We start from the raw sequence: 57,671 nt of genomic DNA on the forward strand, positions 1-57,671 counted from the left end.
CGGCTACACAACCTCGATCCATAAAGAATACTCGATGCGCCACATCGCGGGCAAACTGCATCTCGTGCGTCACCACCACCATCGTCATGCCTTCTTCTGCAAGCTGCTGCATCACCACCAGCACTTCCCCGACCAATTCCGGATCGAGGGCACTAGTTGGTTCATCAAATAGCATAATCTGGGGGTTCATACACAAACTGCGAGCGATCGCTACTCGTTGCTTTTGTCCTCCAGAAAGCTGTTCTGGATAAGCCTTTGCTTTCTCCACCAAACCAACTTTCTCTAAATAAAATCGAGCCTGCTCCTCAATCTGGGAGCCAGATTTACCTAACACCAAACGCGGAGCCAGCATCAAATTTTCCAACACGCTCAAATGAGGAAACAGATTAAATTGCTGAAAAACCATCCCCACCTGTGCCCGTAGTCTCCGCAATTGCTTTTGATTGAGTTTCGGACGCGACAAATCTATCCCATTGACAACTAAACGCCCGTCGTTAATCGTCTCCAGACGGTTGAAGCAGCGCAACAGCGTACTCTTACCACAACCACTTGAGCCGATTATCGCCACCACTTCTCCCCGGTGGATTTCACCGCTAATTCCTTGTAAGACTTTGAGAGAACCAAAGCTTTTCTCAATACCTTCAAAGATAATTGCCGGGGTGGAATCCTCCATGGTTTTTTCTGGTGTAATTGTAATTATTAAATTATATTAGGGTACGGAATTTTTGTAAGATTTAGCAAATCGACTTCGCGTCATTAGTAGAAATTGCACTCCCAGGTAAGGCAAATGCACAAATTCATTCAGTCACGTTGGCGACGCCAAGGTTTAGTTTTTGGCTTGAGTTGTCTGCTGATTTTGGGCATTTTTGTGTTGAGTGCCAGTTTCGCCAAAGCAAAAACCACACTTAAAGTCGCAGTAGAGCCTACATATCCGCCGTTTGAGTTGCTGGGGGAAAACAACGAGCTAGACGGTTTTGATGTAGATTTGTTTAAAGCGATCGCGCAAGCGTCTGATTTCGAGATTGCATTTGTAACGATGCAATTTGACGGGATGATTCCAGCTTTGCAGGCGAAAACCGTCGATGCAGCGATCGCAGCCATGACGATCACCGCCGAACGTCAGAAAGTGGTAGATTTTTCCCGTCCTTATTTCAGATCCGGGTTAGCGATCGCCATCAAAGCTGACAACACAGAAATTACTTCTCTAGAAAGTCTCCAAAACAAGAAGGTAGCTGTACAAATCGGCACCACTGGCGCAGCCCAAGCAGCAAAAATTCCCGGTGCCAAAATTAGCACCTTCGATTCTTCACCCCTAGTGCTTCAAGAATTAATCAACGGCAATGTAGATGCCGCCATTAATGATGCTGCCGTAACTCTCTACGCCATCAAAGAAAACAACCTCAAGTCAATCAAAATTATCAATCAACTGCTTACAGAAGAATACTATGGCATCCCCACCCCTAAAGGTTCTCCCTATTTAGATGACATCAACAAAGGGCTGACAACTATCTTAGGAAATGGCACCTACAATCGCCTTTATCGGAAGTGGTTTAATGCCGAAGCCCCGCCACTTCCAGAAACAATCAACTTTGATAAATCAACAACTCCCCTAAAAGCTACTAACGTCATCTTAAACGCAATGCCCTACTTATTGCAGGGAGTTTTCGTGACGCTATATCTAACAGCATTCTCCGTCTTTTTAGGAATGATTGGCGGTTCACTTTTAGGAATTGCCCGCCTCTCAACCATAGCGCCCCTGCGTTGGGCAACCAGAGCCTATATTGACTTTTTCCGGGGAACGCCTTTGCTGGTGCAGATTTTCATGATTTACTTTGGCATACCTGCCCTCATGCAAAGCTTTGGCATCAATTTCAATTTGGGAAGACTAACAGCATCAGTGATAGCACTGAGTCTCAATAGCAGCGCATATATTGCTGAAATCGTCCGCGCAGGTATCCAGTCTATTGACATCGGGCAATCAGAAGCCGCCCAGTCGCTGGGGTTGGGAAGAGTGGAAACAATGCGCTATGTCATCTTTCCCCAAGCCTTGCGGCGGATGCTGCCCCCCTTGGGCAATGAGTTTATCACCTTACTCAAAGACACTAGCTTAGTAGCGGTGATTGGATTTGAGGAATTATTCCAACAAGGGCGATTAATTGTGGCAAATAACTATCGCGCCTTTGAAATTTACGCTGCCGTTGCTTTAATTTATTTGGCATTAACATTACTTTCCTCACGCACTTTTAGTTTCTTAGAGCGTTCGATGAATCCAGTTAAAGCGGCTAAATAGTTAAGCATAGTTTGGGGTTCCAATCCCCTGATACGGAACGCCCAAAGGGAAGGATTTTATCGCTATTTTGTTACTTTAGATTAGATAAAAACCGCTTTCCCATTGTTTTGCCAAACCAATATTTTTCGGATTTGCTACAAATTGATTGCCGCAATGCGAAAGGCCCTAGAAAAGTGCGATACCTTGGTAGGGACATGGCATGGCCCCCTACCAAGGTTGATCCAACGTCAGAACCGCGATATATTCCACCCAACTGAGAAACGCTAAACTTTAGTAGAAGTGACCCAAAAACGCTAATTTGTTGGCTAAAATAATGCCTATTATAAATAATAAATTTTTATTCGGCGAATTTTAAGAACCCAGCATTTTAGAGGATGTTTTAAAAGTCTTACTGGCTGCATCAATCCGTACAAGATAACCCTAAATCCCCCTGAAAAGAGGGATTTTGAGGCTGTTTCCCCTCCAAAAGGAGGGATTACCGAGTGCGAAATATTACACGCTCCTAGCCTTTACGACGCCCTAGTAAGAGATGGTTGAACAAGGTGAAACTAAACAACACTTATAAATTCGTTGGGTTTCGTAATCACTTAACCATTTCTACGAACTAATCAGGTTTATAAAACGCCAACAGCATCCATTGTTCAAACGCCATGCTCCCGCCTACAACAGGGGTTCCCATTTCCAACGTTAACGTCGGTTTTTTGAGCTTCTAACCGAACCCTATGACCCATCCGTATGCAGAACTCTCTCCCTCACCCTATGCGAACAGTATTAGGACTGGTAGCAAAATTTACACCCTATGATAGGTGTTATAACTATATGGGTGCTGCCTACGTCCTTACTCTCCATCCTCCAGAGGGAGGATGACTACCAATGGGATTATGTAATTTAGTCTTGTAAAACTATTCATCAATTTGGAGTTTTCATGTCAGAGCTGATCCAGGCCGTTCTCGACAGTGATGAAAAAAGTGATATCCGTCAGTTTATCAGCGAGTTACGTCAACAGGAAAAGCGATACTTACTGCGTAACGATATCGTTAATGCGTTTGGGGAATATTGCACTAGGCACCAGAAGCCGGAACATTTTTACCACTCCTCCCATTTGGGAAAACTGATTTATTACACCCAAGAAATTATTCAGGAGGATGGAAACTTTTGCCTGATTGTTCGTCCTACGATTGCTTCTCAAGAAGTGTATCGGCTGTCGGAAGATTTGAGCGTAGACCAGATGACGGTGCAGGAATTGCTGGATGTGCGCGATCGCTTCGTTAACCGCTTCCATCCCAGCGAAGGCGATATCCTCGAACTAGATTTTCAACCGTTTTACGACTACACCCCGACAATCCGCGACCCCAAAAACATTGGGAAGGGGGTGGAGTATCTCAACCGATATTTATCTAGCAAACTCTTCCAAGACCCCAAACAATGGCTGGAGAGTTTGTATGAATTTCTTAGCGTCCACTCCTACAACGGACTGCAACTGCTGATCAACGGGCGGATTAAATCGCAGCAACAACTCTCAGATGGGATCAAGAAAGCGATCGCCTTTGTAAGCGATCGCCCACCCGAGCAACCTTACGAAGAATTCCGCTATGAGTTGCAAGTCCTGGGTTTTGAACCCGGATGGGGTAACACCGCCGGACGTGTACGGGAAACTCTAGAAATCCTCGATGAACTCATCGACTCTCCCGATCACCAAACCCTAGAAGCCTTCGTTTCCCGCATTCCGATGGTCTTTCGGATCGTCTTGGTGTCTGCTCATGGTTGGTTTGGACAAGAAGGAGTTTTGGGGCGTCCCGACACTGGCGGACAAGTAGTTTACGTCCTCGACCAAGCTAAAAGCTTAGAACAGCAACTACAGGAAGATATCACCCTGGCTGGGTTGGATGTCCTGGGTGTAGAAGCAAAAGTAATTATTCTCAGCCGTCTGATTCCTAATAGTGATGGCACCCTGTGTAACCAACGTTTAGAAAAAGTTCACGGCACAGCAAATGCCTGGATTTTGCGGGTACCTTTGCGGGAATTTAATCCCAAGTTGACTAATAACTGGATCTCCCGGTTTGAGTTTTGGCCTTATCTGGAAACCTACGCCGTTGATTCAGAAAAAGAACTGCTGGCAGAATTTCAAGGCAAGCCAGATTTGATAGTTGGCAACTACACTGATGGAAACATAGTTGCATTTTTGTTAGCACGTCGCTTGAAAGTAACTCAGTGTAACATTGCCCACGCACTGGAAAAATCAAAATATCTTTTCAGTAACCTTTACTGGCAAGACTTAGATGAGAAATATCATTTTTCCCTACAGTTTACCGCCGATTTGATTGCGATGAATGCGGCGAATTTTATCATCAGCAGTACCTATCAGGAAATTGTGGGAACGCCAGATAGTGTGGGACAGTATGAGTCTTACAAGTGTTTCACCATGCCAGATTTGTATCATGTGGTGAACGGGATTGAGCTATATAGTCCTAAGTTCAACGTGGTACCGCCTGGGGTAAACGAGAGTTACTATTTTCCATACTCGCGCATGGAAGATCGGGTGATGAGCGATCGCGATCGCTTGGACGAATTGCTCTTCACCCTTGAAGACCCAGAACAAGCCTTTGGTAAACTTGATGACCCCACCAAACGCCCTCTTTTCTCAATAGCGCGTCTCGACCGCATCAAAAACCTCACAGGTTTAGCAGAATGTTTTGGTAAAAGTGAAGCATTGCAAGAACATTGCAATTTAATTTTAGTTGCAGGTAAATTGCGCGTTGAAGATTCCAGCGACAACGAAGAACGCGACGAAATTGAAAAGCTTTACCAAATCATTGAAAAGTACAATTTGCAAGGTAAAATTCGCTGGTTAGCCGTCCGCCTATCGAAAACAGACTCTGGTGAAATTTACCGAGTAATTGCCGATCGTCAAGGTGTCTTTGTTCAACCAGCTTTGTTTGAAGCTTTTGGTTTGACAATTTTGGAAGCAATGATTTCCGGTTTACCAACTTTTGCCACGCAATTTGGTGGGCCGTTGGAAATTATTCAGAATAAGTTTAACGGGTTCTACATTAACCCGACGAACTTAGAAGAAATGGCAGAGTTCATGCTGGAGTTTGTCTCCAAATGCGACCAGAATCCTAACTACTGGTATGAAGTTTCTACGCGGGCTATCGATCGAGTTTATAGCACCTATACGTGGAAAATTCACACCACCAAGCTGCTATCTCTAGCTCGAATCTATGGTTTCTGGAACTTTACCTCTAAGGAAAAACGGGAGGATTTGCTGCGTTATCTTGAGGCATTGTTCTATTTGATTTACAAGCCAAGAGCGCAAAAGTTGTTAGAAGCGCATATGGAACGATAAAAAGCTAGTAGGCTGGCCCCTTGGAACCTTACCCAACCTACTACTACAACGGTTCAAGGGTTGGGTGCAATACCTTAGTAGGGACATGGCATTGCCATGTCCCTACTAAGGTATACCGAACGTCAGAACCGCGATATATTCCACCCAACTGAGAAACGCTGTAATTCTTCAGTTTTGCCTTTTAATTAATTCCCTGCGTCCGCCAAATTTTAATAGTTCTGTCATAACTACCACTGGCAAGAGACTTTCCATCCGGGCTGATAGCTACCGAATAAATCGAGCTTGTATCACCTGAGAGAGTGCTAATTTGTCTCCCTGTTTTCCAGTCCCAAATTCTGATTGTGTTGTCCTGAGAGCCACTAGCCAGTGTATCTCCATCGGGGCTGAAGGCAACAGAATAAATCATGTCTGTATGCCCCCTAACGGTGCGAATTAGCCGACGTCTGGAAAGATCCCAAATTCTGATCGTTTTGTCAAAAGCTCCACTGGCGATGGTCTTTCCATCCGGACTGAAGGCAACAGAATTAATTGTATTTGAATGACCGCTTAGGCTGCCAACTAATTGACCAGTAGCAAGATTCCAAATTTTAATGGTTTTATCTTGAGAGCCACTGGCGAGGGTTTGTCCATCGGGACTAAAAGCAACAGCTTCAACCCAATTTATATGCCCTGTGAGACTGTAAATTTGTTCGCCAGTAGCAACATTCCAAACTTTGATTGTATCGTCTTTACTGCCGCTGGCGATGGTTTGTCCATCGGGGCTGAAGGCAACTCCAAAAACTGAACTAGCATGACCCCTCAAGGTGCGAATTAACTCACCAGTGGCAAGATTCCAAATTTTAATTGTGTTGTCCTGAGAACCACTGGCAATTAATTGACCATTTGGGCTGATAGCGATCGCATAAACAGGTTTCGGATGTCCCCTAAAGGTACGAATTAACTGACCAGTGGAAAAATCCCACATCCTGATTGTGTTGTCGAAACTGCCACTGACTACATTATTCCCATCAGGCGTGATGACGACGGAGTTTACCCAATCAGTATGTCCTCTGAGGGTGCGTTCTAGTTGAGCGTTTCTCCAGTAATCAGCAATTGTTGAAACAGCTGTATCAGTTGGGGCTGCTTGTGTCTTGATGTCACCAAGTTGGATGATAACGCCAGTAGCGATCGCTGTGGCAACCACACCCATAGCACTAATAATCGTTTTTGTTTTTTGAGCAGAGAACATAAAAATTAATTACCGAGTAACGGGAAGAATTGTTAGACATCAATTCTCTGGTCGTTTCCTAATATACATGGGGAAACGCGGTCAGCAAAACTGTACTGGAAAAATTGTGCTGATTTTATGCCCAAAGATAGATACACAAAAAGCCGATTCATAAACAAATAAAAGCGCGATCGCCCTTATAGTTATAGAGCGATCGCTACCTGTAAAAGTTCCATATTCAGTTTTGGGTTGGAGGCGACCGGGAGACTTGGGAGAAACAATTCCGCCAATTCCCCCACTCCCCACCTCCCTAATCCCCTTAGTGAGGCAACTTGCTCAACTCGAACCAGGTGCGAGAACCAACAATTCCGTCAGCTACCAAGTTACGAGAAGTTTGGAAGGTTTTGATAGCATTCTGGGTAATCGGGCCAAAAATACCATCAGAATTCAACTGTAGGACTTTCTGAACAGTTTTGACAGCCTCACCACGGCTTCCCAACTGTAGAACAGGCATATCAACGGGCGCGCCGGAGAACAGACCTTGCCACGTCTTAGCACCAACAATGCCATCCTCTACTAAGAATACGCGGTGCTGGAAAGCTTTAACGGCATTTTCTACTGGCACATCGAAGACTTCATCAAAGGGAGTGGCGTAATATCCCCAGCGTGCTAATAGTTGTTGCAATTCAAGCACTGCGGAACCGCGAGAACCCCTGCGAAGAACTGGTTTTTGGATAGCAGTAGCGGCAGCAGCTTGGGGAGTCATGGCTTCAAACTCTTTTGCAGATTGCATAATTAATGTTCCTTGAGGTGTGTTTCTACTCTTCCAATGTAGTTTTGAAAGCCAAGGTACACCTTCGCCCTGTTAGGTGTATTTAATCTCACCTTAACTACTCACCCATTAGGATGAGGTAAGAACCGTTACCTACAAGTAAGTGATTAATTGAAAATTGGAAATTTCAGTAATTTGTAGTAGTGCGTCCCGGCTAAAATGCTGGCTTAAACAAATGTGAAACTCAGAGGATGTCTGAAAAGTCATAATCGAGACGCTTAGAGGGTGAACCCCCTTGCATCCCCCTTAAAAAGGGAGACTAAGACTTGATTCTCCCCCCTTGAAAAGTAGGGCTGGGGGGGATCAAGCCAACTTTTGACACTTGTGAGACATCCTCTGACATTTCCAGTTTTTCAGCCCCAAGGATGCCCACTAAATTAGATGCTTAAACGCTACTACTACTTTCTGAATCTACAAGTTGCCGAATCTGCATAGGAGTTAACTGCTGCACATTGCTGAAAATTGCCGCAGCACCAGCAGCCTTAAGAGCATCTGCATAGGCATCACTTTGTTCCTGGGTTTTTTGAACGTGTGGCGGCAAAATGCCCACGCCAATCCAACACCGCTGTGATTTAAGCGGTTTACTAGAAGCCGCTTCGCATTTACGTGCTTGTATTACTGTGTACAAATCAGCTACCGTATCCCCCACATAAATAACTGGCGTGTCGGGGTTAACGGAAAATTGCTGTTCCAACTGTTGTACAGCTGCCAACAGCCCTGTAGGATCGGGTTTTCCCGGAGCATCCTCCATCGCAATTAGCAATGGCGACTTCAAGCCCAAGCGTTTGCTCAAAACATAAGTCGCTGAACCACGAGTAGCACCGCTAAAAAAGCCCCAAGGTATTCCTGCTGCTGTCAGTTCCTCTAGATAACTTGGCTGCATGAGTAGCGGTTCATCGCAGATATAACCTGTCCAATTTTCCGGATCTGTCCCTCGATACCGAGACTGGAAAAAGGCAACCAGAGTGTCGTAGTTGAGTTGGAGTTGCGATCGCGTTGCGGTATCGCTCTCTTGCGATTGCTTTGTCTCCTGAGCCTCAAAGTATCGATAAACTAGCTCTTGGGACGCTTCCCAATCATTATTCCAAATTCCTTCCAACTTCAGCTTGTCTATATCCTCTGGAGTCGGTCGATAGGCACCGCCAGTAAAATGCTCCACCGTATCAGCAAGCGCTCTGCGGTAAGATCCCCCGACATCGCGCACTACACCGTCAATATCAAAAACAACTAAACTGGGACTGGATTGTTCCACCACTCTTGCCGCACCTTATAATCTTTTGCTCATGCACTATATCCAGGGTGTAGAATAGTCGTTTGTACAGTATTCAACAAGGCTGGGACTTCCCTGGAGGTGTGATTGTCGAGGTTTATTTTAAAGGTTCTCTGGCTGGAAGAGAACGTTGCATTAGCCGTTGACCAAGTAGTAGGCAAAGGCACCAGCCCTCTAACATCTTACTTTTTCTGGCCTCGGAACGATGCTTGGGAACAGCTAAAAAATGAGCTGGAAGCCAAGCACTGGATTTCTGAGGTTGAGCGCGTCGAGGTTCTAAACAAAGCCACGGAAGTAATTAACTACTGGCAAGAGGAAGGCAAACGCCGTTCTATAGCTGACGCTCAGGCGAAATTTCCGGAAGTTGGCTTCACAGGTAGCGCCTAAGAGTTAGCTAAAGGCGAATTTGCCTCTTGTTTGATACTTTTGTCGGCAGTTGCCGAAGCGCGATAAGTTGAGGAATAGGGCTAATCGGTTCTGCACAAACAGAGTTTATAAAACCTAAGAGGGTAGCAGTTTATTAAAATGCTGACCCTCTAAATTTTTAATTTGCTTGTTGGATGGGAATCTCAATCCAAAACTGAGTACCTTTGCCTGGTAGGGAAGAACACTGGAAGACACCGCCGTGTTTTTCCACCACAATTTGATAGCTGATGGATAGTCCCAAACCTGTTCCCTTACCAACTGGCTTAGTGGTAAAAAAGGGATTGAAGATTTGCGATCGCACTCCTTCTGGCATTCCGGAACCATTATCGGAAATCTGAATGAGTGCGCGATCGCCATTTCGTACTTTGGTACTAATCTGTATCGTAGGGATTGCTGATTGGGCAGACTCTTCTGCCAGTCCCACATCAAGAGTCCCCATGTCCAGAGCGTCAATCGCATTGCTGATGACGTTCATAAACACTTGATTGAGCTGACCAGCATAGCACTCAACTAAGGGCAAATCGCCATAAGCTTTCACAACCTCAATACTGGGAACGTTACCCTTCCCCTTAAGTCGATGTTGCAAGATTAACAGCGTACTGTCTAGACCCTCATGGATATCAACTAGCTTCATTTCAGCTTGGTCTAGGCGAGAGAAATTGCGTAGTGACAGCACCAGTTGCCGAATGCGATCCGCCCCAACCTTCATCGAGGAAAGCATTTTGGGTAAATCGTCAGCCAGAAATTCTAAATCAATTTCCTCTTGCAGCTTGAGAATCTCAGAGTCAGGATGGGGATAACGCCGCTGGTAGAGATGCAGCAGATCCAGCAAATCTTGTGCGTACTCACCAACGTGAGCCAGATTCCCATAAATGAAATTGACCGGATTGTTAACTTCGTGAGCTACACCCGCCACCAGCTGTCCCAAACTTGACATTTTTTCTGTCTGAATCAGCTGAGTTTGGGTTTGCTGTAGTTCTTTGATAGTACAAGAAAGTTGTTCTGTCTGCTCTTGGGTTTGAGTTAGGAGTTCAGCTTGCTGTATAGCTATGCCTAGTTGAGCAGCAATCTGGTTGACAAAATCAATAGCGGAGGCATCCCAGTGCCGGGGTTCACGGCATTGATGGATACATAGCAGTCCCCACAGTAAATCCCCTTTCAAGAGCGGCACTACCAAGTTAGCTCGGACTTGGAATTGCTCTAGAAGCTGGATATGACAATCGTTTAAGCCGGCGTTGTAGATGTCATCAACTATCTGAATCCGACCTTGTTGATAGAGGTGAGCATAGTGTTGGGAAAAATGACGATCGTAAACTTTGGTTCCTAAAACAGGCTTAAACTCTGGCAACACGTCTTCTGAAACAAATTCATCATTCTCCGAACCAGAGGCTGAATATAAGCAAAATACTGCTACTCGGTCGGCTTCTAGCAGTTGTCGAACTTCAGTAGTTGTTGCCTTGAAGATTGTCTCCAGGTCAAGGGATTCTCGAATTTTGGTAACAACCGCAAATAATGCTTCCTGTTGTTCGGCAGCTTGCTCTAGTTGTTGGGCTTTTTGGGTGGCAATGTCAGCAGCAGCACGACTTTGTTGGTAGAGTTCGGCTTGTTGAATAGCGATCGCTGCTTGATCCGCCAGCTGTTGCAGTAGCTCTATTTCAGCCTCCTGCCAAATCCTCGTTTTAAAGCACTCATGGGCAATGAGCAGTCCCCACAGGTGATCGCCCATCCTAATCGACACGACTAAGTTAGCTTGAACTTGAATATTCTGTAAAAACTTTATATGACAGGGGTCTAAATCTGACTCTAATACGTTGTTAATAGCCCGAACTCTTCCCTGCTGGTACCGATAGGCGTAGTCCAAAGGAAAGCATTTATCGTCATATATATCTCCCAGAATTGAGGTGGCATTGTCTTTCACATCTTCTACGACCACTTCCCCCTGGTAGCCTTTGGTGAACTGGTAAATCACCACTCGATCTGTGGTTAGCAATTCCCGGACTTCTCGCACGATGCTTTTTAAAATGGTCTGTAAGTCGAGCGTGCTACGAATTTGATCTGTAACCTGCTTCAAGACTTTGGCAAAATCCAACGATTGCTGCAACTGTTGTGTACGCTCCTGTACCTGACACTCCAGGTTGGTATTCAGAGTCTTCACCTGCCTGTACAGTTCATACTGCTCAATTGCCATTGCGAAGTGATGGGCTAAGGCAGCAGCCAGTTCAATGTCTTCTTTTGTCCACTCGCAAGCTTGACCTTTTTTCAGCTCTAGCCAAGCTTCAAACGAGTTCCGGGGTTGCCACTGTCGCTCATCGGAATCAAAACGTCCCGCCCACAAAGTTTCTGTTTCAATTTCATCTCGAAATACGCTTAAGTAACCGAGAAACTCTTGACGATACTCCAGGGGTATAACGATCATGCCTCGAATCTTTGTTGGGCGGAATGCTGCTGCTAGCACTCGCAGGCCCGGTTCTTTATATATATCCCTAATTGCTACCGGGCTATTGCAGACAGGATCTTGTAATTTAAAGTATTGCTGCCATACAAGACTCTCTTCGAGCAGGCAATCTTTCCTGAGTCCTACTAGCATCGGCTGAGCGCCGCAGGTAAACTGTTTACCTCCAAAGCTGGGGTTTTCTGCGGCTATGTAAAGTCTGCCACCGGAACCCTTAAAGGCGGCAACGGTTTCTATGAGAGCTTGTTGTACCTCAATCGATGGTAGTGTATGCAGCAGGGTTGCTACTCGGTTAATCTTGGCTTCGATAATTGCTTGTTCGCGAGCGCGTCTGAGGAGATTTGACTGCGCGATCGCAATTGAAACTTGATCCGCAACTAACTGCACAATTTGCAGTTCCCTTTCGGAAAAAGTACGTGTTTGGGCGTTGTGAGAAACTAATAATCCCCACAGATGCGGCTGTACTTTGTGTGCCTGTACGTCGTACTGTAAAATCGGCACCACTAAGGAAGACTGCACCCCCATTGCTGTGAGATATTCAATATGGCAAGGGTCTACTTCGCGATAGTAAAAACCTTGCGTCTCCAAAGGAATACCAGTTTGGGGACAATCCAGTTGACTTATCCCAATCTTCCCTGTAGCAAGATCCACAATTGAACGCCCTCTGGCTTTGATAAACATTTCGCGGGCGTGGGGAGGAATGTCATCTGCTGGAAAATTCAACCCCAGCAGGGACGGCAGGCGGTTGTTATAAATCGACTCAGCAATAACTTGCCCGCTACCATCAGCATGAAACTGATAAACTTTGACTCTATCGGTTTCTAGAAATGAACGGATCTCGGCAACTGTTGATATTAATATCTCTTGCAATTCTAGAGATTGCCGAATCCGGTTCGTGATTCGATGCAGTAACCCTTCTTGTTCTATTTTTGAGGGCATATTCTGCGTATTATTACTGAGTTCCATTCGCTTTATCCACCACGCTTATTATTTTTTAATTTTTTCTTTTGGTCGTATATGTCTATTTTGTGCCTTAAAAGCGCTTTAGCACATTCGTGAAACTATTGAAATTATCAAAAATTTAAAATTAAACGGAATATTAGTATATTTTAATAAAGCCCTAGTAAGATAGCTACATCTAAAGTAAAATACAATACTTACTCGCGAAGACAGGAAAATTATAGATAAAAATAAATAGTTAGTATTGTTTTAAAGAAAATCTAGATTGCAATATTTATATTTTTAAAAAACCTTTTTTACAAACGTTGCCGAATTTCTTGGCGGACGCTCATCAGAATTTTGCCTAGATAATTTTGACCAGTTTTATCTTTACCGCAACCCCAGTAGTAATCGATTTGGGAATCTTCGACAAGTAAGCGATCGCCTGTAGAAAGCAAAATAGACTGAATATCTAAATGGGTGAGAAACTTAATAAGCACAGCTTCGCGCATAATTTCGGTTTTTAGGCTTTCCCAGTCGGGACGGATGTGGCGAGTGCGATCGCGTCCCAATGTTGCTGCTTGCATTGGTGTCTTGGCGCTAGCAATCTCTAAAATTAAAGCTTCATCCTTGGTGCCAACAAATTTTTGCGCTTGATAGTAATGCTCTACCGTCGCCCAGTCTTGCCCCAGCAGATGAATGCAATGAGGAGAAAAGTTGGAAAAACATCCATATGGATCGTCAACTTTGTAAAAATAAATCGTCATTTGCTAATCGGGGATTGGGGATTGGGGAGAGACAGACAAAGAAAGCAACCCTTTTTGTCCCTCTCTCCCAAGACTATCTTCCAGTTTTTATTACCTTTTATCTCACAGGCTTTTTACTTCTGTCCCATCGCCTTCAATCCTTCATCGATCTTGTCAGCGTCCTGAGTTCTACCTTGCTCTCTGAGTAAATCTCTAGCCTTTTTAATAGCTGCTATTGACTCAGATTTCTTACCTTGTTGATCTAAAGCCAACCCTAAATTAAAGTAAGCTTGTGCTGCTTTAGGCTCAATCTCCGTCGCCTTTTTCAGAGACGCAACTCCCTCAGGTAAATTTCCTTGTTTGACTAAAGCAATCCCCAAAAAGTAGTGTGCATCCGCACTTTTTGGGTCAAGCTCAATTGATTTTTTAAAAGCAGCAGTTGCTTCCTTTAAATTGTTTTGGACACCTAAAGCAACTCCCAAGTCTTTGTGAGTTTTGGCATTATTCGGGTCAATTGCTAGGGATTTTTTGAAAGAATCAGTCGCTTCAGGTATTTTCCCTTGGTTGACTTGAATAAATCCTAAATTATTATAAATTTTTGCATTTTTAGGGTCAACTTCGATGGCTTTTTGAAAAGTGGCAGAAGCCTCATCTAATTTCTTTTCATTGACCTGAATCAATGCCAATTTACTATACAATTCTATTTTTTTTGGATTTGCTTCAATAGCTTTTTTGAAAGCTTCTGTAGCTTCTGGTAACTTATTTTCTTGAACTAAAGCAGTTCCCAATTTATCGTAAGTTTCTGCATCTTTGGGATTAATTTCGACTGCTTTATTGTAGTCAGCGATCGCTTCCGATAATTTGCCTTGCTCAACAAGAGCATTTCCTGAGTCTACATACTTTTTGGCATCAGCCTGTGAGTTGCCACAACCCACCATCAGGAAGCCTACGAATCCGGCTACCGCAATCGAAAGCCCAAACCTGGATAAATTTGCAGTCCTAGAAGACATAACTATCGAGTTTCTAGAGGAAAGCCCCAATATAACACAAGAACAAATTGAAATTATTCATGGTTTATGGCTGATAGTTCCTAGCAAACCATCAGCCATAAAAAATACGACCGCAAAAAAAAATTTAGCCGCCCATACCGGGGATCATACTCTTACTCAGTCGCTTAATGGCACGATCAGCCACTTCTGAGTAACGGCTTTCCCCGCATAGCAGTTGACCCATTTTTTCAGCAGCACCGGGGCGCTTAACACCAACTTTATAAGCGATACCAGGAATTCTGTAGAAAATTCCTGCTAAACGTTGCGCCCACACCATGTCAGATCCCCATTCTTGAGCGATCGCATTGGTGTATCCTTCCAAAGCATTGCGATCGCCTCCCACAGCTTTATCAATTGCTTCTGCTGCCTTCAAACCGCTAAACATCGAGGGACGAATTCCCTCAGCCGTAAACGGATCGACGACACAAGCAGCTTCTCCAGCTAAAACTGCATTTTGGGTATGCAGCTTTTGATCGCCGTCCCACAAGCACAAAGGATGACCGTACTGCTTGCTGGTTTTGACATCAACATTAAACAGCGTGGCATACTCAGCTAGGAGGCTCTTAAAGTCTTGCGGGTCGCTGCCTCGGAAGTTGCCAATCCCGATAGAATAGCCGTCGGCTTTGGGAAAATTCCAGATATAGCCATTTTTGACCATCCCAAATTCAAAATGAGCGATGTGACCGTTTTCTACTTGTGCCTTTGGTTCTGCCTCCAAAGCGCCAGCCAGACGGCGTTTGCGCTCTTTAAAGCCCAGCCACTTAGCCATTGGCCCTTTGGCTCCATCGGCAGCAATTAAATAACGACCTTGTACCGGGCCGTTTGCCGTGTTGACTTGCCAAGCGTCGTTCTTAAACTCAATTCCCGTCACTTCCGTATTGTCTCTAAGTTCTGCGCCCTGTTGCTGCGCCTGCTGGATAAGAAAGTGGTCGAAAACGTCTCGCCGCACCATCCATATTGGTTCTGGCGTATTCAGTTCTGTTTCCACCGGATCTTTCATATTCCATGTGCAGCGAATCGTGTTCACCTTCAGGGAAATGGCGGGGGAGAAGTCAAAATCAAACCACTCGGCAACTGCTGGCGAAACGCCACCTCCACAAGGTTTGTATCGAGGCAGAGATTCTTTTTCTATAACTAAAACTGAGCGTCCCCGCTTCGCTAAGTGATAAGCTGCGGTTCCACCTGCTGGGCCAGCGCCGACAATAATACAGTCAAACATCGTATTAATTTTTGCTCCTGAACGCACTTGAATTTGAGGCTGGAAGGAGAATTTAGATTCTCATAGGTGCATCCCACTTTTGGACACTCTAAAGGGCCGATGCTAGGCAAGCAAATATCGCCTGCACGGTCTTAAGAATTTTAGCCTGCCTACGCAGACTTGGTTGGCTTAGCCCGTAGGAGTATATTGGCACGCAATGGAATTATCATCCTCACTCTTGTACTCACTGGTTTAAAGCTTAGTTGCTTTGGGTGCTAACTGGCTATTTGCGTAATTTCCCTGTTCCAGTAAAAAGCCTACAATCTAATGCTTTCAAGCTTTTTAGCATAGCGATCGCTGTTTGGATATTATATTGTGCTTTTATTTGCCCAATCAATTCCGTGTTTTCAACTACGTAAGCGATTAATTGCTTTTAAACTTGCCGATAGACAACGCGATCGCCATCTTTAATAAATTCATCAATTTCACTGAGTGCAAAATTGCCTATAATTTATAGGATTGGTTCATGAAAGCTTCATAAAATTAAAAACAAGATAAAGCTGTGCATTTACTACTGTGAGGTCAAGACTTATGTGGGAAGTACGCATCCAATACGCCAACGGTAACGAGAAAATTTTACGCGCCTGCACGAACCGAGAAACTGCCCTGCGGTACGTGGATGCGATTTATTCCCAAGGCTACCCCATGCACGTTGCCTACCTTGTCCGTCCGAGCCTAGATGGACAAGTGTTTGTGCCTGCATAAGTTTTAGTCTTTAGTCCTTAGTTTTTTGCTAGAACTTTTGACTAATTAAATTTAGTCTTTAGTCCTTCACTATAACTAATGACTAATGACTAATCACTTTAAACAGTGGTGATATCTTTCTCTTTTTCTGCTAGTAGTTCGTCAACTCTGGCGATGTACTTGTCAGTCAACTTCTGAACGCTTTCTTGCAAATCTCGCGCTTCATCCTTGGGAAGTTCACTATTTTTTTCCTGTTTGCGAATCGAGTCAACGGCATCGCGGCGGATGTTGCGAATAGAGACTTTGCCTTCTTCGGCATACTTTGCTGCTATTTTCACCAATTCTTTGCGGCGATCGCTTGTCAATGGCGGAATATTCAGCCGAATCGTGGAGCCATCGTTGTTTGGCGTTAAGCCTACATCCGACAGCGAAATGGCTTTTTCAATTAAGTTTAGGCTGCTACGGTCAAAAGGTTGAATTGTAATCGTAGTCGCATCCGGCGTACTAATGTTTGCCAAGGATTTGATAGGAGTTGGGGAACCGTAGTATTCCACAATTACTTTGTCGAGGAGACTAGCATTGGCTCGTCCCGTCCGAATGGTATTAAAAGACCGTTGAGTTGATTCAACTGCCTTTTTCATGTTGCTTTCAGCGTCAGATAACTTCACAAAAACCTCCGACAATTGTTCCGACAGATTCTCCCATAACGGCTCGGCGAATATTTCCCGGAACCGATAAATCAAACACCATAATCGGGATATTGTTTTCTTTACATAAGGCGATCGCTGTACTATCCATCACCCGCAGATCGTTAGCTAAAACGTGTCCGTAGGTAATGCTCTGATAGCGATGAGCTTGCGGGTTCAGCTTGGGGTCAGAATCATAAATCCCGTCTACTTTAGTCGCCTTAAAAATTACATTCGCATCAATTTCCGCTGCTCGTAAGGCAGCTGTGGTGTCGGTGGTGAAAAAGGGGTTTCCCGATCCAGCCCCAAAAATCACCACCCGTCCTTTTTCGAGATGGCGAATAGCACGCCGCCGGATGTAAGGTTCTGCGACTTCTTGCATAGCGATCGCGGTTTGCACTCGCGTTGGCACCCCAATTTGCTCTAGAGAGTCCTGCAAGGTCATCGCATTCATCACTGTGGCAATCATGCCAATGTAGTCTGCTGTCGCCCGATCCATCCCCGCCGATGCTGCTTTCACGCCGCGAAAGATATTGCCGCCACCCACGACAATAGCTACCTGAACGCCACTTGCCACGACTTCTGCGACTTGGGTCGCGATTTCCTGAACCACCATCGGATCGATTCCGTAGCCCAGGTTGCCCATCAAAGCTTCACCGGAAAGCTTGAGTAAAATTCGTCGATAAGTTATCCCCATGCAGACACTATTTTCTCACTCCAATTACCTCCACCATAAGATAGCAGTAGCGGAGTAGTTTGGGATATGATTCGGCAAATTTAACTCTTGTTAGCTACTACCACCAATCCGGCAGTGGGGTGTTAATTACGCCACTTTACCGAGCAACCCACGGCATCAGTGGACTCTGGAGTAATTGTATTGCCTTGCAGCAAACAGGCGATCGCATCTCGCAAATAATGCACCCGTACTGCTTCTGGCTCTTGGGGATTATCGTCAATTCCCCCGCGGTAGCGGAGTATACCTGCATTGTCTATCAGGTAAACTTCCGGTGTTTTTGTTGCTCCGAAGCAACGAGCAACATCCTGCGTTGTATCGCGCAGATAGGGGAAATTCAGCTGATCTGCTGCTAAATTTTTCATGTTTTCAAAGCTATCTTCAGGATACTGGAAAGCATCATTAGCATTGATGCCAATCAGCGTAAATCCTCGTTCTTGAAACTCGGCTTGAATCTCTATTAGCCTATCGAGATACAACTGCACGTAAGGACAGTGATTGCACATGAAAACGACACATATAGCCCGATATCTCTCTAAATAACGGGATAAATGGTGTACTTTATCATCGATCCCTGGCAGTTCAAAATCCGGAGCATAACTACCAATGGGAGTGCCAGTTTTTTCCATCACACTCATTTGCACAAGCCTTAATGAATCAACAATTGGAACACAACAGATTAGAAAAGGAATGTAGCTAGTTAGCAGTAGCTTCTAGCCGGTTTGCAATGTTCGCCACCCAAACCGATGACAAACTTACCATCCGCAATCAGCTTAGACACGGTATCAGGGGTGACTTTTAGCATTGCCTCGGATGAAACCGAGCTACCATTGCGTGTGTCCGCGATAGATTCGTAAGTGTAAATTCCAATGTCTCGCCAAGTTTCCGCATCTAGCTCCTCATCGTAGTATTCCACTTGTTGAGAAGCTTCCAGAATGGAATCTGTCCCGTTTTCGCATCCCCGGTGATAGGTTGTTGTCGCCTCGTAGGGGATTGGGAGAATGACCACCTGTGCAGCATCATAGGTTGTTGCTACATCAGGGCCCAGGAATGGCAGAACAGAGGTAGAAGTTTGCACCATATTCATCAACAAAATAAATTGCGTCAACGATTCCCCAATCTAGATACTGACATACTCCCCGCTTTAACTGCATCCACAGCGAAAAAATTGGGGACTAGGGGATCGGGGATTGGGGATTGGGGATTCGAGACAAGACAAAAGAGTAAAAGCCTTGTTCCCTCTACCTTGTTTCCCCTTTGCTTTCTTACACCGCATAATTATCAGTTGTGTCTACACATAGCATCAGAGTTTTTACGGATCTTTTTTATTTATTTGCTAAAAAGTGCGTAAGTACATAGAAGAGTTGAAGAAAGTAAAATAAAGGAAGCCGATAAATCCCGATCGGGGATGGAAATTTAAAGATACGCCTCCCATGACCTTATCTTCCGACCCTAGCGCGATCGCACCCACCACAGCCAAAATCGTCACGAAAACTTGGACTTGGCGGGGCTTTCCCATTTGCTACCAAACCCAAGGAACCCAAGGGTCGCCAGTTGTGCTAGTGCATGGCTTTGGCGCATCTTGGGGACACTGGCGCAAAAACATCCCCGTCCTAGCGCAAACTTGCCGCGTCTATGCTATTGATTTAATTGGCTTTGGCGGTTCAGCTAAACCCACACCAGGAAATCCGATTTCCTACACCTTTGAAACCTGGGGACAGCAACTCGCTGATTTTTGCCGCGAGGTTGTGGGAGGAGAGGCTTATTTAATCGGTAACTCCATCGGCTGTATTGTTGTCATGCAAGCAGCAGTGGATAATCCGGATATTGCCTTAAAAATTGCTTTACTTAACTGTTCCCTGCGACTGCTACACGATCGCAAACGCGCTCAACTGCCCTGGTATCGCAGCTTTGGCGCACCGATAGTTCAACAACTGCTGTCAGTAAAGTGGATTGGCAAACTGTTCTTTAGCCAACTTGCCAAACCGAAAGTAGTGCGTAAGGTTCTCCTGCAAGCCTATAAGCATCCGGAAGCCGTCACAGATGAACTGGTAGATATGCTCATGGCTCCTGCCTTTGATGAGGGTGCTGTGGACGTTTTTGTAGCCTTTACGCGCTATTCCCAAGGGCCACTACCTGAAGATTTACTGCCGCTTTTGCCTTGTCCGGCGATCATGCTCTGGGGAACGGATGACCCTTGGGAGCCTATAGAACTGGGGCGAAAGTTGGCTAATTATCCCAAAGTGGAAAAGTTCATTCCTATAGAAGGTGTCGGGCATTGTCCACAAGATGAAGCGCCAGAGTTGGTTAATCCGATTTTGCTGGATTGGATAATGGGGTCTGGGGAATAGGGACTGGGGATTGGGGACTGGGGGCTGGCTAAGAGTCCTTCCAATTCCCAATTCCCAGTCCCCAATTAATATGAATCCCGACGAGATTGCCTTTGTAACCAGTCTTCACCCAGCTGGATAGTGATATCGGAAACCAAGTTGCCTGTGCTTTCTACGCGCACTTCTCCGAATCCAAGCGATCGCTTGATAGCTTGAGCGCTGTCGCCGTCTCCTTGCTGCGCCACTAGGTGCGTCACCCGCAACGGTTCCGGCCACGGCTCGTCCACATAAACGTTCTGGTAGCCAGCTTCCCGGAGCTTTTCGATCAAGGATTGGACAGCCCTCATATTACCAGTGCTATCTTGAATTGCTACCCGCATATAAGCAGGGTCATTTGCTTCGCCGCCGTCCAAACCCTGATCGAAGTGCTGCGCCATCATCGTCTGAATGCGACGGCGGTTTGGCAACCAGTAACTTACCTCACGCTGTCCGTTCCCACTAAAATCACCAGGAACCATTAACATTTGCACCTGGGAACGTTCTGTCTTCACGCCAAAACCAACTAGCGCCAGCAACTCCTCCACAGTCAAATTGGTGTCAATATGGGACTGAATAACTGAGAGAATTTTTGGCATCCGGGCAAGAGTTGTGGGATTGAGTGCTTGTTCCATCAGCGCCCTCATCACCATTTGCTGTCGCTGAATCCTACCAATATCCCCATACTTGTCATAGCGAAAGCGCAGAAATTGCTGCAACTGATTGCCATTGAGATGTTGTTTTCCCGCCTTCAAGTTGATGTAAAGGTGCTGGGAGTCATCCTGATACTTCATGTCTCTGGGAACGTAAACGGTGACACCACCCAAGGCATCTACCAGTTTTTCTACCCCTTGAACGTTAATTCGGATGTAGCGATCAATTCCGACTCCGCTCAGGAGTTCGCTGGCTGTCTTAGCGCTCAGCGCTGGCCCCCCTTCAACATTAGCAGCATTAATCTTGGTCATGCCGACTCCTTCCACATAGGTGCGGGTATCCCGTGGGATGGAGAGAACAGCTATTTTTTGCGCCTCCGGATTAAACCGCAACAGGAGCATGGTATCCGACAGACCCTCGAAAGAGTTTACTAAGGCGTGGTATCCCAAATTTTGGGTTTCTGGGGGAGGGTTATCCAGGTCTGAAGAGATAACCTTTATTCCCATAACTAAGATATTGACAGGGCGGGTTAGTTCTGGTAATCGCATACTGGTGCGGGAGATGCGATCGCCATCAAATACAGCCGCTTCATCAGGACTCAGTTGACTTTGCAGCAAAGGCGTACTTGAAAGCGACACTGCAAGCATTGCTCCCGCAGTCGCTGACAACATTGCTACCCCACTCAAACCCAACCCCAGCCAAAGCCAGCTCACCTGATTCCCTTTGGGAGCTGGCTTTCTTGGGCTTTGTTGACCGTTTTTTTGCCCCCAAGGGCGGTTTTCAGGAATTTTTCGAGCTGACACTGACTTCCTCACACACGCTAAAAAATTAGCACAAATCTGCCATAAATACAGGGGCGCATAATCGAGCAATCTGGGGGGCGGACATTTAGGTAAAAAAAATACCGTTCCTACGCAAATTGCACTAGAACACTCATAGCAGTTTTTCCACCGATTTGTTGATAAATCAGGCAAAGGTTGGCAAGAGTTTCAAATTTATCCCCTTGAGATACTTAGGCTACCAGAATAACCCGATTCCAAGTAAATAATAAGCAGGCGATCGCTTCTACTTTTTTCATCCCCAATCTCTGGTTGGAAACGAAAAGAGGGACGTGGCTTGATTCCAAAATGAGGCTAAAAGCTATTTAGGATAAGCGTTTGCGAACAACACCCTCAGCGATTTGACTAATACCCGGAAGACGCACCGATTTACGTTGCCATAGACGCACCATCAACCATAAACTGACTAAAAAGTAACCCGATGTCAGCAGGCTATTGATAAATAATAAGCGCAAGGTCAAAAACTCGGAAGTTTGGGCAACTCCAGCACCTACCAAAATGTATGCCATCAGCCAAGCCATAGCCAGCGTCACGGAAAGTCGGCTCACGGTTTGTTGTTGTCGATTACCCTCCCTTCGGTAAAGCGTCCACAGCGCCGGGAAAAAGCCAATCACAGGCATCAAATAAATAAATAGTTGGTAGAGTGGGGTTTCCAGCTCGTCCCTACTGATGTTTTTATTGTCCAACAAGTCAATTTCTTTCATTGCGGTTCCACAATAGACCCCATAAATAGAACGGTTCCAGTTTGATTATCTCTAATGCAAGAGAAGAACGGGCGGTCTACAATCATTCGGAACGGTTCTTCTGGCCTACGCGCCATTGAGGTCACTACGCCTACGGAAGTTACTGCTGCTGCTTCGGTGCCTTCTTCGTTTACTTCTACAAAGGTTTTATGCTTGACTTGGTTAAGCTGGAGTGGGATAGAACTCATTTGAGTAAAATTGGCTTTTGAGTCAAAAGCAGACTCCATACCTAACGCTTTTAGGGACTCTGCTAAGGAAGTTTCGTACTCCATTTTGAAGCGAGGCATTTGAATAAATCCTGGTCGCATTGTGAACTTGTTCATCCATTGCTCCCAGTTTTCAGTGTTGAGTTGTTGATATAAAGCTGTCAGGTTAGACTTTTGTTTTGGCAGGAATATATAAAAACTCAGTCTTTCTTGACCGTAGGGAATACTTATTGCCTGAAACTGGTCTGTTTCATAATATTTATATTTTCCGGTTCGCGACATCATTGGATGTTGCTTTTGAGCGCCATTTGTTAAGTAAAAAGGTTTATTAACTGTATTTGCTTTCTCAAATTCATTTGTCCAGATGCCTTTAAAATAAATAGCATTAATCAAGAAAAGCACTTGGTCTGAGCTTAAACCATTTACAATCTGATTGATTTTGCCGCGAGTATTCTCCTTCACCCAATTATTCATAACAGATGGGGAATCTGGGTTATTAAAATCTAAATTGGTAATTTTTGCTTGATAAAATTGGCGATTTCTCTGGAGAAATTCCGGATTAAAAGAAACTCCTTGTCTTGCCCAAAGGGAGTTCGCGATAGTCAATTGTACTTGAGGGTCTGGATTTTCTAGAATTGCTTTTAAAGCTTCATTGGAGCTGTTTACTTCCTGTAAACTCATTCCTTGGATTTCCAGGGTGTTCGCCATTGCTTGTTGAGTTTTACCGCTGGCACCGTTGTAGGTCATGGCAAGAGCGATCGCTACACTAGAAGGCGAAATAAAAACGTTTTTGCCGCTGTCTTTTTTCAGAATTTGCTTGAACAGCTTGAAACCAAATTTAGTATTAGCAGCAACCAGCTTTTGCTCTACAGAACTATTCTTAGACACCTGTGCCTGCACTTGATTGGGACGAGCGATCGCTATATTAGGACTTTTGAGTGTTGACCATCCAACTAAACCCAAAACGATGATACTTGCAGATGCGATCGCTTTTACTTGATTGAATATTTGCGGATTCATTTTGTTGCTTTGCCATAACATTCTTTATATCTAAAATGACGGGTAAAAAACATAAACGTTCCATCTGTTACAGTTTTAGTAACTGATTGAAAAATTATAGCAATCCTATTTTAGTTGTGAACGGATAGCGGTTCAGATACCCGACTTCTTAAAGAAGTCGGGTATCTCGCATTCACGAATCATTTAGGGCTGCTTTATCACCCGGCGATTTAGACTAAGCGCAATTTGTCCTTTTTATTTTTTCGGCACAGTCCACCAAGCCAAAGCGTAAGGCTGGGTATTTTCATTAACTTTCTGACGATACTGGACGCGGATTTTGTAGCGACCAGTGGCGGGAATTTCCTGAAAAATGTGTTCTACACTGTCAACATCGCTTTGTGAAGACCAGATACTTTTGCTGATGTCATCGTCTTCGACGCGCATCAAGTAAATGTCAAGGTTGTTTAAACCGCGATCGCTAAAACTTTCCCCAACATCATACCGCTGGTTCTTATTTTTATCTTGCAACTCCACCAGGCGATCCCAAGCAAGCGTAACCGAGACAAAACTGCCTTGTTGCAGCGGTTGTTCTAACACATAATCTTGAAACGATGACTCTTCTACAGTCCGGTAATCCCAACCTATCGGCGGGAGTGCAGCATCAGGTTTCCACTGGCCGGGACTAAATTGCTGATAAGCTCGAAAAGCATTCAATTGTCCCGTACCCATTTGGAAATCTAAGGGGATTTTTTTGTCTTTGTAGGCATCAGATTCTAACCAATTGCGGTTATCCTTGGTCAAAATATCGCGGCTCATTCCCAAGCGTAAACCATCGCCATTATCTTTGATTTTCTCCGCCGAGTTCAACAGCACCGCTTTCATCACTTCGTGGCGGCGGGAATCTAAACTCCAGTTAGACTGTTTTGCTCGCAGCTGGCGATCGCCATATTCTTGTAACAAAGCCACAGACGCTGTAACATGGGGAGCGGCAAAACTCGTCCCCGTGACACTATCAACCTTTCCTTCCAGATTCAATAAATCAATATTGCTCCCCGGGGCTGCCAAATTAATCGAACGGCGGGGCCCGACATTAATTTCGCGGTTAATCAAACGCCTGCCAATACCAACGGGTGCAGCACTCAAATTGCCAAAGTCCACTTTAGTAAAAACATCCTGGCGGCGCATTGTGTAAGCAATATTCACACTATTAAAATTGTCAGTGGGAATGGGAATGCCGCCGTTGCCTTGATTACCAGCAATTACATAAATCACGTCATGAACCCGCGAAGACCAGTCAATACATTGTGTTAACAAAGCATTGCCATCCAAAACCGGATCGGTTCGCGAGTCTCGTTCCAAAGATTCGCCAAAACTAAAATTAATCGCTCGGACATCGCCCCCATTTTGCAGTGCTACGTGTTGAGCAGATAAACACTCCTCCGGTTGTCCTGCTTTCTGGGGTGAGCCAACAGCAGAAGAATATAGTCGTGCCTCCGGTGCCACTCCAGGTAAAGCTTTATCCGAGCTAATCATCACACCCGCTACCATTGCCGCATGAGCATCGACATTGCTATCAGCTTTAGCTGGGGTATCGCGATAAAAGACTCGCATTAGGGAGAAAGTTCGCTTCTTGGACGCAGTTTTATCTAACCCAAATTGCCCCGGTCTGCCAATTTCCACCTGACCAATAGCAATCTTTCGGCCCAATAAATTATAAGGAGGGGCGTGCAGCTTGCGGACATCAATGCCAGATTCTCCGAGTGATGAGGTATCTTTAGCCAGTGAGGAAGGTGCGGTAATCAGTGGAATACTGATTCCCCAAACAAGCCATGCCAGTTTTTTGACAATTTGCTGCTGCGTCAAGGAAACTTCTCCAATGAATGTGTGAAGGGTTGATTGATACTTACGCTTCGGTGCAATTTTTTCTTAGCCCCCCATTTTTAGGGGGGTTCTGATGTGGGGGGATATAACATGATGGAACTTAGGTTTTGATCCCCACTGCCCCCGTTTTTTAGGGAGGTTCTGAATCTGCGTTCTAATCTATAAAATTACGCATTGCATTACTTCACAATTTTTTAAGACTTGCGACATCTTTTGTTAAACTTATTACAACCCAAGGACGCAAAAGAGTATAAATAGCCATGAGCCAGAAGCCGATTGTTGTAGCTCCATCAATCCTATCAGCTGATTTCAGCAGGCTGGGAGAGGAAATCCGGGCGGTGGATGCCGCTGGTGCAGATTGGATTCACATTGATGTGATGGATGGTCGCTTTGTCCCCAATATCACCATTGGCCCGCTGATTGTAGAAGCTATTCGTCCTGTTACACAAAAGCCGCTGGATGTCCACCTGATGATCGTGGAACCAGAAAAGTATGTCGCAGATTTTGCTAAAGCAGGGGCTGATCATATCTACGTTCATGCGGAACACAACGCCTCACCGCATCTACACCGGACTCTAGGACAAATTAAGGAACTGGGCAAAAAGGCTGGTGTCGTTCTCAATCCTTCTACTCCTTTGGATTTGATTGAGTATGTGCTGGAGCTTTGCGATCTGGTATTAATTATGAGCGTTAACCCCGGTTTCGGCGGTCAAAGTTTTATCCCAGAGATGGTGCCGAAAATCCGGAAGCTGCGCCAGATGTGCGATGAACGCGGTTTAGATCCCTGGATTGAAGTGGATGGGGGTTTGAAAGGTAACAATACTTGGCAGGTTTTGGAAGCTGGCGCTAATGCAATTGTGGCGGGTTCTGCTGTGTTTAAGGCAAAGGATTACGCTGAAGCAATTGAAGGTATTCGTAATAGTAAGCGTCCGACTCCTGAGTTGGCTAAGGTTTAATTTAATTAATTATTCCTGCACTCTCGAAGGGTGCGGCTACGCGAACGAAGCCTGCCTACGCAGGCTTTTTTTGTTGTTAGATGGAGGAGAATGCGATCGCCTTCTTCTCCTGTATGCCAAAAGGTATCTTGTAAGTTAAGACAGAGATGATGACAATCAATCCCCGCTCATCGTAATTTTAGGTGAAGCTAATGCCACGCAGTGAAGACGAGTTACCGGATTTAAAGGCTGCGGTAGAGAAACTTACAGAACAGATTACTAATCCCCAAAGCTTTGTAGTTTCGTTACAGAGGGACAGTTCCGACATCAAGGAGTTCCACACCAAAATGGCTCATGTAGCTGATGCGCTTGAGAGTCGGCTGGGTGAGATGGAAAAAAATATCATCCGCGAAGTCCGTGACGAAATGGGTGATTGGGCTGATAGGCTTGAGAGTCGGCTGGATAATATGGAAAAAAATATCATCCGCGAGGTCGGGGATCTGCGTACCACAGTAACGGAAGTAAATGACAAACTTGATGAACTAATTGCCAAGTTAGACAAATGGCTGGAGCCTGCCAAGTTAGACAAAGGGCTGGAGCCGCATCAATCTTGGCGATGCGTACAGATGCTCAGTCATTCCAACTGTGTTAATTCCTTCGCCTTTAGCCCAGATGGGCAGCTACTCGCTAGTGGTGGTTACACGACTATCAAACTGTGGCATCCGGGTACAGGCGAAGAAATCCGCACTCTCAGTGGTCATTCCAACTGTGTTAATTCCTTCGCCTTTAGCCCAGATGGGCAGCTACTCGCTAGTGGCAGTGATGACAACACTATCAAACTTTGGCATCCGGGTACGGGTGAAGAAATCCGCACTCTCACTGGTCATTCTGACCCGGTTGCTTGCTTCGCCTTTAGCCCGGATGGGCAGCTACTCGCTAGTGGCAGTAGTGACAAGACTATCAAACTGTGGCATCCGGGTACAGGCGAACAAATCCGCACTCTCCTCACTGGTCATTCCAATTATGTTTCTTCCGTCGCCTTTAGCCCGGACGGGCAGATACTTGCTAGTAGTGGCAGGGGTGACAAGACTATCAAACTGTGGCATCCGGGTACAGGCGAAGAAATCCGCACTCTCACTGGTCATTCTGACTCGGTTGCTTCCGTCGCCTTTAGCCCAGATGGGCAGCTACTCGCTAGTCGCAGTGGGGACGACACTATCAAGATTTGGCATCCGGGTACAGGCGAAGAAATCCGCACTCTCCTCACTCGTTATGCCAACTATGTTGATTCCGTCGCCTTTAGCCCAGATGGGCAGCTACTCGCTAGTGGCAGTGGGGACACTATCAAGATTTGGCATCCGGGTACGGGCGAAGAAATCTGCACTCTCACTGGTCATTCCGACTCGGTTTATTCCGTCGTCTTTAGCCCGGATGGGCAGATACTGGCTAGTGGCAGTGAAGACAACACTATCAAACTTTGGCATTCGGGTACGGGCGAAGAAATATGCACTCTCACTGGTCATTCCGAGCCGGTTTATTCCATCGCCTTTAGCCCGGATGGGCAGCTACTCGCTAGTGGCAGTGGGGACGACACTATCAAGATTTGGCGGTTTTCTTCCTAAAAAAGAGCAATCTAATTTATAGAATCTCAAGGAATTAACAAAGGTGAGTGTTAGGCTACATCCTCATGCTCAGGCAATATTAATTGAGCGTGGTGCAACTGAGGCAGAAGTTATTACCACTGTTGAAGGCGGTACAACATTTCCTGCCCAATTAGAGCGAACAGGGTTTAGGCGTAACTTTCCCTTCAATGCCGAGTGGAGAGGAAAGTTTTATGGTACGAAGAAGGTGGAGGTTATTGCTATTAAAGAAAACTAAGAAGACTGGTTAGTTATCACTGTAATTGTCCACTTCTTTTAAGGACAATATTTTATGAAATTAACTTACGATCGTAGATACAACGTCGCTTACATCTACCGACAAGAAAAAACAGTGCAGGTAGAAACTATACAAAAAAAGGCGATCGCTTTCGGATCGCCTAAGTTTCAACAACCAACGTTTAATTCAGTTTTAGATCGCTTTAGTGCTTGCGATCGCTTAGCCACTTAGCAGCCACAATACCAAAGACGGCCGCAACCATTGGATTGCTCAAAAACTTGACAACCGCAGGCTGATCTGCTAGTACATCTTGGAAGATGTCGGGGTGGCTGTGATAGGTAAAGGAAGCCAGTTTGCTGACATCATCAGCAGTCATGTGCTTGGGGTTATGGGTAGAAAGTCCCAACTGTTGCTCAAGTTGGCGATCGCTTAATCCCCTTTGCTTCAAATGCTTGAAGAATTCCTTGGCTACATCGTCGCGTTCGTTAGGTTTAATTTGCGCGATCGCTTTTTGCAGTTCGGGTTCCATCTGCGCTGGCGGAATGCTGTTTGGATGCAGGGAACGTCCGAACAATTGACGACGCTCATCTCTGGAGGAACGCTGAGCAAAATCATCAAAACTTTGATAATCCTTTGTCGGATCGCTAGGAGCATCTTCAAGAGATTCGCTGTTACCCCCAGCTAAGTCGTTCATGACTTGACGCTTATATTGTTCGCTACTGGTCATTTTTGTTATCTCCTGGTTCAATCACGAAAAAACTTATTAAATTTTGAGTCGAGACGCGGTTTATAGCGTCTATAAGGATGCTTTTTGATGTCCTGTTAGACTATGCGCCTTGATACTGAATCTGCTTTGACTGAACGTCATACTTCGCCGTCAAAATCAGTTTCTTATCAGGTGCATACATCAAAACAGTTAAATCCTGGTTTGGGAAATTCTTGTGGAATCCTTGAACTAAAGACTTGGATAAATCCTTAACTTCATTTGGACGCACTTGCGGCGAAATTACAACCCCTAATTTGTTGTTATCGCGCACGTAAGCATCATTAACCAATCCTTTCGCAGTCTGCACAACCCAATTTCCGAAATCTTGACCTGCTGCTGTGCTACCGCGTTCTAACAGTTGATAACTGCCTTGGCTATTAGCAGCAGATGGTAAAGTTGGTTGCTTAACCTGAGTTGCACCAGCACAAGAGGTGGTAATGGTCAGAACCAATACCAATACTAATGCAGTCAGAAATTTTTTGCTTTGTTGAAATAAATTCATAGGCTTGTCCTCAAAAAAATGGCGTTTTTAAAAGAATTATCGGTTGTTTTCTTGGCGGTAATCCTGTTACAGGGTTTAGATAACCTTGCTGCTACCTAAACCCTGCATCAGTAGGACTTACGCCCGATCTATCAGATCTTTAGCTTTATCTTTGAGGTCTTCACCAGTGTGGCGAACTTCAGCCTCAGCTTGCTTAGCTTTACCTTCGGCTTTATCTTCTGGATCGCCTGTAAGATTGCCTAGTGCTTCTTGGGCTTTCCCTTCAATATTTTTGCCAGTTGCTTTTGCTCTATCTTCTACACTCATTTTCCTTCTCCCTATTTTTTTTACAGCTTTAATTTTGAAGATGCGTTGATTTTTACACCGCTATCTTTTTGCTTATGTATTAAATGTATCTAAAAATTTTTACATAGCCTTCTGTCGCCAGACATACTAGGTGGGGATCAATATTTCTTACTCTTTATATATGCTCAAAGGCTGATTAATTGATATTTCTAAAGATAGATGTCAGCTCACTCGGCGCACAGCAGAGTCCGCATAATGATTCAATTGTAGATATTAAAAACCCGGTTTGCTAAAGAAACCGGGTTTTTAAAGAGGTAACTATTACTTTCTGGTTTAATCCAGATAACCAATAAGAATGTCATCCTCGCTATAGTTTGAAGCGATTGGACGAAGACCAGACATTAAAATGGTTTCAGAAACTTGCAAGCTACTGGAGGTAATTGGACGTCCCATCAAGGAGATGGTTTCAGAAACTTGCAGGTTACTTGACGCAATTGGACGAACTCCCGCCAGATTGACTGTTTCAAGAACTCGCAAATCGCTGGAAGCAATTGGACGAATACCCGCCAGATTAATTGTGTCAGAAATCTGAAAGTTACCTGGAATTGCTAGGTGATTGGAATCTGAGGATTCGGCTGGCGCGGGTAAAGGGATGACTTTCGTCTTGTTGTCTTTATTCAGATTTTGGCTTTCTTGAATTTTAACATTATCGACTTGAACTGTGCTTTCTCCTTTAAGTTTAGGATTGGCAATCTTAGCTTGGGTAGGATTTTTCACTTTAGCAGTGCTGGTAATGCTCATAATTTCACGCCTCTCAATTGTTAAGTGACTGCGCCAATAATGTAGAAAAATTCCGAAGTTTGGATTTATCCTGTTAATCTGAGTGTAATTTAAAAAAACATAGAAAACTATAGATATTTTGATGGTTGTATATAGAAAATATCAATGGTAAAAAAGTATTAAAAAAGGACTGAGGATGAGGAATTGGTGAGGAAGTAAGACCTTTTCCCAATCCCCAGTCTCCAGTCCCTAATCCCCAGTCCCTTCCACTTCCCGGCATCGACTGAGCAAATAGCTACCATAAGAGAGTGGTGTCTAGCGATCGCTAAGACTCCCTTTGCACAAAAAGTGATTTTTTTAACACTGTATGGCGCAATTTTGTCTGGAAGCTCCCTTTAAACCGACAGGCGATCAGCCGCAAGCGATCGCGCAACTGACTCAAGGCGTACAAAGAGGCGATCGCTTCCAAACCCTACTGGGAGCGACGGGAACCGGAAAAACATTCTCAGTAGCAGCGGTTATTGACAAAGTAGCTAAGCCAACGCTAGTTCTGGCGCACAACAAAACCTTAGCCGCACAACTGTGTAATGAGTTGCGGGAATTCTTTCCCCATAACGCGGTGGAGTATTTCGTCAGTTACTACGACTACTATCAGCCAGAAGCGTATATTCCCGTCACCGACACATATATAGAGAAAAGTGCAGCCATCAACGACGAGATTGATATGCTGCGACATTCGGCGACGCGATCGCTTTTTGAACGTCGAGATGTCATCGTCGTTGCTTCCATCAGCTGTATTTACGGTTTGGGGATTCCCTCGGAATACCTGAAAGCGGCGATTCCCCTAAAAATGGGAATGGAAGTCAATCAACGCGAGTTGTTGCGAGACTTAGCCTCAGTGCAATACAGTCGCAACGACATGGAAATCGGACGAGGACGTTTCCGCGTTCGGGGTGATGTCTTGGAGATTGGCCCCGCTTACGAAGACCGAATTATCCGGGTAGAATTTTTCGGGGATGAGATTGATGCGATTCGCTACGTTGACCCGGTGACAGGCGAAATTCTTCAGAGCATGGATGCTTTGAATGTATATCCAGCGCGTCACTTCGTCACCCCAGAAGACAGACTCGAAGCCGCTTGCAACGATATTGAACAAGAACTCAAGGATCGGCTGGAAGAATTAGAAAAAGCAGGGAAATTACTAGAGGCGCAACGACTAGATCAGCGCACTCGCTACGATTTGGAAATGTTGCGGGAAGTAGGATATTGCAACGGCGTTGAGAACTACTCCCGACATTTAGCAGGTCGTCGTGCGGGAGAGCCGCCAGAGTCCTTGATTGATTATTTTCCCAAAGATTGGCTGTTGGTGGTGGATGAATCTCACGTCAGCGTCCCGCAAATCCGGGGGATGTACAATGGCGACCAAGCACGAAAAAAGGTGCTGATTGAGCATGGTTTTCGCCTACCCAGCGCTGCTGATAACCGTCCTCTGAAGTCGGAGGAGTTTTGGGAGAAGGTGAATCAGTGTATTTTTGTTTCTGCGACTCCCGGTAACTGGGAGATCGAACAGTCAGAGGATCGGGTAGTACAACAGGTGATCCGTCCGACTGGCGTACTCGATCCAGAAATTTTTGTGCGTCCAACGGAAGGACAAATTGACGATTTGCTGGGTGAGATTAAAGATCGGATTGACAAGCACGAACGGGTGCTAGTCACCACTTTAACTAAGCGCATGGCGGAGGATTTAACCGAGTATCTGCAAGATCGGGGGATTCGAGTAAGATATTTGCACTCGGAGATTAACTCAATTGAGCGGATCGAAATCTTGCAGGATTTGCGAGAGGGTAAGTTTGATGTGCTGATTGGGGTTAACTTGCTGCGAGAGGGTTTGGATTTGCCAGAAGTCTCTCTGGTGGCGATTTTGGATGCTGATAAAGAGGGTTTCTTACGCGCAGAGCGATCGCTTATTCAAACTATTGGTCGTGCGGCGCGTCACGTCCGGGGTCAAGCTATTCTCTATGCTGATAATTTCACCGATAGCATGATGAAAGCCATTGACGAAACCGATCGGCGGCGGGGAATTCAGAGTGCATACAATCGAATGCACAATATTACACCCCAACCGATTATCAAAAAAGTCAATAACTCAATTCTGGCTTACCTAGATGTCTCGCGGCGGCTGAATTCTCAACAGTTGGAAGAAATCTATGAACAGGCGGACGATTTGCCTTTAGAGAATATTCCAGAGTTGATTACTCAACTGGAAGCACAGATGAAAGATGCGGCGAAAAATTTGCAATTTGAGGAAGCGGCGAAATATCGCGATCGCATCAAGCATCTGCGAGATAAACTGCTAGGTCATTAAAAACGCGATCGCACTTCACTCTTCCCCAAATTGTGCGGGATAAGTTGCAGATGCGATCGCGCTTTTGCTTGATGAATGAAGTGAAAATGCGATCGCATCTCCCTACCGAGACTGTCATCTGAAATTGTGCAACCTTTATAATTTAGTTCACAGACTCAGGCATAACTCGGAAAGCCTATGAACGCCATCACGCTGAATATTCCCCACCTGACATCTGAGGGGTTTGTTGAACTTTGTCAAGCGAATCAAGACTTGCGAATGGAACGCGCAGCTACTGGAGAAGTCATTTTCATGCCCCCAACAACTCCCTGGACAGGCAAGCGGAACGGCGACCTTTATGGCGAACTTTGGCTGTGGAATCGACAGAGGGGCTTGGGTGTAACTTTTGAGTCCTCAACCGGGTTTACCCTGCCTAATGGAGCTGTCAAGTCGCCGGATGCCAGCTGGGTGAGTAACGAGCGGTGGGAAGCTCTGACTGAGGAGGAGCAGCGACAGTTTTCCCACCTTTCCCCTGATTTTGTGGTGGAATTGCGCTCTAATAGTGATTCCCTCAAAAAGCTGCAAGAAAAGATGCAGGAATATATTGACAACGGCGTTCGCTTAGGATGGCTGATTGACCCGAAAACTAAGCAAGTGGAAATTTACCGTCCAGGGCAAGATGTAGAAGTGTTGCAGTCTCCCACAACTGTATCTGGCGAGGACGTACTGCCAGGATTTGAGTTGAATTTGAATAAAGTTTGGTGAAGTGCTTTCGGCGCGCTGGTGAGCCATCCAAATCACGCAATTCAATTCTCTTTAATACTATTTTTTTATGGCATCGTACCCAGCAAATTAGCAAGAATCGCTTTGCGAACCGCAAGCCCGTGGCGTACCTGATCGAATATGCCTACTCGCCTGTCATTATCTACATCACTTGACAACTCAAACCCACGAGGTAAAGGGTGAAGAATCGTTGCTTGGGGTGACAAATCCTTGAGAAATGCCAAGGGAAAGGTAAACCATTGATGATAGCGTTCATATTCTGAAATATCGGCGAAATCCTCTAAGAATGTACCGCCAGTAAAATATAGTACGTCATCATTTAGTGCATCTGACAGACTAAGGCTGTGCTGAAATGTAGCACCGCGATTTTGGGCAATGGATTGATATTCTTGCTTCAGTGCTAACTCACTAGGACAAATCATCAAAATTCTAGGTTGCAATGGTGCTAATAATAAAGCAAGTGAATTAGCACAACGGCTTGTTTGTAAGCAACCAATCAAAGATATTTTTAAATTTTTGAGGTCAGGACAATTCTTCTGGATTACCGAAAAATCTGCTATAGCCTGAGTTGGATGTTCGTTATGACCATTTCCAGCATTGATGACAGGAATTTTTACCAGTTCGTTGATTTGGGTAATTAATTCCGAGTTGGAAGAACGAACCACTAAACAATCGACATAACATTCAGCTGTATGGCAAAAATCACTGAGAGATTCACCCCTTAAGCGGCTATCTCTGTAGCTGTCGGATAAATCAAGAATGTTGGCACCAAGCCACATAGCTGCTGAAGAAAAGGAATTTTTAGTTCGATGACTAGGCTGTTCAAAGATTAAGCCAACAATTCGCTTAGGCTGTAGGTTAAATTGCTGAGGAAGCAAATTATTTTCTAAAATTTTATGTGCAAGGACAACAATTTCTTCTACCTGCTGCATCGGAAGCTGCAAAACGGAGAGAATACTATTTACAGTCGTTTCCACCTGAATGCTCATAGTTTAGTTTTAGGGTTTTAAACAGACACTCTCACCCAGATGATTAGCTGATGCTGCCCGCTTTACTGAGTTTAATGGTGCGATTATCTCGCCATAAGTTGCCATAGAGGGATTGTGATGAATCGTACTGCGATCGCTTGTGCAGTTCTGGCGATCGCAATCTGGAATTTCCGCCGCCATCAGTCCAGTTATACTCGGTTAAACCTGTCGCGCCCGCAGCACACCCTAAGCTTACCTAACGCCTCTAGGTGAGTAACAAGACTCAGTTTAATCGTGGCATCAATTTCCTTCAACCGCCCAGCCACATTTTGAGGGTCGATTTGCGACCGATGGCGATCGCGATTGATCTTTGAAATTGACAAGTGCTGTCTAAAGATATTTAAGATTTGTTTTAAGTTACTGCGGTTTCCTGGGCGGGGGGCAGCAACTGTCTACAATGTTGGCAATTTGCATTGCTAAATTTTTACTCATCGGGTTGCTACTTTAACCATTATTTTCGGGCATACTTAGAGACATAGAGGAGCATCACCCAGCAGAGGGATGTAATACCTCTGAAGGAAGACCCCTTATATGAGATTTTCTGAAAGAGGATGTTAGTTGATTTTACAGTCGCCATCCCGACCTATAACGGGGAAACCCGCTTACCGGAAGTTCTGGACAGATTGCGATCGCAAACTCATACCCAGAACTTTGTCTGGGAAATTCTGGTTATTGACAATAACAGCACTGACAATACAGCAAAAGTCGTTCAAGACTACCAAGCCAACTGGTCTAAAGTTTATCCTTTGAAGTATTGTTTTGAACCCCGCCAAGGATTAGCTTTTGCCCGCCAACGTGCAATCCAAGAAGCCAAAGGCACATTTGTTGGGTTTTTGGATGACGATAACTTACCGACACCGACATGGGTTTGGGGAGCCTACAATTTTGGGCGCGATCGCCCAAAAGTTGGCGGTTATGGCAGTCGCATTTATGGCGAATTTGAAATTACACCCCCAGAAAACTTTGAGAGAATTGCGCCACTACTGGCAGTAACTGACAGAGGTGCAAATGCTCTGCTATACGAACCACACAAAAAGTTATTGCCGCCTGGGGCTGGATTAGTTGTACGTCGCCAAGCTTGGCTGGAAAATGTTCCCCAGCAGTTTATTCTTCATGGGCGAATTGGAAATAGTATGCTTGCCGGAGAAGATTTGGAAGCGCTGTTACATATTCAACAAGCTGGATGGGAAATTTGGTATAACCCCCAAATGTGTCTTTACCATCGCATACCTCACTGGCGTTTAGAGAAAGAATATCTCATCAAACTATGTCGCGGCATTGGTTTGAGCCGCCACCGAACTCGGATGTTGAGCGTTAAACCTTGGCAAAGACCTCTAGCTTTTTTTGCCTATATGCTTAACGATATCCGTAAAATATTATTCCATTCAATAAAATACAAAATGGCAATAAAAGACGATCTTATAGCAGCTTGTCAGATGGAGCTTCTTACTAATAGTCTAATTAGCCCTTTTTATATTTGGAAAATATCTTTAAATACCTCAAAAATAAACATTGATTAAAATTAGTTGAGATAATTCAATGCTGATTTGGTTAATCTTGTCAATGTAAAAAGCTTTACTTTATCTTCATTTATGAAGTAAGAGTATCGCTTAAACTGGTATTTAGCTGGGCAAACAGTAAAAAACTTACTCTAAAAAAGTAAGCCTTTCGCTCAACAAGCACTGTAGATACAGCCAAACGCATTAGTGTGGCAGATTATCAGGGATCTTCAGGAAAATTGTTTCTAGAACTACCCCTAACATTAATTACCCAACGCCATGAACATTACGACTACAACAATTCCCTTTGTGGATCTTCAGCTTCAACACCAGCCAATTCAAACTCAGATGGAAGAGGCGGTGCGGGGTGTAATCCAGCGGGGAGATTTTATACTAGGTAAGGCTGTAGCTGAGTTTGAGGCGGCGTTTGCGTCAGACAGCGGAGTATCTTATGGTATTGGGGTAGCTTCGGGAACAGATGCGATCGCTCTCGGATTAGAAGCCTGTGGCATTGGTACTGGTGACGAAGTAATCTTACCTACCAACACCTTCATCGCCACCTTGATTGGCGTTATCCGCGCTGGTGCCAAACCGATTTTAGTTGATTGCGACCCCCAAACCGCCTTAATTGACCTCAAAGCCGCAGAAAAAGCCATTACTCCCCAAACCAAGGCAATAATTCCCGTACATCTCTACGGACAAATGGTATCGCCGCGCCAATTGCTAGACTTTGCCGATGCCCATAACCTGATCGTATTTGAAGACGCAGCCCAAGCACACCTAGCTGAAAGAGAAGGTTATCGCGGTGGTTCCGTTGGCAAAGCAGCAGCCTTTAGCTTCTACCCCAGTAAAAACTTAGGCGCATTGGGGGATGGAGGCATGGTTATTACTAACGATGAAGCAGTGGCGCAGAAAATGCGAAGTCTCCGCAACTACGGTTCCTCCCGCAAATATTATCACACCGAACCTGGAACCAATAGCCGACTCGATACCCTACAAGCAGCCGTACTCAACATCAAACTCCCCCATCTTGCCGACTGGAACTCCTCACGCAACCAAGCTGCTGCCAAATACGACACCTTACTTGAACCACTGCGTAGCATGGGAATTTTCCCCATGCAAAACCAAAGCGGCAAAGGTCACATTTATCACCTTTACGTCGTCCGGATTACCGAACCCTGCCTCCTCGACAGGCAAACCATCCAAGACAAACTAGCAGCCATTGGCATTCAAACTGGAATCCACTACCCCATACCCTGCCATCTTCAACCAGCCTTTGAGAATTTGGGTTATCGCATGGGAGACTTCCCCCAAGCCGAAACCCTAGCCCAAGAAATTTTATCCTTACCCATGTATCCCGGCATCAGCGACACCCAAATCGATCAAGTCGTTGATGCCTTGCACAGCCTCTGTGTTTAGAAAAAATCATGAATTTTAACGCAAAAAATGCAAAGGTAGGCAGAGAATAACTTTGCATTTTTTGCGTTAAAAAAAAAGAAAATAACTAACAAAGTAAAATCATGCACATTGAACGAAAAAATCCCATTGCCATCGAACGCTACTTAGTAGAGACAGCCATCGTCGGTCTACTGGTGATATTGTACGCTCCCCTAATCTGGTACTGGTACGATGGCTGGCTGCACAAAAACATCAGCATTGAACATGAATATTACAGCCACGGTCTAATCGGTTTACCTTTCGCCGCCTATATTATCTGGACGCAACGACAGCAGTGGCAACAATTGCCAGACAAAAATAATCTCTTCGGTGCCGCATTGCTGGGATTGGGAGGAGCATTGTATCTCAGTAGGATACCTGACCTGGTAAATTTATCTTTTCCGGCTGTATTAACCGGGCTTTGCCTGTGGCTGAAAGGATTACCAGGCTTGAAACTTCAAAGTTTCCCACTGTTGTTCATCTTTCTAGCAACACCAACCCAAATTCCCTACCTGCTTGCTCCCTATACCTTGCCCTTACAGGAATTTATTGCTGGGACAGCTGGCTTTATTCTGAATCAATTTGGCATGAATGTCACCGTCGAGCAAATTTACTTGTTTGTCGGTGGACGAATTGTGGAAGTTGCGCCTTTTTGTGCTGGTCTGAAGATGTTGTTCACCAGTCTTTATGTAGCTATGTTGTTGCTGTACTGGACTGGTGCATGGATTTCTCGCCGGACGACAATGTTGTTGTTAGTTGGTGCGATCGCCATCAGCGTCAGTGGTAATATCGTCCGCAATACCCTGCTGACTTTCTTTCATGGCACAGGTCAAGACCACGCTTTTGAGTGGCTGCACGAAGGGTGGGGCGGTGACGTTTATTCTGCCTGTATGTTGGGTTTAATCGTGCTTCTACTAAATGCCATCGAAAAATTTATCCCAGATGAACCTCTCAAGGATGAAGCATGAGACTGCCCAAGTTATTGCACCTTCCAGTTTCCCAAGTCGTCTTGCTGTGTTTTCTCATCGTGCTGATTGCAATTGGAGCAGTTCCCAGTTACTTGAGCGGAAATTGGGCTTGGGTAAATCCTCCACAAGTTACCAACTTCAAACAACTCAAAAGCTTACGACAGAATGGGTTAGCGCTTCCCGGATGGCAAACTAAACAACAGCAGGTCGAAACCATTGGCGGCCATAAATGGTCTATTCAGGAACTCCAACGGGATGAAAAGAGTCAGGTAACTTTACTGCTTTTACCTCAAATCAGTCAAAAGGATCAGCCAGAGGTAGAGTGGATGGATGTTAACGGCTTTATGGGAAGGGAGTTTCAGTATAGGAAGCTTTCGCAAACAGATAAAAATTCTAATCGTCGGTTTCAGTTTAGCTGGGATACAGACTCATACCGACAGTTGCCGTTTACTGTAAAATCCACTTCTACGTCGTCAGCAGATGCCAAAGTGGAAGCCCGTTTCTTTCGCGGTTGGACTCAGCAGCAAACCTTCGCTGTTCTACAGTGGTACGCTTGGCCTGGAGGGGGCAACCCTGCGCCCAGTAGTTGGTTCTGGGCGGATCAAATGGCTCAGTTGCAACGCCACCGCTTGCCTTGGACTGCTGTTAGCATCCTGATTCCGATGGAACCTTTGGCTGACTTAGAAACCGCTAAGCCTCTAGCTGAATCACTCGGTCAAACGGTTCAAGCTGCCTTAATGGCAGACGTTTTACATCCAGCTAATCGCTAATGGCAATTGACAATTAGCAATTAGCCATTAGCAATTAAGTACTGGCTACTGATTAATGACTAAAATTCCGTTGCGCCGCTTTACAGCCCTCTCCCTACTCAGTCTCCAAACGAGTGCTTACACGCTGTTGGGTGGTGTCTTCCTATGGACTCGACAGGCATCGGCAACACCTGTGACTGCACACCCTAACGCTCAGGCGCAGCTGCCGCAGGTTCCTGTGGTAGTGCCTCCTGCTCCCGTTGATCCCACGAGTCCGCCGCCACCTGTAGGCTATCCTACCCAGCAACCGCTCTTAGAGGGAACTCCGTCGCCGCAGTTTAGCCGCTACCAGTTAGGGATTGGAGATGTAATTAACGTTGTAGTTCAGCGCCCTCCAGGTGCCTACCGCTTGGGAACAGGAGATGTAGTTAGCCTTTTAGTTCAGCGTTTTCCAGATTTGAATGTTCAAACCGCTATTGATCTAGACGGCAACATAATAGTGCCGCTACTGGGAAGAGTATCGCTCAAAGGTTTAACTGTGCAACAAGCACAAGAAAAAATTCGCTTGGGCTTAAACCGCTTTGTGGTTGATCCGGCTGTGACCCTCTCACTCTCTACGCCTCGTCCGGAATTGAATTTTCAAGCCCAAGTTAATCAACAAGGCGATATTGTAGTGCCGCAAGTGGGAAGGGTGTCAGTACAAGGTCTTACCTTGGAAGAAGCACAAGAAAAAATTCGCTTGGGCTTCAACCGTTTTTATATTGATCCCGATGTCACTTTAACTTTAGCTTCTGCACGTCCAACCCAAGTCACAATTAGCGGCGAGGTGGTGAAACCTGGTTACTACACACTAGGCCCAGGTTCTGTACTGACGGCGGCGTTGCTGACTGCCGGGGGAAGCACTAATCAAGGAGATTTGCGTTCGGTTTTGGTGCGGCGATCGCTCTTTGATGGCTCGATTATTGAGCAAAGGGTTGATTTGTTTACACCACTGGCTAACGGACAGGCTTTACCGAATTTGCGCCTACAGGATGGCGATGCGGTGATTGTACCGAGAATAGAAGTCGGCACCGAGCAAACCTATGACCGCACGCTGGTTTCTCGCTCCACAATATCCCAGCAGCAGATCAACATCCGAGTTTTGAGCTACGCTGGTAGGGGAATTGGGAATATTACCTTGGCTAATGGTAGTAACTTTGTTGATGCTTTAAGCGCACTCGTCCCAAATCCAGACAATGCGAATTTGCGAGAAATCGCCTTGATTCGCTTCGATCAGGAACGCGGCAAAGCTGTCACCCAGAAAATAGACGGGAAAGCAGCTTTAATGGGAGATGTTTCTCAAAATGTCCCCCTCCAGAATAACGATGTTATCGTCGTAGGTCGCAGCCTTTTAGGTAAAATTTCCTATGCTTTAACTACCTATACTGCACCCTTCCGAGATATATTGCAATTTTTCTTGTTTCTAAGGCAATTTGGAGAAGAAACCACTATCCTGTTTGGTCCGGGTGGGAACAATTCGGACTCAGGAAATTAGGTGAAAAATTGCAACTTTATTAAGAAAGGGGAAGGGAAAATGCTTAACTAATAAAGGTAAAGGTACTAAAAATTATTGAGGTTGATTCTTAATTTCTACGTCATAGATTCTATTTCTTAATCCCTATTTCCTAAATAGCTTCTTCTAAAACGATTATGACTCCTCCCATTGTCAAACGTTATTTGATTGCTCTCGATCAACATAAATTGATTGGATTAACTAGCTTTTCGATCATTGTAGCTGCCTCGGCTGTAGTGGGTATGCAGCCACCACCACCCACCCTTTACAGGGCTACAGGGGTTCTAGCATATAACGGGCCGATTGCACCGTTTTCGACGACGACACAAACGATTCAGCAGCAGGGGAAGGAACTGACTGCGGAGATGCTGCTAGCTGAGAATGTTGTCAAAGGGGCAGCAGCGCGAGTGAAGGTCGATCCGAAGCAAATTGCTAAAAATGTAGAGGTGAAGCTACCGAAGGAAGATGGTCCAAACGTAATTCAAGTTGTTTATGTCGATAATGACGAGAAGCGAGCAGCGGAAACTGTAGAAGCGCTGAGGCAGAAAATGGTGGAGCAGAGCCGTGCGATTAATAGCGCACGGTTACTAGAAATTATTAAATCTATAGAGGCGCGGTTGCCGAAGGTTAAGCAGGAACTCCGGGAAGCTGAACAGAAACTAGAGCGGTATGTCCGCGTTGAAGGGCCAGCGATCTTGGCAGCGCAGGATGGCACTACATTAGGGGGGATTACTGGATCTGAAGGGCAGCAACGTCAGATTCAAATGACGTTGGAGGGGGTAGATACCCAAATTCGTAGCATCCAAAACAAGTTGGGGTTAACGCCAGAGCAAGCTTACACGTCTTCTGCCCTGAGCGCCGATCCGATTATTGGCAACTTGCGATCGCAAATTTATCAAACTGAGACGCAGCTAAAAATTCTCCAGGGGGATTTGCGATCAGAACACCCGCAAATAATTCAGCTCAGACAACAGCTACAAGCCTACGAGCAACTGCTATCGTCTAGAGCAGCTGAAGTAATGGGTGGAAACGGTGTGGTAGCACCTCTACCTAGTGCCAGAATTCGCCAAGACAGCAGCCTCGACCCAGCACGGCAACAGCTGGCCAACACTTTGGTAAATTTACAAACTCAGCGCGAAACCCTCACACAGCAACTTTTGGCTAGCCGCAAGACAGAGCAGCAACTGCGTGCTGAGTATGTGAAAATTCCCAATAAGCAGCTGGAGCAAGCGCGGCTACAACAGCAGGTGGCGCTGAAACAAGGTCTATTTGATAAGATGCAGGCGGCTTTAGTAGATGCCAGGGCAGCAGAAGCTGAGACTGTCCCCAGTCTCAGCATTGCCGGCTCGCCAACAGTCCTTGCTGGCGAAGGGGGAAGCCAAGGCTTACCGATGACGATGTTAATAGGAGCCTTGGTGGGTGTGTTGGTCAGCGGGGGCTTGATTTTCCTGCTGGCTATGCTAGATGGTACGTTCTACACGGTCGAGGAAGTGCGCGCAGCCCTGAAAAACCGGGATGTGCCGCTGCTGGGCGAATTGCCTTTTGTGACTATCCTCGATCCGCAGCTGGGCGAAACGCCAATTTTGCTCAAGCAAGATTCTGTTTATCACGAGTATTACGAGCGGTTCCGCAGTAATCTCCGGCGGGCGAGTGAAAAACCAGCCAAGGTGGTGTTGTTGACCAGCACGATCGCTGTTGAAGGTAAAACGGTGAGTGCTTATAATTTGGGAATCGCGTCGGCTTGTGCTGGCAAGCGTACCTTGATTATAGAAACGGATTTGCGATCGCCTTCTAGCTCCAAGTTTCTTAAGGTCTCGCCCGATCCCGCCGCCAGCGCCGAACCTCTCCGTTACTACGCCCAACTAAGCGAGTGCATCCGTCTGGTTCCAGACATTGAGAATCTGTACATCGTACCTACTCCAGGCCCGGTGCGTAACCCTGCGGCTATTCTAGAATCTAGCGAACTTAGACGGCTGATCGAAGATGCGCGGGGTCGTTTTGACATGGTGATTCTCGACTCTCCTCCTCTTACCCGGTGTAATGATGCCCTAATACTAGAACCTTATGTAGATGGCATGGTTCTGGTGACTAGACCAGGATTTACTCAGGAAAGTATCCTAGCAGAGGCCATCGATCAGTTGAGCGAAGACGAACTGCCGCTGTTGGGAGCAATTATCAATGGTGTAGATAAGCCAATTGAGGTTGCAGATGTGATGCCGGAGGAGGACGAAACCGAGATCGAACAAGAAGAAGAATTAGAGTCTCCTACTCCTGCGAGAGAAAAAGTACCACCCCAGGTTATAAAGCGCTAACTAGATAAAAGGCAAAAGGCAACAAAAAAGACTCTTGTTGCCTTTTGCCTTAATGTAAGCGTCGTTAGTAAGAATTTGTTTCTGGATCTGGGGAAAACAATCCCAGCAGTGGCCCTAAGATTGCCCCGAAAACAAAACCCCCAGCGTGCGCCCAGTAAGCAATTCCACCACTTTCCATGCCGATGTTAGTTGGTGCATTTAAGCTGGCAACGCCATATAAAGCTTGCTGCAAAAACCAAAAACCCAGAAAGAAAAGAGCGGGGATGCGAAAAGTGGTTAAGAAAATGCCGAGGGGAACTAAGGTCAGAACTTTTGCTTGAGGAAATCTGAGAACGTAGGCTCCTAGAACGCCTGCGATCGCACCACTCGCCCCCAAGGAAGGAATAGCAGAGTTAGCGGAAAAAAACCACTGACTTAAAGATGCCAAAACGCCGCAAGTAATGTAAAAAATTAAGTATTTAACGTGACCGAGTTTGTCTTCAACGTTGTTACCAAAAATCCACAAAAACAACATATTTCCCGCCAAGTGTAAAAAACCACCGTGCAGGAACTGGGACGTTACAAGCGTCAGCCACTCTGGTATCTGCTGATATCCTACTGTATTAGGACAGGTGCTTGAGAGTTGGCAGGGAACGACGGCGGCGACGCGGAAAAATCCCTCCAGCTGTTGCGGTTCTAAAGTCAGCTCATATAAAAAAACCAAAATATTAGCAGCAATCAGTCCATAAGTAACATATGGAGTGATGCGTGTGGGATTATCATCGCGTAAAGGAACCACAAGCGTTTTTCCTAACTATCCAAAGACTGGAAATAACATAACTTAATTTCTTTGTTGCTGTCTTTTGACCTCTGGATAGATATCTAGGATTAAACTCCATCTCTAGGGATATGGATCGCCGATGAACTCCTAAAAACAAAAGACCCCTCGCACTTTCTAAAGGGGTCTAGTTATGGGGTTACGATGAAAGCCTGGGAAGATTACCAGCCTTTTTCTGCCTTTTCCATAACATAGCTGGCAACGTCCTCAATTTGTTTTTTGTTTAGACGTCCCTTGAAGGCTGGCATAGCATTTTTTCCATTCGTTACTTGGGTTACAATCGCCTCCATTGAGTTCATACTGTACTTATCTAGGGCATCTTTTTTCAAAGTTTTATTAGCCATAATAACGTTGCCGCCGCCCATGTGACAAGCAGAACAGTTGGCGCTGAAGATTTTGGCACCATCTACTGTATCAGCTGCTACTGGACGAGTCAAGGCAATCAACACAAGCGTAACCATCAGTACAACCGATAACAGTTTCCTCAACTTGGTTCTCCTATTTTTTATGGAGCAAGTCAATACAAAAAAGCCTTGCAAAACTATTCTAAGATTCTGCAAGGCTTTTTTGTTACCAAGGAGGAGAAGAAAACTTAAACCTCAGCGGCAATTCTGAATAACAAACGTCACATGGATGGTAAGGCTATCTTACCCGGCAACTGTGATTTTACCAACCATTCCAGCGCCACGGTGAGGTTGGCAATAGTACGTATAAGTACCTGGTGGTGTGTCTGCTGGGAAAGTTGCCTCGTAGGACTCACCAGGAGAGTAGAGTAACTTGGTGTGAGTCAGTTTAGTTGCTAGTGCCTTATCTCCAGTTGGCACTCCCTTGTCATCAAAAACAGCATTGTGGGGAGCAAGTTTATTATTAACAAACTTAACTGTGTCACCGGGCTTAATCGTGATATTAGCCGGATCAAACTTCAGCAGCCCTTGGTCAGTACCCATTTTCACGGTGTAGCTGTCTGCTGATGCAGGAGAAACTGACATCACAAAGCTAGAGATTACTAGCATAATTGTGCAAATTAGTAAACCTATGCTTCGTGAAAATGTCATTTTCAATTTCATCGTTTCCTCCCAAAATTGACAATTTAATTTCTTTATCAATATTTTACCTTTATCTTTGACAAGCTGTCATACTATTTTTTTTTCATAATTTTGCAATAGATGGCTGCATCCTTAAAGGAAGCGGGGGTCAAAAATTATTTGTACCCCATCCCGGTGCCTTCTGCGCTGCCCTAAGTATAAATCCGGCTATATTTTCCACATCCTGACGCGGCATCCAGCTTTCCGGCACTTGACGACACCAAAAGGTTTCTTCGCTGCCGTCATAGGTCATTGGTTCCCGCAGAAAGGCGACTAAACTGTTGATATTGTCGCGGGGTGGAGTGGCACCATGCAAGTCTGCTAGGGACAGAGACACTGTGGGATCTGGTAATGTAGCGCCGCCGACGTGACAATTTAGACAGTGCTGCTCAAACAGTCGCTTACCTGCGGATAAATCTTCAGCGGAGAATTGGCGAGTCTGACCTTGCTCATCTAAGTCTAAGGAGATTGGCTCAGTAACGCGCAGGTACTGCCGAATATAGGTGTCTGCGGCAAACGCTGGTAAGCTGACCGTGAAGACCAAAAGGCAGATACCCAAAATCAAAAATAGACGGCGAAGTGAGAGTAATTGACGCAGCATAATAGGGGCGTGGAGTTGAGAGGCTTTTGAGTTGAGAAGAGTTGGGAGTTGAGAGTTAATTTAAAATTTATAACTCATAACTCCTAACTCTTAACTCAAGACGCGATAAATCGTGTCTTGAACAAATTTTCTCTTAGCGCACGGCTTTACCGCCGCCCCACTGTTCGCCTAAAATTTTCGGCTGGAGGAGGATGTGACCAGCGATCGCATACAGGTCATCTTCCGTGAGATTTCTCATCACTGTGTAAATATCGGAGCTTTCTGTGCTGGGGTGCAGCTCAGAGATCGGTGTTTCTCCATCGTAGGTCGTGGGATGGTGCATATAATCCACCAGAGCGGCAATATTGTCACGTGGTGGGGTTGCACCAGCTAGGTCGTCTGGTGACAGACCGATGTTAAAATCGGTCTTCGTGACACCTCCAGCATGGCACTGAGCGCAGGCATAGTTAAATAAACGTTTGCCTTCTGCAACTTGTTTCAGGCTCAATGTCACCTGTTCCCCTTGACCGTTCAAGGGTATGGTGCGAACGTCTGGGTTCAGTTCTACTGCCATCGCTCGACCGACAAGTAGCACAAAAGTGCAAAATACAGTGGTTATAGCCAGACTTATGTATCGCTTAAGCATGGTTCTCCTTAAAAAGTTTTGCGCGAGTTTTTGTTCCACAACACAAGCTAAGGACTCAACCTTATAAACCGCTCTTAAGAAGGGTGCATAAGTGCCGACCCATCAAAAAGGGCGATTAGAAGCTTTGTCCGTTGTCAAAAAGAAAATCGACAGTAGAGGCTTAGGGTGGTTGGTCGGGATTAATTTTACCCTTCGTCAGCACCCGATCCCCGTTTTTGAGACAGAATCTTAGAAATAATAGCCTTGGCATCCTCCAGAGCTAGACGAGTCTGGGGGGTTTTATAGGCGATTCCCAACTGTTGGCACAGATTACAGACCTCCTCTACTGGGAAGCTGTAGTCTGCGGCGATTTCTGCAATTGACAGGTCTGCAAACCCCATGATGGTGCTTAGATGAGCCGATCTAATATCAATATCATCCCATCTGGCGCGATCGCTTTCCTCTCAAAAGGAAAAACTGGTTCTGTTGAGAATCGCTTCGCTTGCCTAGAAACCCGCTCTCAGTGCTTCTGGTACTGGCATCATCGACGGTACAGGGGAGATAGGTTGGTGCAGGCTAATTAGCTGCGCCAGAGTTTTCTTTAACCCGGTGCGAGGTACAATTGCGTCTACAAAGCCGTGCTGTAGTAAATACTCCGATGTCTGAAAATCATCTGGTAGCTTTTCGCGCAGGGTTTGCTCAATCACTCGGCGCCCTGCAAAGCCGATGGTCGCTTTTGGCTCTGCCAGTATGATGTCTCCCAACATCGCAAAAGAAGCTGTAACGCCGCCTGTGGTGGGGTGGGTGAGAACGGGGATATAGAGCAGTCTGGCTTCTCGATGACGCTCCAATGCGCCAGAGATTTTCGCCATCTGCATCAGACTTAACATTCCTTCTTGCATCCTGGCACCGCCGGAAGCACAGACTATTACTACTGGCTTACTTTCCCAAGTAGCTCGTTCAATTAGGCGGGTGAGTTTTTCCCCTACTACAGAACCCATGCTACCGCCCATAAAGCGAAAGTCCATGACACCAAGGGCGATGGGCAAGCCTTCTAGTTGCCCCATCCCTGTTTGCACGGCATCCAGCAGACCGATTTTTTCTTGCATTTCGCGGATGCGATCGCTATATTGTTTGCGATCGCGGAACTTCAGCGGATCGCTGGGAGACAGATGATCGTCAATTGCCATCCAAGTATTAGCATCAATTAGCTGGCGGATGCGCTCATCGCTGAATACACGGCTGTGATGGTTGCACTCTAGGCAAACCATTTGGTTAGAGCGCAAGTCTTTGGTATAAGCCAGTACACCACAAGCCTCGCACTTCGTCCACAGCCCATCGGCAATTTCTCGCTCTTGTGGTTGTTGACTAATTGGCTCTGATTTTCGTCGATTTGCAAACCAATCGAATAGAGACATGAAGACCGTTAAATCCTTATTAAAAAATTAATTCTCTTGCGCCTTAAGGCTGTTCCTCAACTGGACTTAATATTAGCAGGGCTTCCCACTGATCTTGCGATCGCACTTGTAAGGCAGTAGGACACCCAGCACCAAAATAAGGTGCCACACCGAGGTCGATAATCCGACTGGGGATTTGATGACCGAGCAGCATTTGCTGCATTAATTCGGCTTCCCAGCGGGCGCAGTTGGTTCTCAGAGTAATCCAAGACACTGTTTCATCCCATTTTGCTTTCTTTTGGTGTATGGAATGCTTTAATGATATCCAAAGATTTTACCACCACTGCTCTGTAGTTGCTGGCGATCGCTCCGCAGGTAAGCTTGCAATTCCCTGATCCCTCTCCAAGGGTTCCATCACTGCGGAAGGCGAATCCCCTTGAGAAACTCTGTTCTCGCTTCCAGTCTTGAGGGGATTAAAACACAGCGCACCAGTAAATCTAAATTCAATTGTAATAGAATGCGATCGCGTTCTCCCCAACCCTTCTCTTTACGCATTTAAGGGGGTGTAGAAGGGATGCGATCGCCTCAATGAAAAATAGCAAAACACGTCCTAAACTTTCTTATGTTTAGCTTTTCATGTGTTAGCAATAAATTCATCAACCGTAATTCCTACCAGTCGAATTCAGCTTCTAAGCATGGCGCTAATTCGCGATGATTGGGTACTGATAAAGTTGGTTTTAATTCGTGCCACAATATCATGTGGCTTCCGGTGTGATGATCTAATACATAGCCGAAATTTTCAAAAATCTTGACGGCTTCTCTACCGGAGATATTTGATAAACGTCCCATTTATACTACAACTTCTCCGATAAAGGATTGAGTTTCGTTGGCAACATAAGGCTTGCCATACTTGGCTTGGACGTGAAGGTAGCCTCAGATGGCATCTTTAATATTTTTAATTGCTTCGTCCAATGTTTTACCTTGGCTCAGACAGCCAGGAAGCTCAGGAACCTCTGCAACATAACCTTGATATCCTGGATCAAAAGTGAAAATTACTTGAAATTTCATAATTTTATTTATTGGATTTTTCAGGAATAATATCTTGTTGAATTATTATGCCATCGCGCTTTGTTAATCCATTACATCCACGCATCTGCCTGGGTGACTGGTGAGGGCAATTGCCTCTCCTTTGTTAGGGGCATAGTCCCCCAAACTCCCTGATTTGGAGGACTAGCTTTATGTAAAGTGGCTAAACTCTATCACTCCGGAGGCTCAGGAATCACCAGTCAACCGTTTTCCCTGGCTGGTACAAGCTGTTGGCATCCTCTCCGTGTACATCCTCACAAGCATCATCAAGCACCAGCAGAATTGTATATAGCAAGTGACCCCAATTTTTGCCGTGAATGTGGAATATCCAATCTAGTAGATCATCAGAGCTGTTGCAACGCTCAAGATCAATTTCGTACCATTGTGTGCCGTTGTACTCGATTTGAATGGTTAGGTTACTTTTCTGGAAATAGACGCGATAATTGCCATCCTTAACCCCGTTCTGTAGCCTTTCCTGCCTCTCTGATGCAGTTTTTTCAATCAATTGGTTGAAAGTATATGTCTCAATCTCAGGTTTGTCTTTATCGCTCGTATCGCTCATAGCTTTCTCTTAGGTGGTTTATATTTAATCTTTTGAATTCCAATATTCAGCTTCTGTCATTGCGGCTCATAGCTTTCTCTTAGGTAGTTTGTATTTAATCCACCCCTACCTTGGAACAAGCAAGGCAGGGGCATTACTTTACATCCAGTTTAATGCAGCAATTCCTGAGCGCGTTTTGTTAACGCCTCAGCGGTTAAACCATTAAACGCCATCAACTCACCAGCACTGGCTGTAGTTTCTCCACGCTTCCAGGCGAAGGTGTCGCGCTTGCAGTTACTCCGCAGCATGATCGGTTCCAGCATCCCGGAAGCGCCACCCGTGACACCAACCAGTGCATCGCCATCAAATAGCTTGGCAAATGCAGCATCATCTAAGAAACCGTCATCAGCTTGAGAACAGGTATCCCACAACACATCAGAGGGACGGTACAAACGGCGAGGATTGATAACGGAGACAATTCGCACGCCAATTTGTTCGGTTTCTAGGAAGGCTGCGGCTTCAAAAACAGGCATTAGCGTCATGTCGCCAATTACGGCAAAGACTACCATCTTGTCACCGGGGATTTCGTGCAGCACAATGGCACCATCGCGCAAGGCTTGACGGGTTTGTTCAAAGGTGGTGCGAATTGGTAGCGGCGACTTACTAGCAGTAATGACAACTCCCTTATTCTTAGTTGTTAGCGCCCAGTCATAGCAAACTTGGATGCTGTTAGCGTCGGGGGGAAACAGGGGGAAAACGTTGCCATTCCGCATCATGGCGGCGAAATAAGCTTCAATTTCTGGGCGTTGGTGCGTCCATCCGTTGCGCCCTTGCTCTAATGCTCCGGCGGTGTATAAGGTAATAGTAGAGGGAGTTGGACGGCGCAATTCTGCGATCGCTTGCGTCACGGTTTGCCAAATTGGTACGCCATTGATGGCGAAGGATTCGTAGGAACACCACAGGGTACGTCCTCCCATCAAAGCTATACCAGCAGCTAAGCCTGCACAAGCATCTTCACTCAGGGGTTCGTAAACTTGTCCGCCTGGTGCTTGGTTATACAAGTCGTCAACTGTGGGGTGGATAATTTTCAGCGCTTGGTTGATGTTGGCGATACCAGAAGCTTCGTTACCGTCGGCGTTGGTGACAAGATAGTTTTTGTCTATTTCTCCGACTTTTCCTACTAAACGTCCCATTGCGGTTGTGGAAACTTTAGAATCTCCACCCACGGGATATTCTTCTAAGGGAAGTTCGCCTAAGTCTGGTAAAGGTAATTCAAATTCTGTCACGGCTGTTTTCGCCGCTGGGCCACCGCCGGCGTTGACGCAATTTGTCCTGACTAATTCCCATGCAGCAGGTGACAAAGCGCGCGTTTTCAACGCACTGATAATATGGGGAGCATCCAGGGTATCTTTGGCATAGAGGTTGTGAGATTTTGCCCCTAGTGCGTGGACACCTGCACCTTTTAGCTGTTTGATGATAAATACTGTAAGTTTGCCGCCAAGGGCAGATTTTGCAGCTTTATCCACGCCGACGAGAACAGCTTTGGTAAATTCCAAGCGCTTCTCGAAGGAGAAGGCGGTACTATCGACGTAATCTCCAGGCTGATTTTGATCGTCGTAGTCTTTGGCGTTGACTAAGATAACTTCTTCAAACCCGTTACCGCGCCAGTAGTTAATCATCTGTTCGTTGGATTTGGTGGACACCATGCTATGGTGTTCCTGGCTGTAGCCGTTCCAAACCAACACGGGTAAAAAGTTGGTGACATCTGGATAAGCGGTGTGGAAGTGTCCCATCCCACTCATAATGTATGGTTCGCCTAAACCGCCGTCGCCGAGAGTAAAGGGGAAAAGTTTGTCGCGATGCAGTAAAGCTGCTGCCATTGCGAAGTGTTGCCCTTGTCCGAGGGGGCCTGCGGGGGCTAAAATGCCGGGAATGTAGCCGGAAAGGTGTCCCAGGAGTCCGTGTTTTTCTCGGAAGCGATCGCGCAATTGTTGTACTGTTTCTATCCCCATGTCTTCTAGCGACCGATCGAGAAACATGGCACTATAAAATCCAGGGGCGTGATGTCCAACTTCGGTGATGATATTCTTGTGACCCAGCATCACCAAAGAGGCATAAGCTTCCGCTTGAGAAGCAAAACCTCCAGGGTGTCCTGATGCTTTAGAGGCTGTAACTTGCAGGATAAGGTACCGCAAAGCGTCGGCATAAAGTAAAGTTTGGAATACAGCAGCCGGATCTGTGGTGGATGCGATCGCATCTTTCCCCTCTTCTATTGCTGGCGATTTCCCAAATTTCTCAAATTCTGGCATTTCTTCGCCAAAATATTGAATTCCATCGCAAAAAGCAGGCTTATTAACAATTGCCTCTTGAATTGCTGTCATAATTACAGATACCTTTGCTAAATTAACTGCGCTTGAAGTTCTAAACGCAATGTACTACGCAACACGCGATCGCGTCGCGCACATCGAATCTCTGGGCTTGTTGTGATTTAACTTAAACCAAAAACAACTTTCTTTCGTAAGCTATACGAAGTCTCTGCTTCATTAGTCCCTTAACCTTTGATCCTACAGCCTTATAGGCCTATAAAATCCTCGGCAACTTTTAATTTCAAATATTAAAACCTTGTTAGAAATACAACTTATACTTATTGGTTAATTTTCACTTAGGCTCAAAACAACTGGAGAAATGTTTAATAATAAACAAACAGTTCCGATTATCTATAGTGCGGCTGTAACTCAAAGAATCCGCTATTTTATGCAAAATTGCGATTCCCCGCCCACCGCCAGATTCTTTATTCGCTAGTTCGGGTAGAGTCTTGATTCGTTTTTCTAAATCAAATGGCGGCCCTTCATCCCAAATCCGCATCTCTAAACGTTCTGCAAACAGAGTAACTTCGATATCAATAGGCACGTCTGAAGGTTTACCTTTGTGGGCGTGGCGAACAGCGTTAGTAAACCCTTCTGCTAGTGCTAGTTGACACTGCAACCAAACTTTTTTAGGAATAAATGGTTGATTTATACTCTCAAACCCTGACAAAACACTGTCTAAAGCCTTGAGGTCTGTGGTAACTTGTAAACAGATTTTCTTGATTTCGTTCAACTGTTCAAATCCCTTTAAATTAACAACAGTTTAACTGATTGTTTCAAACAAATAGCTTTTATTTGTTTTGAACTTAAATTCATCGCTGAATATTATACTACTACTAATATAATTGAATATATAAGTTTTTATTTTTTCTTTTAAAGCATTGCTTTAAAAGCAGCAACACACCATTTTTCCTAATTAAGTTAAATTTCGATATAACAGTTGCTGTAGCCATAAAGTTTATTGCTTGTGAGCTGCATTTCCCTTTCTCACTATACTAAGGAATACATGACAAGTTGATGTAAAAGGTGGTGGGGGCGTAAGTGTTGTGGTGCGGCAAGCGATCGCGCATTGCGTCAGACAAGCTAAATAGGTTATAACGGCGTACAGCACAGCCTTTCTGTAAACAAACCTTTACTTAGATAGTGCTGTATGTGCTTAGTTCTTACACAAGGTTATTAAACTGGAAACAGAAGGCATTGCTTTGTTGGTATAACTTGTTAGATTTAGTGATGATGTGTCTCTTTCTTACCTGCATGGACATTTTTGAGTCTAATAGTGATGTTAATTATCATAATGCGAGTCAGTCACTTGTGGAAAGCAAAGGAAGACTTTGGTAGCCAATGACTATACTTGTTTATGATTGTCCATGTTTTTGGTTAAGTTTATTAAAACTCAACTGAGTTTCAGGTGTCATCTTTGAAGTTTAATCTGCCTAATGTCCATCTTAATCGACCTTTAGTCTCTCTGTCTCATGGTTCAAGTTTTGATTATTGATGATGACCCTGCGATTCAGCTATTGCTGAAAAGAACACTCAAAAGCGAAGGGTACGATTTGACGGTAGCAAGCGATGGCGAAGCCGGGTTAATTCAAGCCCAAGAGTTAAGCCCCGCTTTGGTAATTTGCGACTGGATCATGCCGCGCATGAACGGACTGGAGGTGTGCCGTCGAATCAAGGCAACGCCAGAACTTTCTACCACCTTCTTTATTTTGCTGACATCGATGGGTTCCGTCGATGATCGCGTTAAAGGGTTGGATGCTGGCGCGGATGATTTCTTGTGCAAACCCATTGAAATGAATGAATTGAAGGCGCGAGTGAGGTCGGGCTTGAGGCTGCACCAACTCAGCCGGGATTTGAAGCAGCAAAAACAGTTGCTGGAAGACGAATTAGCCGAAGCTGCCGAGTATGTGTGTTCCATTTTGCCCTCGCCCCTGTGTGATCCACCTGTAACCATCGACTCGCGGTTTATTCCCTCGCGACAGCTGGGAGGCGATGGATTTGATTACTATTGGCTAGATAAGGATCATTTAGTCATTTATTTGCTGGATGTAGCTGGACATGGATTGCGGGCTGCCTTACCCTCTCTTTCGGTGATGAATCTGCTGAAGAACCAAGTGATGGCTAAGATTAATTACTATCAGCCCAGCGATGTTCTCAAGGGATTAAATGAAACTTTCCAGATGACTCAGCGCAATGATAAATACTTTACCATTTGGTACGGTGTTTATAACCGAATTAAGCGCACCCTAGTTTACTCTAGCGCTGGACATCCACCAGCCGTTTTAATCTCCGCCAAAACTCCCTTTTTTACCCAAGTAAAACGTTTGAAAACCCCAGGCTTGCCAGTTGGGATGTTTCCGGATGCAGAATTTATGGATGATTTCTGCGAAGTGGAAAAATCCAGCACCCTGTACATTTTTAGCGATGGAATTTATGAAATTAACCAGCCAGACGGCAACATTTGGGGGCTTGATGCGTTTGTCCAGGTGCTTACAAGCTGCCGCGACAAGAGCGAGAGTAATTTAGACCGGGTATTGCGTTCCGTTCAAGTTGTAAACCCTAAAGAATATTTCGATGATGATTTGTCTTTGTTGCAAATCAATTTTCCTTAGTCCTTAGTCGTTGGCTAATGGCTAATCGCTAATGGCTCTTTAATTATTAGCAATTAGCAATTAGCAATTAGCAAATCACTATGAAGTAACTTGGTTAGAAAAGTCGTCTCGATTAGGAAAGATTTCAAACACACGATCCATACTGGTGAGTTCAAACAACATTTTTACTTGCTCATTGATAGAGCAAATAAAGAGTTTTCCACCAGAAGCTCGAACAGTTTTGAGCGCTAGAACCAGCGCCCCTAACCCAGAACTATCCATAAAGGTAACATCCTTAAAATCAATTAGCACAATATCGGCTCCATTTTCCACAATATCGCTAATTTCTTGACGAAACTGACCCGCTTTCATACCGTCTAAAATTCCAGAGGGTTGAACAATTTTAACAACAGGACTCATATTCTGTAGCGCGGACCCTTTGAACGACGAGCTAGACCTAGACAGTATAACTGTGAAGGTAGATTTCAGCTAGGCTTTAGCGGGTAAGATTTAAGAAAATCTCTCCAATTAAGGGAGCAAGGCTAGATTTAGTTGCGATCGCTTCTGTCTGAGGACAAGTAAACCGCCAATTCAACCTACCCCGCTTCTACGGAAGTGAAAGATTTCTGCCTGTATAGGGCAGCTTCCCCTAAGCCGTGCTAACGTCTCCTTCCTCTACAAGCTTTGTTGCCTGTAGGACAAGCAATCTCTTTCGAGTGATAGACCCTTTAAACTTCTTAACTTTTTTAGAATCGGGGAATATATATACGGGTTTCGCGAGAATTGTCCATGCAAGAGTACGATGTCGTTATTATTGGTGCTGGTCACAATGGGTTAGTGTGTGCTGCATATCTTCTAAAAGCCGGGTACAGCGTCCTGCTGTTGGAGAAGCGTTCAATTCCCGGTGGCGGCGCGACAACTGAAGAAATTTTACCTGAAGAGGCACCTGGTTTTAAGTTCAATCTCTGCTCAATTGACCACGAGTTCATTCACTTGGGGCCAGTAGTTGAAGAGTTAGAACTTACTAAATATGGCTTGGAATATCTTTATTGCGATCCAGTAGTTTTTTGTCCCCACCCGGACGGCAAATACTTTTTAGGTCACAAGTCAGTAGAAAAAACTTGTGCGGAAATTGCCCGGTATAATGAGCGCGATGCCAAAAAATACGCCGAATACACAGATTACTGGCAACGGCTAATTGGTGCAATGATTCCGATGTTCAATGCACCGCCAAAATCTATCATTGACATCGCTGGCAACTACGACCTAAAAAAAATTAAAGATTTATTCTCAGTGCTAGGTGGCCCGAATAAGACCTTGGATCTAATTCGGAATATGATCACTAGCCCAGAAGATATTCTCAATGAGTGGTTTGATTCGGAATTTCTCAAAGCCCCCCTTGCTAGACTCGCCGCAGAACTTGGCGCACCGCCTTCCCAAAAAACAATTTCTGTGGGAGCGATTATGATGGCAATGCGCCACGATCCCGGTATGGCACGACCCAAGGGCGGTAGCGGCGCACTTGTGGATGCTTTGCTAAAGTTAGTGCATAGTAAGGGCGGGGTGGTGCTGACTGACCAGACCGTTGAGCGCGTTTTAGTGGATGATGGTCGTGCGGTAGGCGTTAGGGTGGCAGGTGGCACCGAATACCGAGCAAAACGTGGGGTAATCTCCAATATTGACGCTAGACGCTTGTTCCTGCGCTTAATGGACGAGGCAGATGTTGATGATGCTGACCCAAATTTGCGCGATCGCTTGGAGCGTAAAATCGTCAACAACAACGAAACTATTCTCAAAATTGACTGCGCTTTATCTGAACCTCTGCGCTTTGAACACCACAACCACCAAGATGAATACCTCATCGGTTCTGTTCTCATCGCTGACTCGGTGCGTCACGTCGAAATGGCCCACAGCCAAGCATCTATCGGCAATATTCCCGATTCTGACCCCTCAATGTATGTCGTTGTACCAACAGTGCGCGATCCGTCGATGGCACCAGAAGGCAAGCATACCTTATGGATTGAGTTTTTCGCCCCCTATCAGATTGCTGGTGCCGAGGGAACAGGTCAAAATGGCACTGGCTGGACTGACGATTTAAAAAACAAAGTCGCCGACCGGGTGCTGGACAAGCTGGCAGAGTATTCCCCAAATCTCAAGCACTCAATCATCGCTCGTGCTGTGGAAAGCCCCGCCGAACTGGGAGATAGACTGGGGGCTTATAAAGGGAACTACTACCACATCGACATGACCCTCGACCAGATGATCTTCTTCCGTCCCTTACCGGAATTAGCTAACTACAAAACTCCCATAGAAGGGCTATTCTTGAGCGGTGCTGGAACCCATCCAGGCGGTTCCGTTTCCGGGATGCCTGGACGCAACTGCGCTCGTGTTTTCCTGCACACGCAGCAGCCATTTACCCAAACTCTGAAGGATGCGGGGAATTCTATCAGATCAACTGTCGAGTCTGTCTTTAAAATCTCCTCTGACACCTAGCCGTAAATTCGTCTCATATCATGTCTGGTTAATTACCCATAATTAAAAGGAACCCCAACCCATAGAGAGCAAGCGGGGGAGGAGAGCCACCGCTTGCTATGGTGGGGTTCTATATTTATGGGCAATCAACCAGATTTGATATCGCTAATACGCAGATTACTTACCAAGGAAAGCTGGCTCATGTATTGGGCGAGTTTATATTAAATAATCTTGTTTTAAGTTATACAGACCGCTACCTTTTGGAGACTGGAGATAGTCCGGCTGAGTTTAACCTTGATAGACCTATCTATAAATAAATCGAGAATGCGATCGCTCCGACGCTTCCATCTCTATCAGGGATAGAAACTATGCACAACAGTTCAGGTATTGGCAAGCTGCATTTTCAGATTTTTTTTTATTATCCCCATGCCCTGGAAGTTTAGATTTCATCCTATAGTTATTCAGGAAGTTTGTGGCATCGTCCACCTCTAGGGGCATACTGAACCAGTAACCTTGCATTTCCTCGCACTGGAGACTTTGCAATAATTCCATTTGCTGATGAGTTTCCACACCTTCAGCCACTACCCGGAGATTCAAACCACGCCCCAATGCAATCACAGCCGAGATAATCGCTGTATCCTCCGGTTGATCACGCAAATCGCGCACAAAAGATTGATCGATTTTGAG

The 57,671-nt window shown here is 45.5% G+C and carries 58 protein-coding genes and 2 pseudogenes (2 of these 60 running past the window's edge); 19 read left to right on the top strand and 41 right to left on the bottom strand.

Translation table 11 applies throughout. The features are described from left to right. Positions 1–673, bottom strand: partial view of an amino acid ABC transporter ATP-binding protein gene (locus H6F63_RS08290; protein ID WP_190418997.1) — the 5' portion only. It extends 98 nt beyond the left edge of the window; only the first 673 of its 771 coding nucleotides appear in the window; it begins with the start codon at positions 671–673; its stop codon lies off the left edge, out of view. Between the two features lie 114 nt (positions 674–787). Between H6F63_RS08290 and H6F63_RS08295 the strand changes: the two genes are divergently transcribed. Both H6F63_RS08295 and H6F63_RS08300 read left to right on the top strand, forming a co-directional pair. Beyond that, positions 788–2,290, top strand: a complete 1,503-nt coding sequence (locus H6F63_RS08295; RefSeq protein ID WP_190636472.1) for an ABC transporter permease subunit — start codon at positions 788–790, stop codon at positions 2,288–2,290. Between the two features lie 925 nt (positions 2,291–3,215). Then, positions 3,216–5,636 carry a sucrose synthase gene (locus H6F63_RS08300; protein WP_190636474.1) on the top strand — a complete coding sequence of 807 codons (2,421 nt, stop codon included), beginning with the start codon at positions 3,216–3,218 and terminating at the stop codon, positions 5,634–5,636. A 181-nt stretch (positions 5,637–5,817) separates the two neighbouring features. On the opposite strand, the gene H6F63_RS08305 is transcribed toward H6F63_RS08300, so the two are convergent. The 4 genes from H6F63_RS08305 to H6F63_RS08320 form a co-directional block, all read right to left on the bottom strand. Next, positions 5,818–6,864, bottom strand: coding sequence for a WD40 repeat domain-containing protein (locus H6F63_RS08305; RefSeq protein WP_190636476.1), 1,047 nt, complete (start codon positions 6,862–6,864; stop codon positions 5,818–5,820). 81 nt (positions 6,865–6,945) lie between these two features. Beyond that, a complete protein-coding gene (locus H6F63_RS08310; protein WP_190636478.1) occupies positions 6,946–7,149 on the bottom strand; it encodes a hypothetical protein in 204 nt (67 codons plus the stop codon). A gap of 13 nt (positions 7,150–7,162) precedes the next feature. Then, positions 7,163–7,636 (bottom strand): peptidoglycan-binding protein, encoded by a 474-nt coding sequence (locus H6F63_RS08315; protein WP_199295435.1) that lies wholly within the window; start codon positions 7,634–7,636, stop codon positions 7,163–7,165. Positions 7,637–8,060: 424 nt separating this feature from the next. Next, positions 8,061–8,930: a TIGR01548 family HAD-type hydrolase gene (locus H6F63_RS08320; protein ID WP_190636479.1), complete on the bottom strand. Its 870-nt coding sequence runs from the start codon at positions 8,928–8,930 to the stop codon at positions 8,061–8,063. A 102-nt stretch (positions 8,931–9,032) separates the two neighbouring features. Between H6F63_RS08320 and H6F63_RS08325 the strand changes: the two genes are divergently transcribed. Next, positions 9,033–9,332: a 30S ribosomal protein PSRP-3 gene (locus H6F63_RS08325; RefSeq protein ID WP_190419009.1), complete on the top strand. Its 300-nt coding sequence runs from the start codon at positions 9,033–9,035 to the stop codon at positions 9,330–9,332. A 157-nt stretch (positions 9,333–9,489) separates the two neighbouring features. Here the strand turns inward: H6F63_RS08325 and H6F63_RS08330 are convergent, their stop codons facing one another. From H6F63_RS08330 to H6F63_RS08345, 4 genes are all read right to left on the bottom strand, one after another. Further along, positions 9,490–12,789: a GAF domain-containing protein gene (locus H6F63_RS08330; RefSeq protein WP_190636482.1), complete on the bottom strand. Its 3,300-nt coding sequence runs from the start codon at positions 12,787–12,789 to the stop codon at positions 9,490–9,492. 290 nt (positions 12,790–13,079) lie between these two features. Then, on the bottom strand, positions 13,080–13,529 hold the full coding sequence (locus tag H6F63_RS08335) for an NADAR domain-containing protein (protein WP_190636483.1): 450 nt from the start codon (positions 13,527–13,529) through the stop codon (positions 13,080–13,082). 113 nt (positions 13,530–13,642) lie between these two features. Beyond that, positions 13,643–14,518: a tetratricopeptide repeat protein gene (locus tag H6F63_RS08340; RefSeq protein WP_190419015.1), complete on the bottom strand. Its 876-nt coding sequence runs from the start codon at positions 14,516–14,518 to the stop codon at positions 13,643–13,645. Between the two features lie 124 nt (positions 14,519–14,642). Continuing rightward, positions 14,643–15,776: a geranylgeranyl reductase family protein gene (locus tag H6F63_RS08345; protein WP_190437170.1), complete on the bottom strand. Its 1,134-nt coding sequence runs from the start codon at positions 15,774–15,776 to the stop codon at positions 14,643–14,645. Between the two features lie 570 nt (positions 15,777–16,346). On the opposite strand from H6F63_RS08345, the gene H6F63_RS08350 reads away from it, so the two are divergent. Next, on the top strand, positions 16,347–16,520 hold the full coding sequence (locus H6F63_RS08350; protein ID WP_190636485.1) for a family 2 glycosyl transferase: 174 nt from the start codon (positions 16,347–16,349) through the stop codon (positions 16,518–16,520). 98 nt (positions 16,521–16,618) lie between these two features. On the opposite strand, the gene frr is transcribed toward H6F63_RS08350, so the two are convergent. The 4 genes and pseudogenes from frr to H6F63_RS08370 all read right to left on the bottom strand — a co-directional run. After that, entirely contained in the window at positions 16,619–17,167 is a 549-nt protein-coding gene (gene frr, locus H6F63_RS08355) for a ribosome recycling factor (RefSeq protein WP_190437172.1), read from the bottom strand. Then, positions 17,154–17,882 carry a UMP kinase gene (gene pyrH, locus H6F63_RS08360; RefSeq protein ID WP_190419023.1) on the bottom strand — a complete coding sequence of 243 codons (729 nt, stop codon included), beginning with the start codon at positions 17,880–17,882 and terminating at the stop codon, positions 17,154–17,156. Before pyrH ends, frr begins: the two co-directional genes overlap by 14 nt. Before the next feature lie 122 nt (positions 17,883–18,004). Then, positions 18,005–18,556 carry a thioredoxin family protein gene (locus H6F63_RS08365; RefSeq protein ID WP_190636487.1) on the bottom strand — a complete coding sequence of 184 codons (552 nt, stop codon included), beginning with the start codon at positions 18,554–18,556 and terminating at the stop codon, positions 18,005–18,007. Between the two features lie 89 nt (positions 18,557–18,645). Then, positions 18,646–19,005, bottom strand: a pseudogene (locus tag H6F63_RS08370) (arginase family protein); the annotation flags it as partial. A gap of 346 nt (positions 19,006–19,351) precedes the next feature. Between H6F63_RS08370 and H6F63_RS08375 the strand changes: the two are divergent. Further along, positions 19,352–20,269: an alpha/beta fold hydrolase gene (locus H6F63_RS08375; protein ID WP_190636489.1), complete on the top strand. Its 918-nt coding sequence runs from the start codon at positions 19,352–19,354 to the stop codon at positions 20,267–20,269. A 65-nt stretch (positions 20,270–20,334) separates the two neighbouring features. Here the strand turns inward: H6F63_RS08375 and H6F63_RS08380 are convergent, their stop codons facing one another. The 4 genes from H6F63_RS08380 to H6F63_RS08395 all read right to left on the bottom strand — a co-directional run bounded on the left by H6F63_RS08380 (position 20,335) and on the right by H6F63_RS08395 (position 25,573). Further along, positions 20,335–21,741, bottom strand: a complete 1,407-nt coding sequence (locus tag H6F63_RS08380) for an LCP family protein (protein ID WP_347276780.1) — start codon at positions 21,739–21,741, stop codon at positions 20,335–20,337. Between the two features lie 341 nt (positions 21,742–22,082). Further along, on the bottom strand, positions 22,083–22,481 hold the full coding sequence (locus H6F63_RS08385; RefSeq protein ID WP_190636492.1) for a hypothetical protein: 399 nt from the start codon (positions 22,479–22,481) through the stop codon (positions 22,083–22,085). After that, positions 22,478–23,746, bottom strand: a complete 1,269-nt coding sequence (locus tag H6F63_RS08390) for a serpin family protein (protein WP_190636494.1) — start codon at positions 23,744–23,746, stop codon at positions 22,478–22,480. The genes H6F63_RS08385 and H6F63_RS08390 overlap by 4 nt, the downstream gene beginning before the upstream one ends. 234 nt (positions 23,747–23,980) lie before the next feature. Then, on the bottom strand, positions 23,981–25,573 hold the full coding sequence (locus H6F63_RS08395) for a S8 family serine peptidase (protein ID WP_190636584.1): 1,593 nt from the start codon (positions 25,571–25,573) through the stop codon (positions 23,981–23,983). Positions 25,574–25,866: 293 nt separating this feature from the next. Between H6F63_RS08395 and rpe the strand changes: the two genes are divergently transcribed. The 4 genes from rpe (at position 25,867) to H6F63_RS08415 (ending at position 28,650) form a co-directional block, all read left to right on the top strand. Beyond that, positions 25,867–26,562 carry a ribulose-phosphate 3-epimerase gene (rpe, locus tag H6F63_RS08400; RefSeq protein ID WP_190437181.1) on the top strand — a complete coding sequence of 232 codons (696 nt, stop codon included), beginning with the start codon at positions 25,867–25,869 and terminating at the stop codon, positions 26,560–26,562. Positions 26,563–26,753: 191 nt separating this feature from the next. After that, the gene (locus H6F63_RS08405) at positions 26,754–28,163 is read left to right on the top strand and encodes a hypothetical protein (protein ID WP_190636496.1); all 1,410 of its coding nucleotides are present in this window, start codon (positions 26,754–26,756) and stop codon (positions 28,161–28,163) included. A 43-nt stretch (positions 28,164–28,206) separates the two neighbouring features. After that, positions 28,207–28,419, top strand: coding sequence for a hypothetical protein (locus H6F63_RS08410; protein WP_190636498.1), 213 nt, complete (start codon positions 28,207–28,209; stop codon positions 28,417–28,419). A gap of 54 nt (positions 28,420–28,473) precedes the next feature. After that, entirely contained in the window at positions 28,474–28,650 is a 177-nt protein-coding gene (locus H6F63_RS08415; protein WP_190636590.1) for a hypothetical protein, read from the top strand. Here H6F63_RS08415 and H6F63_RS08420 read toward each other — a convergent pair. From H6F63_RS08420 to H6F63_RS08435, 4 genes are all read right to left on the bottom strand, one after another. Then, positions 28,622–29,146, bottom strand: a complete 525-nt coding sequence (locus tag H6F63_RS08420) for a hypothetical protein (RefSeq protein ID WP_190636500.1) — start codon at positions 29,144–29,146, stop codon at positions 28,622–28,624. The two genes, H6F63_RS08415 and H6F63_RS08420, sit on opposite strands and share 29 nt — an antisense overlap. 100 nt (positions 29,147–29,246) lie before the next feature. Further along, positions 29,247–29,687 (bottom strand): hypothetical protein, encoded by a 441-nt coding sequence (locus H6F63_RS08425; RefSeq protein ID WP_190636502.1) that lies wholly within the window; start codon positions 29,685–29,687, stop codon positions 29,247–29,249. Positions 29,688–29,804: 117 nt separating this feature from the next. Further along, positions 29,805–29,993 carry a CsbD family protein gene (locus H6F63_RS08430; RefSeq protein ID WP_190636504.1) on the bottom strand — a complete coding sequence of 63 codons (189 nt, stop codon included), beginning with the start codon at positions 29,991–29,993 and terminating at the stop codon, positions 29,805–29,807. A gap of 312 nt (positions 29,994–30,305) precedes the next feature. Further along, entirely contained in the window at positions 30,306–30,773 is a 468-nt protein-coding gene (locus H6F63_RS08435) for a hypothetical protein (protein WP_190636506.1), read from the bottom strand. 346 nt (positions 30,774–31,119) lie between these two features. On the opposite strand from H6F63_RS08435, the gene uvrB reads away from it, so the two are divergent. Continuing rightward, a complete protein-coding gene (gene uvrB / locus H6F63_RS08440) occupies positions 31,120–33,117 on the top strand; it encodes an excinuclease ABC subunit UvrB (RefSeq protein ID WP_190636508.1) in 1,998 nt (665 codons plus the stop codon). Here the strand turns inward: uvrB and H6F63_RS08445 are convergent. After that, on the bottom strand, positions 33,083–33,235 hold the full coding sequence (locus H6F63_RS08445; RefSeq protein WP_190636510.1) for a hypothetical protein: 153 nt from the start codon (positions 33,233–33,235) through the stop codon (positions 33,083–33,085). The two genes, uvrB and H6F63_RS08445, sit on opposite strands and share 35 nt — an antisense overlap. 59 nt (positions 33,236–33,294) lie before the next feature. Between H6F63_RS08445 and H6F63_RS08450 the strand changes: the two genes are divergently transcribed. Beyond that, on the top strand, positions 33,295–33,861 hold the full coding sequence (locus tag H6F63_RS08450) for a Uma2 family endonuclease (protein WP_190636512.1): 567 nt from the start codon (positions 33,295–33,297) through the stop codon (positions 33,859–33,861). Between the two features lie 65 nt (positions 33,862–33,926). Here the strand turns inward: H6F63_RS08450 and H6F63_RS08455 are convergent, their stop codons facing one another. From H6F63_RS08455 to H6F63_RS08465, 3 genes are read right to left on the bottom strand one after another with little or no spacing between them, the layout of a single operon-like run. Then, the gene (locus H6F63_RS08455; protein ID WP_190636515.1) at positions 33,927–34,868 is read right to left on the bottom strand and encodes a hypothetical protein; all 942 of its coding nucleotides are present in this window, start codon (positions 34,866–34,868) and stop codon (positions 33,927–33,929) included. A 9-nt stretch (positions 34,869–34,877) separates the two neighbouring features. Beyond that, complete coding sequence (locus tag H6F63_RS08460) at positions 34,878–35,048, bottom strand: hypothetical protein (RefSeq protein ID WP_190427997.1); 171 nt, start codon at positions 35,046–35,048, stop codon at positions 34,878–34,880. Between the two features lie 8 nt (positions 35,049–35,056). Then, entirely contained in the window at positions 35,057–35,230 is a 174-nt protein-coding gene (locus tag H6F63_RS08465) for a hypothetical protein (protein WP_190636517.1), read from the bottom strand. Positions 35,231–35,458: 228 nt separating this feature from the next. On the opposite strand from H6F63_RS08465, the gene hpsE reads away from it, so the two are divergent. The 6 genes from hpsE to H6F63_RS08495 all read left to right on the top strand — a co-directional run bounded on the left by hpsE (position 35,459) and on the right by H6F63_RS08495 (position 43,424). Continuing rightward, positions 35,459–36,427 (top strand): hormogonium polysaccharide biosynthesis glycosyltransferase HpsE, encoded by a 969-nt coding sequence (hpsE, locus tag H6F63_RS08470; RefSeq protein ID WP_190636519.1) that lies wholly within the window; start codon positions 35,459–35,461, stop codon positions 36,425–36,427. Between the two features lie 258 nt (positions 36,428–36,685). Continuing rightward, positions 36,686–37,825 (top strand): DegT/DnrJ/EryC1/StrS family aminotransferase, encoded by a 1,140-nt coding sequence (locus H6F63_RS08475; RefSeq protein WP_190636521.1) that lies wholly within the window; start codon positions 36,686–36,688, stop codon positions 37,823–37,825. Positions 37,826–37,926: 101 nt separating this feature from the next. Then, entirely contained in the window at positions 37,927–38,811 is an 885-nt protein-coding gene (crtB, locus tag H6F63_RS08480; protein WP_190636523.1) for a cyanoexosortase B, read from the top strand. Further along, complete coding sequence (locus tag H6F63_RS08485; RefSeq protein WP_190636525.1) at positions 38,808–39,581, top strand: cyanoexosortase B system-associated protein; 774 nt, start codon at positions 38,808–38,810, stop codon at positions 39,579–39,581. Before crtB ends, H6F63_RS08485 begins: the two co-directional genes overlap by 4 nt. A gap of 55 nt (positions 39,582–39,636) precedes the next feature. Further along, positions 39,637–41,094, top strand: coding sequence for a polysaccharide biosynthesis/export family protein (locus H6F63_RS08490; RefSeq protein ID WP_190636527.1), 1,458 nt, complete (start codon positions 39,637–39,639; stop codon positions 41,092–41,094). Between the two features lie 155 nt (positions 41,095–41,249). Further along, positions 41,250–43,424, top strand: coding sequence for a polysaccharide biosynthesis tyrosine autokinase (locus H6F63_RS08495; protein ID WP_190636529.1), 2,175 nt, complete (start codon positions 41,250–41,252; stop codon positions 43,422–43,424). A 64-nt stretch (positions 43,425–43,488) separates the two neighbouring features. On the opposite strand, the gene H6F63_RS08500 is transcribed toward H6F63_RS08495, so the two are convergent. The 14 genes and pseudogenes from H6F63_RS08500 to H6F63_RS08565 all read right to left on the bottom strand — a co-directional run bounded on the left by H6F63_RS08500 (position 43,489) and on the right by H6F63_RS08565 (position 52,654). Then, positions 43,489–44,202 carry a rhomboid family intramembrane serine protease gene (locus tag H6F63_RS08500; protein WP_190427979.1) on the bottom strand — a complete coding sequence of 238 codons (714 nt, stop codon included), beginning with the start codon at positions 44,200–44,202 and terminating at the stop codon, positions 43,489–43,491. Positions 44,203–44,402: 200 nt separating this feature from the next. After that, complete coding sequence (gene petJ, locus H6F63_RS08505) at positions 44,403–44,729, bottom strand: cytochrome c6 PetJ (protein ID WP_190437235.1); 327 nt, start codon at positions 44,727–44,729, stop codon at positions 44,403–44,405. Between the two features lie 159 nt (positions 44,730–44,888). After that, complete coding sequence (gene petE, locus H6F63_RS08510; RefSeq protein ID WP_347269429.1) at positions 44,889–45,296, bottom strand: plastocyanin; 408 nt, start codon at positions 45,294–45,296, stop codon at positions 44,889–44,891. A 139-nt stretch (positions 45,297–45,435) separates the two neighbouring features. Beyond that, the gene (psbV2, locus tag H6F63_RS08515) at positions 45,436–45,927 is read right to left on the bottom strand and encodes a photosystem II cytochrome PsbV2 (protein ID WP_190636532.1); all 492 of its coding nucleotides are present in this window, start codon (positions 45,925–45,927) and stop codon (positions 45,436–45,438) included. Positions 45,928–46,060: 133 nt separating this feature from the next. Then, a complete protein-coding gene (gene psbV, locus H6F63_RS08520; RefSeq protein ID WP_190427971.1) occupies positions 46,061–46,552 on the bottom strand; it encodes a photosystem II cytochrome c-550 in 492 nt (163 codons plus the stop codon). Between the two features lie 185 nt (positions 46,553–46,737). Beyond that, the gene (locus tag H6F63_RS08525; RefSeq protein ID WP_190427969.1) at positions 46,738–46,932 is read right to left on the bottom strand and encodes a translation initiation factor IF-2; all 195 of its coding nucleotides are present in this window, start codon (positions 46,930–46,932) and stop codon (positions 46,738–46,740) included. Between the two features lie 105 nt (positions 46,933–47,037). Further along, positions 47,038–47,949 carry an acetyl-CoA carboxylase, carboxyltransferase subunit beta gene (gene accD, locus H6F63_RS08530; RefSeq protein ID WP_190636534.1) on the bottom strand — a complete coding sequence of 304 codons (912 nt, stop codon included), beginning with the start codon at positions 47,947–47,949 and terminating at the stop codon, positions 47,038–47,040. Positions 47,950–47,992: 43 nt separating this feature from the next. Further along, positions 47,993–48,202, bottom strand: coding sequence for a hypothetical protein (locus tag H6F63_RS08535; RefSeq protein ID WP_190427963.1), 210 nt, complete (start codon positions 48,200–48,202; stop codon positions 47,993–47,995). A gap of 140 nt (positions 48,203–48,342) precedes the next feature. Next, complete coding sequence (locus H6F63_RS08540; protein WP_199297883.1) at positions 48,343–48,483, bottom strand: hypothetical protein; 141 nt, start codon at positions 48,481–48,483, stop codon at positions 48,343–48,345. Between the two features lie 114 nt (positions 48,484–48,597). After that, positions 48,598–48,777, bottom strand: a complete 180-nt coding sequence (locus tag H6F63_RS08545; protein ID WP_199297884.1) for a type II toxin-antitoxin system HicA family toxin — start codon at positions 48,775–48,777, stop codon at positions 48,598–48,600. An 87-nt stretch (positions 48,778–48,864) separates the two neighbouring features. Beyond that, positions 48,865–48,996 (bottom strand): annotated as a pseudogene (locus tag H6F63_RS08550) (type II toxin-antitoxin system HicB family antitoxin); the annotation flags it as partial. Between the two features lie 211 nt (positions 48,997–49,207). After that, positions 49,208–49,576: a hypothetical protein gene (locus H6F63_RS08555; protein WP_190636537.1), complete on the bottom strand. Its 369-nt coding sequence runs from the start codon at positions 49,574–49,576 to the stop codon at positions 49,208–49,210. A 149-nt stretch (positions 49,577–49,725) separates the two neighbouring features. Beyond that, entirely contained in the window at positions 49,726–51,936 is a 2,211-nt protein-coding gene (locus H6F63_RS08560; RefSeq protein WP_190636539.1) for a phosphoketolase, read from the bottom strand. A gap of 277 nt (positions 51,937–52,213) precedes the next feature. Then, positions 52,214–52,654 carry an anti-sigma regulatory factor gene (locus tag H6F63_RS08565; RefSeq protein WP_190636541.1) on the bottom strand — a complete coding sequence of 147 codons (441 nt, stop codon included), beginning with the start codon at positions 52,652–52,654 and terminating at the stop codon, positions 52,214–52,216. A gap of 739 nt (positions 52,655–53,393) precedes the next feature. Between H6F63_RS08565 and H6F63_RS08570 the strand changes: the two genes are divergently transcribed. Next, positions 53,394–54,533: a SpoIIE family protein phosphatase gene (locus tag H6F63_RS08570; protein WP_190636543.1), complete on the top strand. Its 1,140-nt coding sequence runs from the start codon at positions 53,394–53,396 to the stop codon at positions 54,531–54,533. A 78-nt stretch (positions 54,534–54,611) separates the two neighbouring features. Here H6F63_RS08570 and H6F63_RS08575 read toward each other — a convergent pair whose 3' ends face one another. Next, entirely contained in the window at positions 54,612–54,932 is a 321-nt protein-coding gene (locus H6F63_RS08575) for an STAS domain-containing protein (RefSeq protein WP_190636545.1), read from the bottom strand. Positions 54,933–55,301: 369 nt separating this feature from the next. On the opposite strand from H6F63_RS08575, the gene crtO reads away from it, so the two are divergent. After that, positions 55,302–57,005: a beta-carotene ketolase CrtO gene (gene crtO, locus H6F63_RS08580; RefSeq protein WP_190636547.1), complete on the top strand. Its 1,704-nt coding sequence runs from the start codon at positions 55,302–55,304 to the stop codon at positions 57,003–57,005. 345 nt (positions 57,006–57,350) lie between these two features. Here crtO and H6F63_RS08585 read toward each other — a convergent pair whose 3' ends face one another. Beyond that, a protein-coding gene (locus H6F63_RS08585) for an EAL domain-containing protein (RefSeq protein ID WP_190636548.1) crosses the window boundary here: on the bottom strand, positions 57,351–57,671 show its final stretch. It continues 2,196 nt past the right edge of the window; only the last 321 of its 2,517 coding nucleotides appear in the window; its start codon lies off the right edge, out of view; its stop codon occupies positions 57,351–57,353.

The organism is Trichocoleus sp. FACHB-40 (assembly GCF_014695915.1).
In the GTDB taxonomy this organism is placed as follows: Bacteria; Cyanobacteriota; Cyanobacteriia; order Cyanobacteriales; family FACHB-T130; genus Funiculus; species Funiculus sociatus.

Excerpts from the sequence above, each read along its gene's own strand:
- H6F63_RS08420 (WP_190636500.1), bottom strand. The coding sequence starts at position 29,146 with ATGACCAGTAGCGAACAATATAAGCGTCAAGTCATGAACGACTTAGCT.
- H6F63_RS08445 (WP_190636510.1), bottom strand. The coding sequence starts at position 33,235 with ATGACAGTCTCGGTAGGGAGATGCGATCGCATTTTCACTTCATTCATC.
- crtO (WP_190636547.1), top strand. The coding sequence starts at position 55,302 with ATGCAAGAGTACGATGTCGTTATTATTGGTGCTGGTCACAATGGGTTA.
- H6F63_RS08300 (WP_190636474.1), top strand. The coding sequence starts at position 3,216 with ATGTCAGAGCTGATCCAGGCCGTTCTCGACAGTGATGAAAAAAGTGAT.
- uvrB (WP_190636508.1), top strand. The coding sequence starts at position 31,120 with ATGGCGCAATTTTGTCTGGAAGCTCCCTTTAAACCGACAGGCGATCAG.
- H6F63_RS08305 (WP_190636476.1), bottom strand. The coding sequence starts at position 6,864 with ATGTTCTCTGCTCAAAAAACAAAAACGATTATTAGTGCTATGGGTGTG.
- pyrH (WP_190419023.1), bottom strand. The coding sequence starts at position 17,882 with ATGGGGATAACTTATCGACGAATTTTACTCAAGCTTTCCGGTGAAGCT.
- H6F63_RS08345 (WP_190437170.1), bottom strand. The coding sequence starts at position 15,776 with ATGTTTGACTGTATTATTGTCGGCGCTGGCCCAGCAGGTGGAACCGCA.
- accD (WP_190636534.1), bottom strand. The coding sequence starts at position 47,949 with ATGTCTCTATTCGATTGGTTTGCAAATCGACGAAAATCAGAGCCAATT.
- H6F63_RS08295 (WP_190636472.1), top strand. The coding sequence starts at position 788 with ATGCACAAATTCATTCAGTCACGTTGGCGACGCCAAGGTTTAGTTTTT.
- psbV2 (WP_190636532.1), bottom strand. The coding sequence starts at position 45,927 with ATGCTGCGTCAATTACTCTCACTTCGCCGTCTATTTTTGATTTTGGGT.
- psbV (WP_190427971.1), bottom strand. The coding sequence starts at position 46,552 with ATGCTTAAGCGATACATAAGTCTGGCTATAACCACTGTATTTTGCACT.
- rpe (WP_190437181.1), top strand. The coding sequence starts at position 25,867 with ATGAGCCAGAAGCCGATTGTTGTAGCTCCATCAATCCTATCAGCTGAT.
- H6F63_RS08425 (WP_190636502.1), bottom strand. The coding sequence starts at position 29,687 with ATGAATTTATTTCAACAAAGCAAAAAATTTCTGACTGCATTAGTATTG.
- H6F63_RS08435 (WP_190636506.1), bottom strand. The coding sequence starts at position 30,773 with ATGAGCATTACCAGCACTGCTAAAGTGAAAAATCCTACCCAAGCTAAG.
- H6F63_RS08375 (WP_190636489.1), top strand. The coding sequence starts at position 19,352 with ATGACCTTATCTTCCGACCCTAGCGCGATCGCACCCACCACAGCCAAA.
- H6F63_RS08390 (WP_190636494.1), bottom strand. The coding sequence starts at position 23,746 with ATGAATCCGCAAATATTCAATCAAGTAAAAGCGATCGCATCTGCAAGT.
- H6F63_RS08450 (WP_190636512.1), top strand. The coding sequence starts at position 33,295 with ATGAACGCCATCACGCTGAATATTCCCCACCTGACATCTGAGGGGTTT.
- H6F63_RS08340 (WP_190419015.1), bottom strand. The coding sequence starts at position 14,518 with ATGTCTTCTAGGACTGCAAATTTATCCAGGTTTGGGCTTTCGATTGCG.
- H6F63_RS08540 (WP_199297883.1), bottom strand. The coding sequence starts at position 48,483 with ATGCGTAAAGAGAAGGGTTGGGGAGAACGCGATCGCATTCTATTACAA.
- H6F63_RS08405 (WP_190636496.1), top strand. The coding sequence starts at position 26,754 with ATGCCACGCAGTGAAGACGAGTTACCGGATTTAAAGGCTGCGGTAGAG.
- petE (WP_347269429.1), bottom strand. The coding sequence starts at position 45,296 with ATGACATTTTCACGAAGCATAGGTTTACTAATTTGCACAATTATGCTA.
- H6F63_RS08330 (WP_190636482.1), bottom strand. The coding sequence starts at position 12,789 with ATGGAACTCAGTAATAATACGCAGAATATGCCCTCAAAAATAGAACAA.
- H6F63_RS08570 (WP_190636543.1), top strand. The coding sequence starts at position 53,394 with ATGGTTCAAGTTTTGATTATTGATGATGACCCTGCGATTCAGCTATTG.
- H6F63_RS08455 (WP_190636515.1), bottom strand. The coding sequence starts at position 34,868 with ATGAGCATTCAGGTGGAAACGACTGTAAATAGTATTCTCTCCGTTTTG.
- H6F63_RS08365 (WP_190636487.1), bottom strand. The coding sequence starts at position 18,556 with ATGAGTGTGATGGAAAAAACTGGCACTCCCATTGGTAGTTATGCTCCG.
- H6F63_RS08545 (WP_199297884.1), bottom strand. The coding sequence starts at position 48,777 with ATGGGACGTTTATCAAATATCTCCGGTAGAGAAGCCGTCAAGATTTTT.
- H6F63_RS08555 (WP_190636537.1), bottom strand. The coding sequence starts at position 49,576 with ATGAGCGATACGAGCGATAAAGACAAACCTGAGATTGAGACATATACT.
- H6F63_RS08315 (WP_199295435.1), bottom strand. The coding sequence starts at position 7,636 with ATGCAATCTGCAAAAGAGTTTGAAGCCATGACTCCCCAAGCTGCTGCC.
- H6F63_RS08350 (WP_190636485.1), top strand. The coding sequence starts at position 16,347 with ATGTGGGAAGTACGCATCCAATACGCCAACGGTAACGAGAAAATTTTA.
- H6F63_RS08335 (WP_190636483.1), bottom strand. The coding sequence starts at position 13,529 with ATGACGATTTATTTTTACAAAGTTGACGATCCATATGGATGTTTTTCC.
- H6F63_RS08525 (WP_190427969.1), bottom strand. The coding sequence starts at position 46,932 with ATGGGGTTTGCAGACCTGTCAATTGCAGAAATCGCCGCAGACTACAGC.
- H6F63_RS08485 (WP_190636525.1), top strand. The coding sequence starts at position 38,808 with ATGAGACTGCCCAAGTTATTGCACCTTCCAGTTTCCCAAGTCGTCTTG.
- H6F63_RS08575 (WP_190636545.1), bottom strand. The coding sequence starts at position 54,932 with ATGAGTCCTGTTGTTAAAATTGTTCAACCCTCTGGAATTTTAGACGGT.
- H6F63_RS08415 (WP_190636590.1), top strand. The coding sequence starts at position 28,474 with ATGAAATTAACTTACGATCGTAGATACAACGTCGCTTACATCTACCGA.
- H6F63_RS08560 (WP_190636539.1), bottom strand. The coding sequence starts at position 51,936 with ATGACAGCAATTCAAGAGGCAATTGTTAATAAGCCTGCTTTTTGCGAT.
- H6F63_RS08490 (WP_190636527.1), top strand. The coding sequence starts at position 39,637 with ATGACTAAAATTCCGTTGCGCCGCTTTACAGCCCTCTCCCTACTCAGT.
- H6F63_RS08475 (WP_190636521.1), top strand. The coding sequence starts at position 36,686 with ATGAACATTACGACTACAACAATTCCCTTTGTGGATCTTCAGCTTCAA.
- crtB (WP_190636523.1), top strand. The coding sequence starts at position 37,927 with ATGCACATTGAACGAAAAAATCCCATTGCCATCGAACGCTACTTAGTA.
- H6F63_RS08385 (WP_190636492.1), bottom strand. The coding sequence starts at position 22,481 with ATGAAAGAAATTGACTTGTTGGACAATAAAAACATCAGTAGGGACGAG.
- H6F63_RS08430 (WP_190636504.1), bottom strand. The coding sequence starts at position 29,993 with ATGAGTGTAGAAGATAGAGCAAAAGCAACTGGCAAAAATATTGAAGGG.
- H6F63_RS08460 (WP_190427997.1), bottom strand. The coding sequence starts at position 35,048 with ATGGCGGCGGAAATTCCAGATTGCGATCGCCAGAACTGCACAAGCGAT.
- hpsE (WP_190636519.1), top strand. The coding sequence starts at position 35,459 with ATGTTAGTTGATTTTACAGTCGCCATCCCGACCTATAACGGGGAAACC.
- H6F63_RS08495 (WP_190636529.1), top strand. The coding sequence starts at position 41,250 with ATGACTCCTCCCATTGTCAAACGTTATTTGATTGCTCTCGATCAACAT.